Annotated in this window: 51 protein-coding genes (1 of these 51 only partly in view); 22 read left to right on the forward strand and 29 right to left on the reverse strand. The window is 68.8% G+C overall.

Translation table 11 applies throughout. The features are described 5' to 3' along the window. Window positions 1-1,648 (forward strand): hypothetical protein (locus ACFQ91_RS00705; RefSeq protein ID WP_376904006.1); only part of this gene is annotated, 1,648 nt, incomplete at its 5' end. A 175-nt stretch (window positions 1,649-1,823) separates the two neighbouring features. After that, the gene (locus tag ACFQ91_RS00710; RefSeq protein WP_198499485.1) at window positions 1,824-2,006 is read left to right on the forward strand and encodes a hypothetical protein; all 183 of its coding nucleotides are present in this window, start codon (window positions 1,824-1,826) and stop codon (window positions 2,004-2,006) included. A gap of 3 nt (window positions 2,007-2,009) precedes the next feature. Here the strand turns inward: ACFQ91_RS00710 and ACFQ91_RS00715 are convergent, their stop codons facing one another. After that, window positions 2,010-2,699, reverse strand: coding sequence for a peptidyl-tRNA hydrolase (locus ACFQ91_RS00715; protein ID WP_198499486.1), 690 nt, complete (start codon window positions 2,697-2,699; stop codon window positions 2,010-2,012). A gap of 211 nt (window positions 2,700-2,910) precedes the next feature. On the opposite strand from ACFQ91_RS00715, the gene ACFQ91_RS00720 reads away from it, so the two are divergent. Beyond that, on the forward strand, window positions 2,911-4,011 hold the full coding sequence (locus ACFQ91_RS00720; RefSeq protein ID WP_198499487.1) for an alpha/beta hydrolase fold domain-containing protein: 1,101 nt from the start codon (window positions 2,911-2,913) through the stop codon (window positions 4,009-4,011). A 234-nt stretch (window positions 4,012-4,245) separates the two neighbouring features. Further along, entirely contained in the window at window positions 4,246-5,943 is a 1,698-nt protein-coding gene (locus ACFQ91_RS00725) for a DEAD/DEAH box helicase (protein WP_376904037.1), read from the forward strand. Between the two features lie 114 nt (window positions 5,944-6,057). Here the strand turns inward: ACFQ91_RS00725 and ACFQ91_RS00730 are convergent, their stop codons facing one another. The 5 genes from ACFQ91_RS00730 to ACFQ91_RS00750 are packed head-to-tail and all read right to left on the reverse strand — an operon-like array spanning window position 6,058 to window position 12,199. Further along, window positions 6,058-7,737, reverse strand: a complete 1,680-nt coding sequence (locus tag ACFQ91_RS00730) for an ABC transporter ATP-binding protein (RefSeq protein ID WP_198501036.1) — start codon at window positions 7,735-7,737, stop codon at window positions 6,058-6,060. Further along, window positions 7,737-8,645, reverse strand: coding sequence for an ABC transporter permease (locus tag ACFQ91_RS00735; protein ID WP_198499489.1), 909 nt, complete (start codon window positions 8,643-8,645; stop codon window positions 7,737-7,739). The genes ACFQ91_RS00730 and ACFQ91_RS00735 overlap by 1 nt, the downstream gene beginning before the upstream one ends. Further along, a complete protein-coding gene (locus tag ACFQ91_RS00740; protein WP_198499490.1) occupies window positions 8,642-9,595 on the reverse strand; it encodes an ABC transporter permease in 954 nt (317 codons plus the stop codon). The genes ACFQ91_RS00735 and ACFQ91_RS00740 overlap by 4 nt, the downstream gene beginning before the upstream one ends. Before the next feature lies 1 nt (window position 9,596). Next, window positions 9,597-11,147 carry an ABC transporter substrate-binding protein gene (locus tag ACFQ91_RS00745; RefSeq protein ID WP_198499491.1) on the reverse strand — a complete coding sequence of 517 codons (1,551 nt, stop codon included), beginning with the start codon at window positions 11,145-11,147 and terminating at the stop codon, window positions 9,597-9,599. After that, complete coding sequence (locus tag ACFQ91_RS00750; protein WP_198501037.1) at window positions 11,144-12,199, reverse strand: TetR/AcrR family transcriptional regulator; 1,056 nt, start codon at window positions 12,197-12,199, stop codon at window positions 11,144-11,146. Before ACFQ91_RS00750 ends, ACFQ91_RS00745 begins: the two co-directional genes overlap by 4 nt. Before the next feature lie 193 nt (window positions 12,200-12,392). Between ACFQ91_RS00750 and ACFQ91_RS00755 the strand changes: the two genes are divergently transcribed. Further along, on the forward strand, window positions 12,393-13,715 hold the full coding sequence (locus ACFQ91_RS00755; RefSeq protein WP_211978842.1) for a CDP-glycerol glycerophosphotransferase family protein: 1,323 nt from the start codon (window positions 12,393-12,395) through the stop codon (window positions 13,713-13,715). A 52-nt stretch (window positions 13,716-13,767) separates the two neighbouring features. Here the strand turns inward: ACFQ91_RS00755 and ACFQ91_RS00760 are convergent, their stop codons facing one another. The 8 genes from ACFQ91_RS00760 to ACFQ91_RS00795 all read right to left on the reverse strand — a co-directional run bounded on the left by ACFQ91_RS00760 (window position 13,768) and on the right by ACFQ91_RS00795 (window position 24,924). Beyond that, window positions 13,768-14,961 (reverse strand): glycosyltransferase, encoded by a 1,194-nt coding sequence (locus ACFQ91_RS00760; RefSeq protein ID WP_198499493.1) that lies wholly within the window; start codon window positions 14,959-14,961, stop codon window positions 13,768-13,770. Continuing rightward, window positions 14,961-17,813, reverse strand: a complete 2,853-nt coding sequence (locus tag ACFQ91_RS00765) for a CDP-glycerol glycerophosphotransferase family protein (RefSeq protein WP_198499494.1) — start codon at window positions 17,811-17,813, stop codon at window positions 14,961-14,963. Before ACFQ91_RS00765 ends, ACFQ91_RS00760 begins: the two co-directional genes overlap by 1 nt. Before the next feature lie 52 nt (window positions 17,814-17,865). Continuing rightward, window positions 17,866-18,789, reverse strand: a complete 924-nt coding sequence (locus ACFQ91_RS00770; RefSeq protein ID WP_198499495.1) for a glycosyltransferase family 2 protein — start codon at window positions 18,787-18,789, stop codon at window positions 17,866-17,868. Beyond that, window positions 18,786-19,616, reverse strand: coding sequence for a CDP-alcohol phosphatidyltransferase family protein (locus ACFQ91_RS00775; protein WP_232623676.1), 831 nt, complete (start codon window positions 19,614-19,616; stop codon window positions 18,786-18,788). The genes ACFQ91_RS00770 and ACFQ91_RS00775 overlap by 4 nt, the downstream gene beginning before the upstream one ends. A gap of 155 nt (window positions 19,617-19,771) precedes the next feature. Next, complete coding sequence (locus tag ACFQ91_RS00780) at window positions 19,772-21,592, reverse strand: glycosyltransferase (RefSeq protein ID WP_198499497.1); 1,821 nt, start codon at window positions 21,590-21,592, stop codon at window positions 19,772-19,774. A gap of 64 nt (window positions 21,593-21,656) precedes the next feature. Further along, window positions 21,657-23,117 carry a glycosyltransferase family 2 protein gene (locus ACFQ91_RS00785; RefSeq protein ID WP_198499498.1) on the reverse strand — a complete coding sequence of 487 codons (1,461 nt, stop codon included), beginning with the start codon at window positions 23,115-23,117 and terminating at the stop codon, window positions 21,657-21,659. Window positions 23,118-23,162: 45 nt separating this feature from the next. Then, a complete protein-coding gene (gene tagD / locus ACFQ91_RS00790) occupies window positions 23,163-23,552 on the reverse strand; it encodes a glycerol-3-phosphate cytidylyltransferase (protein ID WP_137824328.1) in 390 nt (129 codons plus the stop codon). 121 nt (window positions 23,553-23,673) lie between these two features. Then, window positions 23,674-24,924, reverse strand: coding sequence for a CDP-glycerol glycerophosphotransferase family protein (locus ACFQ91_RS00795; RefSeq protein WP_198499499.1), 1,251 nt, complete (start codon window positions 24,922-24,924; stop codon window positions 23,674-23,676). A gap of 108 nt (window positions 24,925-25,032) precedes the next feature. On the opposite strand from ACFQ91_RS00795, the gene ACFQ91_RS00800 reads away from it, so the two are divergent. The 4 genes from ACFQ91_RS00800 (at window position 25,033) to ACFQ91_RS00815 (ending at window position 29,156) form a co-directional block, all read left to right on the forward strand. Beyond that, the gene (locus ACFQ91_RS00800; RefSeq protein WP_232623677.1) at window positions 25,033-26,211 is read left to right on the forward strand and encodes a magnesium and cobalt transport protein CorA; all 1,179 of its coding nucleotides are present in this window, start codon (window positions 25,033-25,035) and stop codon (window positions 26,209-26,211) included. A 96-nt stretch (window positions 26,212-26,307) separates the two neighbouring features. After that, entirely contained in the window at window positions 26,308-26,979 is a 672-nt protein-coding gene (locus tag ACFQ91_RS00805) for an HdeD family acid-resistance protein (protein WP_198499500.1), read from the forward strand. A 42-nt stretch (window positions 26,980-27,021) separates the two neighbouring features. Then, window positions 27,022-27,876 (forward strand): glycerophosphodiester phosphodiesterase, encoded by an 855-nt coding sequence (locus ACFQ91_RS00810; RefSeq protein ID WP_198499501.1) that lies wholly within the window; start codon window positions 27,022-27,024, stop codon window positions 27,874-27,876. A 71-nt stretch (window positions 27,877-27,947) separates the two neighbouring features. Beyond that, on the forward strand, window positions 27,948-29,156 hold the full coding sequence (locus tag ACFQ91_RS00815; protein WP_198499502.1) for an MFS transporter: 1,209 nt from the start codon (window positions 27,948-27,950) through the stop codon (window positions 29,154-29,156). An 84-nt stretch (window positions 29,157-29,240) separates the two neighbouring features. Here ACFQ91_RS00815 and ACFQ91_RS00820 read toward each other — a convergent pair whose 3' ends face one another. Then, the gene (locus tag ACFQ91_RS00820; RefSeq protein ID WP_198499503.1) at window positions 29,241-30,572 is read right to left on the reverse strand and encodes an NAD(P)/FAD-dependent oxidoreductase; all 1,332 of its coding nucleotides are present in this window, start codon (window positions 30,570-30,572) and stop codon (window positions 29,241-29,243) included. A 270-nt stretch (window positions 30,573-30,842) separates the two neighbouring features. Further along, a complete protein-coding gene (locus ACFQ91_RS00825; protein ID WP_198499504.1) occupies window positions 30,843-31,463 on the reverse strand; it encodes a TetR/AcrR family transcriptional regulator in 621 nt (206 codons plus the stop codon). A gap of 144 nt (window positions 31,464-31,607) precedes the next feature. Here ACFQ91_RS00825 and ACFQ91_RS00830 point away from each other — a divergent pair, with 144 nt between their 5' ends. After that, window positions 31,608-32,723, forward strand: coding sequence for a phosphotransferase enzyme family protein (locus ACFQ91_RS00830; protein WP_198499505.1), 1,116 nt, complete (start codon window positions 31,608-31,610; stop codon window positions 32,721-32,723). Beyond that, on the forward strand, window positions 32,720-33,985 hold the full coding sequence (locus tag ACFQ91_RS00835; RefSeq protein ID WP_198499506.1) for an aspartate aminotransferase family protein: 1,266 nt from the start codon (window positions 32,720-32,722) through the stop codon (window positions 33,983-33,985). The genes ACFQ91_RS00830 and ACFQ91_RS00835 overlap by 4 nt, the downstream gene beginning before the upstream one ends. Window positions 33,986-33,992: 7 nt before the next feature. On the opposite strand, the gene ACFQ91_RS00840 is transcribed toward ACFQ91_RS00835, so the two are convergent. Next, window positions 33,993-34,352, reverse strand: a complete 360-nt coding sequence (locus tag ACFQ91_RS00840; RefSeq protein ID WP_198499507.1) for a hypothetical protein — start codon at window positions 34,350-34,352, stop codon at window positions 33,993-33,995. 190 nt (window positions 34,353-34,542) lie between these two features. On the opposite strand from ACFQ91_RS00840, the gene ACFQ91_RS00845 reads away from it, so the two are divergent. After that, window positions 34,543-35,601 carry an alcohol dehydrogenase catalytic domain-containing protein gene (locus ACFQ91_RS00845; protein WP_198499508.1) on the forward strand — a complete coding sequence of 353 codons (1,059 nt, stop codon included), beginning with the start codon at window positions 34,543-34,545 and terminating at the stop codon, window positions 35,599-35,601. 21 nt (window positions 35,602-35,622) lie between these two features. Here ACFQ91_RS00845 and ACFQ91_RS00850 read toward each other — a convergent pair whose 3' ends face one another. The 3 genes from ACFQ91_RS00850 to ACFQ91_RS00860 all read right to left on the reverse strand — a co-directional run bounded on the left by ACFQ91_RS00850 (window position 35,623) and on the right by ACFQ91_RS00860 (window position 38,532). Further along, entirely contained in the window at window positions 35,623-36,978 is a 1,356-nt protein-coding gene (locus ACFQ91_RS00850) for a DUF2252 domain-containing protein (protein ID WP_198499509.1), read from the reverse strand. A gap of 108 nt (window positions 36,979-37,086) precedes the next feature. Continuing rightward, window positions 37,087-37,989, reverse strand: a complete 903-nt coding sequence (gene fdhD, locus ACFQ91_RS00855) for a formate dehydrogenase accessory sulfurtransferase FdhD (RefSeq protein ID WP_198499510.1) — start codon at window positions 37,987-37,989, stop codon at window positions 37,087-37,089. Between the two features lie 3 nt (window positions 37,990-37,992). Beyond that, window positions 37,993-38,532, reverse strand: a complete 540-nt coding sequence (locus ACFQ91_RS00860) for a MogA/MoaB family molybdenum cofactor biosynthesis protein (protein ID WP_198499511.1) — start codon at window positions 38,530-38,532, stop codon at window positions 37,993-37,995. A 193-nt stretch (window positions 38,533-38,725) separates the two neighbouring features. Between ACFQ91_RS00860 and ACFQ91_RS00865 the strand changes: the two genes are divergently transcribed. From ACFQ91_RS00865 to ACFQ91_RS00890, 6 genes are all read left to right on the forward strand, one after another. Continuing rightward, a complete protein-coding gene (locus ACFQ91_RS00865; protein WP_198499512.1) occupies window positions 38,726-39,184 on the forward strand; it encodes a MarR family winged helix-turn-helix transcriptional regulator in 459 nt (152 codons plus the stop codon). Between the two features lie 22 nt (window positions 39,185-39,206). Next, a complete protein-coding gene (locus tag ACFQ91_RS00870) occupies window positions 39,207-40,415 on the forward strand; it encodes an LLM class flavin-dependent oxidoreductase (RefSeq protein WP_232623678.1) in 1,209 nt (402 codons plus the stop codon). Further along, on the forward strand, window positions 40,415-40,981 hold the full coding sequence (locus ACFQ91_RS00875) for an NADPH-dependent FMN reductase (RefSeq protein WP_198499513.1): 567 nt from the start codon (window positions 40,415-40,417) through the stop codon (window positions 40,979-40,981). Before ACFQ91_RS00870 ends, ACFQ91_RS00875 begins: the two co-directional genes overlap by 1 nt. A gap of 213 nt (window positions 40,982-41,194) precedes the next feature. Continuing rightward, window positions 41,195-41,683, forward strand: coding sequence for a DoxX family protein (locus tag ACFQ91_RS00880; protein WP_198499514.1), 489 nt, complete (start codon window positions 41,195-41,197; stop codon window positions 41,681-41,683). Between the two features lie 263 nt (window positions 41,684-41,946). Continuing rightward, window positions 41,947-43,176 carry a calcium:proton antiporter gene (locus ACFQ91_RS00885; RefSeq protein WP_198499515.1) on the forward strand — a complete coding sequence of 410 codons (1,230 nt, stop codon included), beginning with the start codon at window positions 41,947-41,949 and terminating at the stop codon, window positions 43,174-43,176. A gap of 167 nt (window positions 43,177-43,343) precedes the next feature. Further along, window positions 43,344-43,985 (forward strand): hypothetical protein, encoded by a 642-nt coding sequence (locus ACFQ91_RS00890; RefSeq protein WP_198499516.1) that lies wholly within the window; start codon window positions 43,344-43,346, stop codon window positions 43,983-43,985. 52 nt (window positions 43,986-44,037) lie between these two features. On the opposite strand, the gene ACFQ91_RS00895 is transcribed toward ACFQ91_RS00890, so the two are convergent. Then, window positions 44,038-44,967 (reverse strand): LysR family transcriptional regulator, encoded by a 930-nt coding sequence (locus ACFQ91_RS00895; protein WP_232623679.1) that lies wholly within the window; start codon window positions 44,965-44,967, stop codon window positions 44,038-44,040. Window positions 44,968-45,006: 39 nt separating this feature from the next. On the opposite strand from ACFQ91_RS00895, the gene ACFQ91_RS00900 reads away from it, so the two are divergent. Both ACFQ91_RS00900 and ACFQ91_RS00905 read left to right on the forward strand, forming a co-directional pair. Further along, window positions 45,007-45,915, forward strand: a complete 909-nt coding sequence (locus ACFQ91_RS00900; protein ID WP_198499517.1) for an EamA family transporter — start codon at window positions 45,007-45,009, stop codon at window positions 45,913-45,915. A 62-nt stretch (window positions 45,916-45,977) separates the two neighbouring features. Beyond that, window positions 45,978-46,982, forward strand: a complete 1,005-nt coding sequence (locus ACFQ91_RS00905) for an aldo/keto reductase family protein (protein WP_198499518.1) — start codon at window positions 45,978-45,980, stop codon at window positions 46,980-46,982. Window positions 46,983-47,303: 321 nt separating this feature from the next. Here the strand turns inward: ACFQ91_RS00905 and ACFQ91_RS00910 are convergent, their stop codons facing one another. Next, the gene (locus tag ACFQ91_RS00910; RefSeq protein WP_198499519.1) at window positions 47,304-47,795 is read right to left on the reverse strand and encodes a hypothetical protein; all 492 of its coding nucleotides are present in this window, start codon (window positions 47,793-47,795) and stop codon (window positions 47,304-47,306) included. A 135-nt stretch (window positions 47,796-47,930) separates the two neighbouring features. Then, window positions 47,931-48,419, reverse strand: a complete 489-nt coding sequence (locus ACFQ91_RS00915) for an SRPBCC domain-containing protein (protein WP_198499520.1) — start codon at window positions 48,417-48,419, stop codon at window positions 47,931-47,933. A 16-nt stretch (window positions 48,420-48,435) separates the two neighbouring features. Here ACFQ91_RS00915 and ACFQ91_RS00920 point away from each other — a divergent pair, with 16 nt between their 5' ends. After that, complete coding sequence (locus ACFQ91_RS00920; protein WP_198499521.1) at window positions 48,436-48,807, forward strand: helix-turn-helix transcriptional regulator; 372 nt, start codon at window positions 48,436-48,438, stop codon at window positions 48,805-48,807. Window positions 48,808-48,886: 79 nt separating this feature from the next. Here the strand turns inward: ACFQ91_RS00920 and ACFQ91_RS00925 are convergent, their stop codons facing one another. Further along, on the reverse strand, window positions 48,887-50,182 hold the full coding sequence (locus tag ACFQ91_RS00925) for an MFS transporter (protein WP_211978839.1): 1,296 nt from the start codon (window positions 50,180-50,182) through the stop codon (window positions 48,887-48,889). Window positions 50,183-50,341: 159 nt separating this feature from the next. On the opposite strand from ACFQ91_RS00925, the gene ACFQ91_RS00930 reads away from it, so the two are divergent. Next, window positions 50,342-50,893: a hypothetical protein gene (locus ACFQ91_RS00930; protein WP_198499523.1), complete on the forward strand. Its 552-nt coding sequence runs from the start codon at window positions 50,342-50,344 to the stop codon at window positions 50,891-50,893. A gap of 22 nt (window positions 50,894-50,915) precedes the next feature. Here ACFQ91_RS00930 and ACFQ91_RS00935 read toward each other — a convergent pair whose 3' ends face one another. The 5 genes from ACFQ91_RS00935 to ACFQ91_RS00955 all read right to left on the reverse strand — a co-directional run. Then, window positions 50,916-51,353 (reverse strand): NUDIX domain-containing protein, encoded by a 438-nt coding sequence (locus tag ACFQ91_RS00935; RefSeq protein ID WP_198499524.1) that lies wholly within the window; start codon window positions 51,351-51,353, stop codon window positions 50,916-50,918. A 32-nt stretch (window positions 51,354-51,385) separates the two neighbouring features. Then, a complete protein-coding gene (locus ACFQ91_RS00940; protein ID WP_232623680.1) occupies window positions 51,386-52,027 on the reverse strand; it encodes a DNA-3-methyladenine glycosylase I in 642 nt (213 codons plus the stop codon). Continuing rightward, window positions 52,024-53,436 (reverse strand): pyridoxal-dependent decarboxylase, encoded by a 1,413-nt coding sequence (locus ACFQ91_RS00945; RefSeq protein ID WP_198499525.1) that lies wholly within the window; start codon window positions 53,434-53,436, stop codon window positions 52,024-52,026. The genes ACFQ91_RS00940 and ACFQ91_RS00945 overlap by 4 nt, the downstream gene beginning before the upstream one ends. 52 nt (window positions 53,437-53,488) lie before the next feature. After that, window positions 53,489-55,552, reverse strand: coding sequence for a choline BCCT transporter BetT (gene betT / locus ACFQ91_RS00950; protein ID WP_232623681.1), 2,064 nt, complete (start codon window positions 55,550-55,552; stop codon window positions 53,489-53,491). 328 nt (window positions 55,553-55,880) lie between these two features. Further along, window positions 55,881-56,515, reverse strand: partial view of a short-chain fatty acid transporter gene (locus tag ACFQ91_RS00955; RefSeq protein ID WP_198499527.1) — the 3' end only. Its footprint extends 745 nt past the window's final position; only the last 635 of its 1,380 coding nucleotides appear in the window; the start codon falls outside the window, past its right edge; its stop codon occupies window positions 55,881-55,883.

Genomic DNA, 56,515 nt, shown 5'->3' on the forward strand with positions numbered 1-56,515 from the left:
CGATCAGTCAGCAGCGGCCAACGCCGACGCCTCTTCGGCGGCCCAAGCGGCCTCGACGGCCGACTCCTCCTCCGAGGCCAGTGTCGAAGCCGCCGCCACTGCCGACGCATCGACTGACCCGGACGGCACCGCCGACCAGTCGACCGACCCCGACGCCTCGGCAGCTGCCGACGCAGCGACCGATCCAGATGCGTCTGCTGGCGCGGACTCATCCGCCAACGTCAATGCCGCCGCTTCCGCCTCGGCTTCGGCCAACGCTGACGCCGACGGCAACCCAGCCGCCCAGGTCGCCGCACAGGCAGCCGCCGACGAGGACGCCACCACCACCGCCTCGGCAGCAGCCGACGCCAACGCCGAAGCAGCCGCGGAATCCGCCGCCACCGAAGAGGCCACCTCGGACACCACAGCCGATGCCTCGGCGGACCCGAACGCCGCCGCGAACGAAGCCGCCCAGGCCGCCGCCACCGCTGACAACACCGACGACACGAACGCCGATCAGTCAGCAGCGGCCAACGCCGACGCCTCTTCGGCGGCCCAAGCGGCCTCGACGGCCGACTCCTCCTCCGAGGCCAGTGTCGAAGCCGCCGCAGCAGCCGATGCGTCGACCGACCCGGACGGCACCGCCGACCAGTCGACCGACCCCGATGCGTCAGCCGATCCGGAAGGATCTGCTGACCAATCAACGGACCCCGACGCGTCCACGGACCCGGATGCCTCCACTGATCCGGACGCCTCGGCGGATCCTGACACCGCGGCCGCTGCCGACGCATCGACCGACCCCGACGCGTCAACTGATCCGGATGCGTCTGCGGACCCCGAAGGATCTGCTGACCAGTCAACGGACCCCGACGCGGGATCGGATCCGGACTCGTCCGCCAACGTCAATGCCGCGGCCACGGCGTCGGCATCGGCGAGTGCCGACGACGACGGCAACCCCGCCGCTCAGGCAGCAGCCGAAGCCGCAGCCGACGAGGACGCCACCACCACCGCCTCGGCGGCGGCGAACGAGAACGCCGAAGCAGCCGCAGAGTCGGCGGCCACCGAGGATGCCTCCTCCGAAGCCTCGGCCGACGCCACCTCGGACCCGGATGCGTCGTCCGAAGCCGCCTCACAGGCAGCGGCAGAGGCCGACACGGCGGACGACGCCAACGCCGCTGCCACGGCAGCCGCCGACGCCGATCCCGCAGCCGCCGCCTCGGCGACAGCCACCGCGGACTCCGGCGCCGAAGCCTCGGCAGCAGCGGCCTCCGACGGGGACCCGAAGGGCTCATCCGAATCGGATAGCGGAGCTGCGGCCGATGCGGCACAGGCGACGTCGACCAGCACCGCCGATGCAGCGGCATCCGCGAACGCCGGTGGATCCGCTGCAGCGGAAGGAGCCGACGGAACATCCAGTGCCGGAGGATCCTCGACCTCAGGCGGTGCGAGCAGCTCAGCCGGCGGCGGGTCCTCCAGCAGCGCAGAAGCCTCGGCCGGCACCGGTGGTTCGTCGAGCGCGAGCTCGACGGCCTCCGGAGGCGGAGACCTGCCGCGGACGGGCGCCGACGGCCTGGCGGCGATGATCACCGTCGCAGCTCTGCTCGTCCTCGGCGGTGCCGCCGTCATCCTCGCCTCGCGCCGAGACAGGATATTCCGCGGCCGGCACTGATCACCGCATGAACGGTCAAGGGGTGGGTCCGACGCTCTCGCGTCGGACCCACCCCTTCCCCTCTGCCCCGATGCATCGGTGACGAACCGGCACACGGGTCGACCACCTCGGCGGATGATCCTTGAGACTCACGTCACACGGGGGTACGGTCAGAGTAACCAGAGGAGGCAGTGCCATGAGCGGAGTCAACGAGGACCACTACCAGCCGCAGACCCATGCCGGCGACATCATCGAAGTGCGTGACGAGGAGACCGGAGAGATGGTCAAGCGTCGCATCATCCTCGATGAGTTCGGCAACGGGACGAAGACGCGGCCTCTCGAAGAGGGCGAAGAGGACGAGCTGACCGAGAGCAGCTGAACCTCACCAGTGCGCGCGCACGGTCTCCGTCGGTCCGTCGACCTCGGTGAATCCTGCGTCGATGACGCTGATCGGACGGTCTGCATCAGCCCACTCGGCTTTCGTCGGCGTCACCACACGCAGGCTGAAGTCAGAGTCGCGCCAACGATCGCGCACCTCGGCGGGCATCTGCTCGAACGCGAGCTGAGCGCCGTGGGCGACCTGAGCTGCCGCCTTGCCCGTCGTCAGCGTGACCAGCGGTGAGAGTTCGATGGTGACGACCGCCTCGGCGGCGGGAATCGACGTCTCCCCATCAGCGGGGAACTCCGTGTCCCCCACCTGCAGCTTCGACAGCTCACGCGGCAGCGGTGAGACCGGACCGGGAGGGAAGACGTAGGCCTCGGCCGGGGCGAACTCCTCCGTGCCGCCGAAGCTCACGCCGACGCTGCCGAGGGCACGCGCGTCCTCGAGCTTCTTGCCGTCACCGCGCCGCACCACCTTGCGGATCGCCCCGTCGCGCCAGTACTCGACGGCGTCGAACCACTCCCCCTCCGGCTGGGTGCGCGGGTCGTCGAGGAACGTGACGACGGCGCGCGCCGTCGCCTCGAGGACGTCGATATGGCGGGCGAGCGCCGTCTTCGACTTGCGGACGACGATGGGCAGGGACCACGGCACGTCATGGTCGGCCTCGTGTCGCCGCATCTGCTCAGTCATTCGCTTCCTCCGTCGTCTCGGCTGCCGCAGTGGTCGCGGACACTCCCGCATCTGCCGCTTCGACAATGACAACGTCGGGCATCGCCGCTTATTCCCGTGCACCTCTTCTCACCTCAATGGATCGGTGCCCTGCGCGGGTAGGCTGGAGTGGTGCGCGCCGATCGAGAGCTGCTCGTGGTCCCGCGCGCCGTGATCTCCGAAGAAGGATCCGATGACGCCCTCCCGTTCCCCGCAGTGGTCCGAGTCGATGCCGACCGACATCCGCAACGCCCTGTCTGCGCAGATGCGCGACGTCCTCGACATCCAGGAGGCCCGCGCCGCCGAATGCCGTGCGGCCGCCGACCGGGTGATCGCCGCACGGGCCGGACAGGACGGTGGACAGTCCGGCACTCCCGGCACCGACCGTGACGCCGGGGCGCCGACGGAGTTCGCTGCGGCACGCGCCGAGTACCGCGCCGAGCGCACGCATTGGAACGAGGGCGGACCGACGATGGCGCGGACCGAGGACGCGCACCTGCGGGTCGGCGACGTCGAGGTGCCCATCCGCATTCACCGTCCGACCACCGAGGCGGTCCTGCCGGGAATCGTCTTCCTCCATGGTGGCGGCTTCTGCCTCGGTGATCTCGACACCCACGACCGGATCGCGCGGGTCGTCGCCGCGACCTCGGGTGCCGCCGTCATCGCCGTCGACTACTCCCTCTCCCCCGAGGCGGTCTTCCCGCAGGCCCTTCTCGAATGCGCCACCGTCATCGCCCACCTCGCCCGCGATGGCCAGGACTGGGGAATCGACGGCACTCGCCTCGCCGTCGCCGGGGATTCGGCCGGGGCGATGCTCGCGCTCGGATCGGCACTGCTGCTGCGCGACGAACCCGAGCGGGTCGGCGCCGACTCGTCCTTCGCCGCGCTCCGGGCTCTCCTCCTCGTCTACGGCTCGCACGGCCTCCGCGACTCTGCGAGTCGTCGCCTCTACGGCGGAGCCTGGGACGGGATGGGGCCCGAGGTGCTCGCCGGAATCGCGAACGTTCACTACACCTCACCGGCCGACGCCGAGAGCCCGTACATCGACCACCTCGGCGCCGATCTCCGCGGTCTGCCGCCGACGTTCATCGCCGCCGCGGGCCTCGACCCGCTGCGCGACGACAGCCGCGCCCTGGCCGCCCTTCTCCAGCGCGCCGGCACCGATGTCGAATTCATCGAATACCCCCACGTGCTCCACTCGTTCCTCCACTTCGGGCGGGTCCTCGACGAGGCGAACGCGGCGCTCACGACAGCCGCGGAGTTCGCCGCGGCGCGACTCGATGCGGAGAACTGACGGCGAACGATGTATCCTTGAAGATCTTGCGATTTCGCTCGGCGAAATCCCTGCGTCGTCAGGATCACGCGACTCTGCGCCCGCACACCCCAGCTGCGGCGCATGCTCGGCGAAACCCGTTCCTCTCGGCGAACGAGAACGCGGTCCCGCGTTCGGACACCCTGCCGGGTTGCACGATTGCCGCCACCACTGCGTGGTTTCGCAGCGCGCACCTGCGCGTCGAAAGGCCACCCCATCACTTCCACAACCGCTCCGGCCCAGTCGTTCTCCGCTCTCGGAGTCCCCTCCGCCCTCGTCGACCGTCTGGCCGCCGACGGCAAGACCGAGGCCTTCCCCATCCAGCAGGACACCCTGGCCGACACTCTCGCCGGCCGCGACGTGCTCGGCCGGGGGAAGACCGGCTCGGGAAAGACCCTGGCCTTCTCCATTCCGATGGTCGCCAACCTCGCGGACACCCAGCCGGCACGACCGGGCCGAGGCCGGGCTCCGCGTGGGCTCGTCCTCGCCCCCACCCGTGAGCTCGCCACGCAGATCACCGCCGTGCTCGATCCCCTCGCCCAGGCCGCCGGCCTGACGACCACGACGATCTTCGGCGGGGTCAAGCAGAAGAAGCAGGAAGCGGCACTCAACGCGGGCGTCGACATCGTCGTCGCGTGCCCCGGGCGCCTCGAAGACCTGCTCCAACAGGACCTCGTCTCCCTCGACGACATCGAGGTCACCGTCCTCGATGAGGCCGACCACATGGCCGACATGGGCTTCCTGCCCGGCGTCACCCGCCTCCTCGCGAAGACCCCGGCCACGGGCCAGCGGATGTTCTTCTCCGCAACGCTCGACAACGACGTGGACAAGCTCGTGCGCCGGTTCCTCCACAACCAGGTGCTCCACTCCGTCGACGACCCGAGCTCGCACGTCGATGCCATGACCCACCACCTGTTCGAGGTCACCCCCGAGGACAAGGGCGACCTTGTGCACCGACTGGCCTCCGGGGCCGGACGGCGCATCCTCTTCACCCGCACGAAGCATCGGGCCAAGCGGCTCGCCCGGCTGCTCACAAAGCATGGCATTCCCGCCGTCGACATGCACGGCAACCTCTCGCAGTCCGCCCGCGAGCGCAACCTCGCGGCCTTCGCCGATGGCGGGGTCAAGGTGCTCGTGGCCACCGACGTCGCGGCTCGCGGCGTCCACGTCGACGCCGTCGAACTCGTCGTCCACGTCGACCCGCCCACCGAGCACAAGGCCTACCTCCACCGCTCCGGTCGCACCGCGCGTGCCGGCAGCACCGGCGACGTGGTCACCATCATGACCCCGGAGGAGCGGAAAGACACCCTCGCACTGCTGCGAAAGGCGAAGATCTCCGTCAAGCCGCAGAAGGTCTCCGCCGAGTCACCCCAGGTCGGCGAGCTCGTCGGTGAGGTCGCTGCCTTCGTCGAGCCGCAGGAAGCGAACCCGGAGCGGGTCCGCGGCACGGAACCGGTCGAGACGGTGGCGTCACCGGCGAAGAAGCGCTCGTCCCGGCGCCGCCGCGGACGCCGTGGGGGAAGCGGTGGCAGCGGACAGTCGGGCGCCGCGGCGTCCTCCGAGTCGGCAGGCGGTACCCAGTCACGTGCACAGGCGCCGGCCGGCGGCGCGAAGAACCGCGGGGGCGCAGGCTCCCGGAACCGCGGTCGGGGCCGCGGCGAGACGTCGGGCCGTCGCGAGACCTCGGGTCGCACGGAGTCGTCGGGCCGCACCGAGCCCCGCCGCGGGGAGCAGTCCCGCCGCGGTGAGCAATCCCGCCGCGGCGCCACTGCGGGCTCCGGCCAGAGGCGGAGTGCCGCATCCCGGCGCGGAGAGTCCCAGAGCACCCGCGGGACCAGCGCTGAGACCCGCCGCCGCAATCGCTCACGCACCGCGACCGGAGGTTCCCAGCAGGTCTACTCGACGAGCAGCTGACCCGCACCGGCCGCCGGCCGGCCCGGGCCGGTGCTCACCGGCCCGGGTCAGCACACATTCGAACACCGTCAGCCCGATCCCCGTCAGCCCGGCCCGGGTCAACCCGATCCCCGCTCAGAACGTCGGCACGTCGTCGATGAGGGAGCGGGTGTACGCGTGCTGCGGGTTCTCGAGCACGGAGCCCGCGGGCCCGTAGTCGACGATCTTGCCCTTGTTGAGCACCGCGAGGTTGTCGGCGATGTGCCGCGAGAGCGCGATGTTGTGCGTGACGAAGAGCATCGCCAGCTGCCGTTCGGCGCGCAGGGAGCGCAGCAGGCCGATGATCGAGGCCTGCACGCTGACGTCGAGGGCTGAGGTGATCTCGTCGCAGACGAGCACATCGGGCGCATTGACAAGCGCTCGGGCGATCGCCGCCCGCTGCCGCTCACCACCGGAGAGGTCTCCGGGGCGCCGGTGGTAGAAGCTGCGACCCAGCCGCACCGCATCGAGTGCCTCCTCGACAGCGGCCTTCCGGCTCGCCGCCGTCCCGTCCCCGCTCATCTCCAAGGGCACCGTGAGCGACTGCCCGATCGAGCGCCTCGGATTGAGAGAGGAGAACGGGGACTGGAAGACGTACTGGATCCCGATCCGCTGCTCGTTCGTCCGCTTCCGCGTCGATTTCGCGAGTTCGACCCCGCGCAGACGCACCGCACCCGAGTAGTCGTCGTTGAGCCCGGCCACGCACCGCGACAGGGTCGTCTTGCCCGACCCCGACTCCCCCAGCAGCATCGTGCACTCCCCGGGTTCGAGGGTGAGATTGATGCCGTCGAGGATCTGCGCCTTCCCGTAGGCGAGTGCGACGTCGGCGACGTCGAGGAGCGGGGTGCTCGCCGAGGCGGCCCGCCCATCCCGGTCGACGGCCGTGACCGGGGCTGCCGCACTCGGCTCGTCGCCGATCTGCTTGTCCCCGGCGAGGTCGGGGACCGCGGCGAGCAGCATCTTCGTGTAGTCATGCGCCGGGTGTGAGAGCACTTCCTCGACCGGTCCCTCTTCGACGAGGTCGCCGCGGAGCATGACGGCCACCCGATCGGAGATGTCCTTGATGACGGCGAGGTCGTGGGTGATGTAGAGACCGGCGACATTGTTGGCCACCGTCATCTGCCGGATCGTGTCGAGGACGACGGCCTGCGTGGAGACGTCGAGGCCGGTCGTCGGCTCGTCGAGGATGAGGACGTCGGGGTACATCGCGAACGCCATGGCGATGCCGATGCGCTGCTGCTGACCGCCCGAGAGCTGGTGCGGCCACCGACTCTGATACGCCCGGTCGCCGGGCAGACCGACGTCGGTGAGCACCTCGGTGATCCGCGCCTCCCGCTCCGCCGAGGAGGACCCGAAGCCGTGGATCTCGAGGACCTCGCGGATCTGGTCGCCCACCCGCATCGCCGGGTTGAGGGAGAGAGCGGGATCCTGGGGGATGTAGGCGATCCGCGACCCCCGCAGGGCGCGGACGGCCTCCTCGCCGAGGTCGAGGACCTCGACGGCGGTGTCCTCCCCGCGCGGCCACAGACTCACCGAGCCCGAACCGTACTTCAGACCCGAGCGGAAGTGGCCCATGCAGGCGAGCCCCGCGGTCGTCTTGCCCGACCCGGACTCCCCCACCAGGCCGAGGATCTCTCCGCGGCTGAGGGCGAAGTCGACGCCGTGGAGGATCTCGTCACCGGCCATGGTGTCGATGCGCAGGTCGCTCACGCGCAGGACGATGCTCTCGTTCGGCGCGGAGTCGACGCCGGCAGCGGTGTCATTGGTCGTGGTCATCATTCCTCCACTGTCGTCGATGCGGTGGCCCGGGCGAACGAGTCCGCGAGCAGGTTGGTGCCGATGGTCAGCAGCGCGATCGCGATGACCGGCAGCAGCACGCCCCACGGCTGGATGCTCAGCGCGATGCGGTTCTCGTTGATCATCAGGCCCCAGTCGGCGGCCGGCGGCTGCAGGCCGAGTCCGAGGAAGGACAGTGAGGCGATCGCACCGATCGAATACGTCAGGCGCAGCCCCGCCTCAACGCTCAGCGGCCCGGTGATGTTGGGCAGGAGCTCACGGACGAGGAGCTTCGACCGCGGCATCGCGTACATCTCCGCGGCGAGGATGTAGTCCTCGTTGATGACATTGAGAGTGGCCGACCGGGCCACCCGGGCGATGCGCGGGGCGTGCGTGATGCCGATGACGGTGATGAGCACCCAGCCCTGCGGTCCGAGCACGGTGATCGCCAGCAGCGCGAACACGAGCTGCGGGATCGCCAGCAGGACGTCGTTGAGTCGCATGAGGATCGCGTCGAAGCGCCCGCCCACATACGCGGCGAGCATGCCGACGATCGCGCCGAGGACCATGCCGAGCGCCGTGGCGAGCACCGAGTAGATGATGAGCGTGAGCCCACCGGCGAGGAACCGGGAGAGCACGCTGCGGCCGAGGTTGTCGGTGCCGAAGAGCCCGTACGGGGAGAACGGCTTCGCGACGAACTCGGTCGCCGTCGACCCCGTCGCCCACGGCAGGAGAAGGGGACCGCAGAAGGCGAGGAGAACGATGAACGCCGTGAGCACGAGGCCGATGCGCCCCTGCTTCTGCGCGATGACGCGGCGGAAGAACGGCACATAGGTCGTCTGCGACTCCTTCGGCACCTCCGCGGCTTCGATGGCGTCGGACTTCATGTCGTCGAGGTTGCTGCTCATGCTGCGCTCCTCAGTTTCGGGTTGGTGAGGATGCCGACGATGTCTGCGGCGAGATTGACCACGACGTAGACGGCGGCGACGAGCATCGAGATCGCCTGGACGACCTGGACGTCGCGGTAGGTGACGGCGTCGATGAGCGCCTGCCCGATGCCGGGGTACCGGAAGAGGAACTCGACGACGACCACGCCGCCGGCCAGCCATGCGAGCTGGATCGCGACGACCTGGGCGACCGGACCGAGCGCATGGGGCACCGCGTGGCGGAAGATCACCCGGCGTTCGGGAACGCCCTTGAGGCGGGCCATCTCGACGAATCCGGAGTCGAGGACTTCGATCATCGTCGCCCGCATCATCCGCACGATGTAGGGGGTGACGACGAGGACGAGGGTGGCCGTGGGCAGGACGAGCTGCGCGGGAATCAGCCACACCGGCTGGCCCGGCGGGGCGAGTGTGACGGCGGGCAGGATCTGGAACACCGAGGTGGCGAAGATCGCGATGAGGCCGATGCCGATGACGAACTCGGGCATCGCGGCGAGCACGAGGCTGATGCCGGTCAGCGCCTGGTCGCGGCGGGTGCCGCGGTGCAGCGCCGAGTAGACGCCGAGGCCGATGCCCAAGGGCACGGAGATGATCGCGGCGAGCGCCATGAGGACGAAGGAGTTGCCGATCCGCGGTCCCAGCAGCTCCGAGACCGGTCCGCCGGTCGCCGTCGAGGTTCCGAAGTCGCCGACGAAGAGACCGCCGAGCCATTCGAGGTAGCGCTGCCAGGCCGGCAGGTTGAGACCGAGCTGTTCGTTGAGCGCCGCGATGCGCTCCGGGGTGGCCTGCTGGCCGAGGATCGCGCGGGCCGCATCGCCGGGCAGGAGGAGGGTGGCGCCGAAGACGATGAGGGAGACGGCGAGGAGGATGAAGGCGGAGAAGATCAGCCTGCGAATGATGACCTTGGCGAACATGTCACACCTTCCCGATCCACACGCGGTCGAAGCGCCAGCCGCCCAGGGGCCTGCCGGTCGCATTCGGTTCGAGGCCGCCGACGTACTTCTGGTAGGCGTCGACCTGGTTGGCGAAGCCCCAGATGATGTAGCCGCCGTTGTCGTAGAGGATCTTCTGCGCCTCGTGCTCGAGGTTGCGCCGCGAGGCCGGATCCGGCAGGGAGCGCGCCTCCTCGACGATCGAGGTGAAGTTCGGATCGTCCCAGTGGGTTTCGTTGAACGGCGATTCCGGCATCACACACGACACGCACTGCGGGAGGAAGTCACGCGTGTACCAGAAGTCCTGCGCGAAGTCCCACTGCAGGTAGTTCTCCCCGAAGAACGTCGTCGCATCGACCCGGCGGATGCTCACTCGGATGCCGGCGTCGGCGGCCTGCTGGGCGAAGACCTGCGCGGCTTCGACGACACCGGACTGGATCGGGGCGGTGACGAGCTCGACGTCGAGACCGTCGGGGTGCCCCGCCTCGGCGAGGAGCTGTCTGGCCTGCTCGACATCGCGCGTGCGCTGTGGGAAATCGGGGTAGTTCTCGCTGAGGGGACCGAACATGTCGTTGCCGATCGTGCCGTAGCCGGAGAGGACCTGCTCGATCATCTGCTCCCGGTCGACGACGAGGCGGAAGGCCTGCCGCACCCTGACGTCGTCGAAGGGCGGACGATCCACGCGCATCGTGAACGGCAGCCACATGCCGGTCTCGGAGTTGAGGATCGCCATCCGCTCGTCGGCGCCGATGACCTCGACGAGGGCGAGCGGGATCTGCGCGATCGCGTCGACCTGGCTCGAGAGGAGGGCGTTGATGAGAGCGTCGGAGTCGTTGAAGTTGAGCAGGTGGACGGCGTCGAGCCAGTTGCCGTCCGTGCGCCAGTAGTACTCGTTGCGTTCGAGCACGGTCGACACGGCCGCGGTGTGCGATCCGAGCTTGTACGGCCCAGAGCCGACGGGTGCGGCCGGGTCGTAGTCGCGGGGGACGATGCCGGTCGTGTACTCGGAGACGGAGTCGTCGAGGAGGCCGTTGGGTTCGCTGAGCCGGAACTCGACGGTGCGATCGCCGGTGGCGACGACCTCGTCGAGCATCGTGAAGCTCGCCGCCGCAGTCTTCGGATCATCGGGGTCGTTTATCCGCTCGAAGGTGAAGACGACGTCGTCGGGGGTGATGTCGCGCCCGTCGGAGAACTTGATCCCCTGCCGCAGCGTTGCCGTCCACACGGTCGCGTCGCCGTTGGGCTCGAAGGATTCGGCGAGCTCCGGCTGGATCTTGTAGTCGTCGGTGCGGGTGAGCAGGGAGTTGTAGAGGTTGACGGTGCGGGCGACGTCGCCGGAGTTGACGGGGATGTGCGCGTCGACGGTGTCGGCGGAGTTGCCGCCGGTGACCCCGACGCGCAGGGTGCCGCCGCGGACGGGATCGCCAGCGGAGATGTCGCCGGCCGCCGCGCCGCCTCCGCAGGCGCTGAGTCCGGCGAGCGCGGTGAGAGAGAGTCCCGCTCCCAGCGCTTGTCTTCGGTTCGGAGTGTTCATGGGCCTTCTTCCTGGAGTGGTTCGTCCTGGAGATGTTCCGCGGACCGCGGCCGCGCGGCCGGGTCCGGAGGTCGTGTCGCTGCCCGCATCGGCGCGGGCTCTGCGCCGGGGACGAGGATGTGGGCGCGGAGGAAGGTGTCGATCATCGCCAGCGCGTCGTCGTCGGTCAGGCTCATCTGGGCGGTGCTGCGAGCGACGCCGAGTCCGTCGATGAAGACGCTGAGGCTCTTGACCATGAGGTCGGTGTCGCCGTCGCGGACCTGGCCGACGCGCTGACCGGCGACGACGACGCCGCGGATGAGGTCCATCCATTTCGCGTAGACGGCGGCGAGGTTGAGGCGGGAGCGCTCATCGACGACGGCGCGGGCCCAGCTCTGGATCCAGATCGACCACACGCGGCGCACGGTGGGGTCGACTCCCGCATGGACGCGGGAGAACCGCAGGAGCACCTCGGCGGGGTCCTCGGGTTCGACGAGGTCACGGGCGGTCGCGATGATCTCGAGCGAATAGTGCAGGGCCGCCTCGAGCAGCGCGGTCTTCGTCCGGAAGTGGTAGTTGATCGCCGAGGCCGACAGGCCCGCGGCGGCGGCGATGTCGTGGACGCGCACGGCGTCGATGCCGCGGTCGGCGTAGAGCTCCCAGGCGGCGGCGACGATGCGGCGGCGATTGCGGGTGCCCTTCGACATCCACGTCGTCGACGCGTCCGGACGGGGGAGGTCATCGCCGGTGGCGGGCGGTGCGGACGCGCCCTCACCGGCCGCCTCGGTGAGCGAATGGGTGGGAGCCAGCGGTGCGGTCTGTCGCCGAGGTGCGCCCTCCTCACGCCCGAGCGTGAGCCAGTCCGTGGTGACGTCGGTGAGCTGGGCGATGCGCGTGATCTCCTCGACGCGGAACTTGCGGGTGCCGGCGAGGGACTTCGAGAGCTTGCTCGGTTCGAGACCGATGCTGCGGGCGACCTCGCTGTGGTTGATTCCCGCGTCCCGAATGGCATTGCGCACACGGGTGCCGAGGCCGGCGCGACCGCCGTGATCTGCTTCTCTGCCCTCGAACACCATCCCAGTGTGCACACCTGTTGCGATTATGGCAAGAGTTACTCTGGTTTCGCGCAGTTTTCGTGACCGGACCGCAATGTGACTTTCCCGAGAGAACCGGGCCGGACTCGCGCTCGAGCAGGGTCTTCGGCCGTCGTCCACTAGACTCTCCGGGGCAATCGGAATCGTCGGACGAACATGGAGCAGGCACGACATGCGTTCATCCCTGAAGTCACTGACCGCGAAGAAGCCTCCCATCAGCCGGTGGGTGCGCAAGGCGGGGCTGTCGGCTCTCAACTCGCGGCCGTGGCAGGCGACCAGTCGCTGGCTGCGGGGGGCGAAGGCGATCGAACGCCTCGAAGCGAAGTACGACGGTTCGGGCCTGAAGACCCCGGTCATCGCGTACTTCGGCGACGGACCGGCGAAGATCTACCAGATCCTCCAGTGGATCCCCATCTTCGAAGAGCTCGACCGGACGCATCCGGTGGCGATCGTCCTCCGATCCCCCGGCGCGCTGCAGGAGCTGCGCGCGGTGACGAAGCTGCCTCTCGTGCTCAAGCGCCAGTTCGATCCGCTCCAGGACTTCTACTACGACCTCGACCCGAAGGTCGCCCTCTACGTCAACAACGGCGTGCGCAACTTCCAGTCTCTCGGCTATGCACCGATGGTCCACGTGCACCTCAACCACGGTGAGAGCGACAAGATCTCGATGGTGTCGAACCAGGTCAAAGCCTACGATCGCGTCTTCGTCGCCGGTCCCGCCGCGATCGACCGGCACCGGAAGGCGCTCATCGAGTTCGACCTCGGCAAGCTCGTCGAGGTCGGCAGGCCGCAGCTCGACATCGATCAGACATCGACGCTGCCGCCGACGACGAAGCGCACCGTGATGTACGCCCCGACGTGGGAGGGCGAGAACGACGCGAACAACTACACCTCGCTCGATCTCTTCGGCGAGGCCATCGTCGCAGCGATCCTCAGCACCCCGAACACCCGCCTCGTCTACAAGCCGCACCCCCGGGTCGAACAGTCCGACGACCCCGGTGTCGTCGCAGCCGATGCGCGGATTCGGGAGCTCATCGCCGAGGCGGACCGCGCCGAGACCGCCGGCGCGGGACCAGGCGGCACCGGGGCAGGCGGTGGGCATCTCATCTCGATGCAGGGCGACATCCTGCCGATGTTCGCCGACGTCGACCTCATGGTCACCGACGTCTCGAGTGTCGGTCTCGACTTCCTCTACCTGCGGCCGGAGAAGCCGATCATCATCACCGATCGCCGGGACGATCTCGCGGCGATCAACGAGGATTCGCCGATCACCCGAGCCACTCCCGTCGTGTCGCAGTCGACGATCGCCGAGATCGCCGATACGATCGCCACCGAGCTCGACGCCGACACCACGGCGGCCCAGCGCGCGAAGCTGCGCGAGTACTATTTCGGGCGCCGTGCCGTCGGCGATTCGACCCGGGAGTTCGTCGCCACGATCTCCGGGCTCATCGCCTCACGGCAGCGGGAGATGCTCGCGAAGACCGACCTCGACTGAGAGCTCGGTCTCAGCGACCGAACCGTCGGTCGCAGCGACCTGACCCTCGGCCTCAGCGGGCCATCTCGCGGAAGAGGTCCTCCCACCGGTCGAGGATGCGCTCGGGGGCGTACTGCGCCATGTCGGCGCGGACCTCGTCCGACATCTGCGCCAGCGCCGCGGGATCGGCGGCCAGCGTCTGCAGCCGCTCGGCGAGGGCGGTGACGTTGTTCTGGGCGACGATGTACCCGGTGCGCCCGGAGTCGATGAGCATCTCGACACCCGGTGAGCAGTCGAAGGACACCGTGGGCACGCCGGAGAGTCCGGCCTCGACGATCGAGATCGGCAGACCCTCGTGCTGGGAGGAGATGACGTGGATCTTCGCGCTCGCGAGCACCTCGGCGACCGCGTCGGTCTTGCCCATGAGCGCGGCACGGGGAATCGCGCGGTCATCGATGAGGGCCTGCAGACTCTCGCGCAGTTCGCCCTCGCCGTAGAGCTCGACGCTCCAGTCGGGAAGGGCGGGGGCGATCTCGGCCCAGGCCGCCAGCAGGTAGTGCAGCGACTTGACCTCGTCGTAGCGCCCGAGCGCGACGATGGTGTTGCGGCGCGCGGGCCCGGTCTCCGCAACGGCACCGGTCTCCGCCCCGGCGAGGGTGACGGGGTTGGGGATCCACCCGGTGTTGTTCAGCCCGGCGAGGCGGAAGCGCTCGGCGTCCTCGGCCGTGAGGAACACGGTGCGGTCGACGTCGGCGTAGGCCTGCAGCACGCGGCTGGCGTCCCGCCCGGTGCGCGTGGCCCCGTCGTAGGACCCGTGGTACTGGCCGATGACCCGCGGCTGGCGGGGATCGGCGGCGTCGTAACGGGCTTCGAGCATGTGCTCCATGCCGTAGACCTGCGTGCAGATGATGAGCGTGCGCGGACCCCACTCGGGCAGGAGTGTCCGCAGCTTGTCGACGGCGATCTTGCGCAGGTCGAAACGCTTCCGGTACCGCCGCATGCGCTCCCGGTCCTTCTTGTCCGCGTCAGAGCGGATCGTCCAGTCCGGCGGCGGAGGCTCGGGCATGAGCGTGCGCACCGTGATGTCGGCGGAGCGCTCGACGACCTGACCGTGACCTTCCGGCGGGGGCGAGACCCCGACGAGCTCGGTGGCGTATCCCCGGGCGTGGAACCCGTCCGCCATCGTGCTGATGAAGCGTCCGACACCGCCGAGGCGGTCGACGTCGTTGGCCATGAGGACGATCCGATCGAACTGCGTCTGCGCCATCACTGAGCTCCCCAAATCATTGCGATCGTCGTCGCGGCGACATCACCGGGTTCGGTGCCGACGAAGTCCTCCCGGAAGCGGCGCCGCAGCGGCTCCGCCTCGTCGTCTCCTGCGGCCCTGATCGCCGCGACGAGTTCCTCCTGGTCGGTGACCAGCGGTCCCGGACGATGGTCGCGCAGGTCGAAGTAGGTGCCGCGTGCGGAGTTCGCGTAGTCGTCGAGGTCGTACGCATAGAGGATGATCGGTCGGTCGAGACTGAGGTAGTCGAAGATGATGCTCGAGTAGTCGGAGACGAGGATGTCCGCGGCCTGGAGCACCTGTGCGGTGTCGGCGATGCCGCTGACGTCGATGACCCGGCCGCGCAGGTGCGGCGGCACGGCGATGCGGTTGAGGTAGTGGGGCCGCAGCAGGATCTGATAGTCCTCACCGAGGTCGTCGACGAGTTCGGTGAGGTCGAGTTCGAGCGAGGCCTGCCCGCGGGTGCGGAACGTCGGGGCGTAGAGCACGCTCGTCTTCGCCGGGTCGAGGTCGAGGCGCTCCTTGGCCGCGGAGATCCCTGCGGTGTCGCTGACGAGAACGTCGTTGCGCGGCGATCCCACCGGCAGCTGCGCACGCTCATACCGGAACGCCGGCACGAAGGTGTCGCGGAAGTAGGCGCTGGGGATGCTGAGGAAGTCCCAGTAGCCGACTCTCCGTTCGAGATCGGCGATGTCCTCGCGCGCGCCGAACTCGAGGCTCGGCTCGTCGAAGCCCATCTTCTTGATGGGGATGCCGTGCCACGTCTGGATGTAGACCTGACCCGGTCGTTTGACGTAGCCGACGGGCAGGGTCTGGTTGTCGATGATGTACTTCGCCCGGGCGAGCGTGCGGTAGTAGTCGACGGTGTTGCGGATGACGACGTCCTCGCGGCCCGCCGCCCAGCGCTGGTTGGCCGCCGCCACGACGACGATCCTGAGGTCGGGTCGGGTGCGTCGCAGCTCCGCGGCGAGGACGTGGGGCGAGTCGGACTCGGTGGTGCCCATGTGGGATTCGACGACGACGAGGCGGTCGTCGAGCTGCTCACGAGCCTCCGCGGCGATCCGCTCCCCTTCGGCGACGAGCGCATGGGAGGGCAGGGGAACGTATCTGTCCCGCAGCGCGGTCTGACCGGTCGAGAGCAGCGGCTTGATCGCCCGGCGCAGTCGCCGGCGCTGCTTCCCGATCCGGGCGAGGCGGAAGGCCAGGGTACCGATCTCCGTGGCGTAGGGCTGATAGCGGATGTTGGCCAGCGACTCGGCGACCCCGTGAGGCTGGGTCTTCTGCTTGCTTCCGACGAATCCCTTCTTCACCCGCAGCGGGAGGAGCGTCGAGGCGGTGCCGTTCGTCAGCTCCATGCGGATGGAGATCTTCGGCCGCACGGCACGGTCGATGGCGGCGGGGAACTCGAACTCGGTGGTCCATTCCACCTCGCCGTCGGCGGTGCGCTCCCAGCGCACGGGTGCCACCCATTCCCGCTGGAAGCCCCAGCGCTCCCTGATGAGCATCCGCGCGGTGAGATCGGGCCGATCGAGCTTGGCGAACGAGTCGGGGATGCGCCCGGAGATCGTCACCCGGTTCTTCCCGTCGATGGCGACGGCGTCGACGGCGTTGTAGAACTTGAACGCGTACCACGGGATCGCGACGACCTCGGCGGCGTCGAAGGTCGCGAGCATGTGCTCACGGGAGTCGTCCGGGTAGGCGGCGAAGGTCTCCAGCTCCCACAGGCTGCGCTGCCCACCCGGCTCCCAGTCGCCGTAGAGATCCCACGTGCCCGAGGCGATGTGGGCCATCCGGGAGACGAGGTCGACATCCTCGGCGAGGGCCGACGCGACGAGCAGTCGATCGTCGCGGGGCACGTCGGCGTAGATCTCGGTGGGGATCGATTCGATGAGCGGCTTGAGTTCGGCGAGGAGCTCAGGCGCGAGGTTGGGCACCTGGCCGTGGGCGATGTCGTTGAGGTAGAGCCGGGCGTCGTGGCGGAGGATCTTCAGCTGCAGGCGGGCATGGAGCGCCGGCACGGTGGCCGGATCGGCGACCCGGAGGACTTCGGCGAGAGCGACCTTGCGGTGCTGGAGGTTCCTGATGTCGTCGCGCTGGTTCGTGATCGACTTGCGGACCTTGATGGGATAGAGGTTCCACTGATAGACGAATTCGGGGATGACGCGGATGCCGTCTGCCTTCGCGAACACCTCGGCGGTGAAGATGAGGTCCTCGTAGTGGAGTTCCTCCCGGAAGCGGATGCCGTTGGCCCGCAGCATCTCCATGCGGTAGAGCTTCGCCACGGCGATCGTGTCGATGCAGAGCTCCGGGTTCTCCTCGATCGTGTCGAAGTGCTGCTCTTCCCGGTAGAGGCGGTGGTGCCAGCCGCGGAACTTCTTCTTCGCGATGTCCCGGCGCCGCGTCTTGGCCATGACGATGTCGGCATCGCTGCGCTCCGCGGCCGTGAGCAGGTTGTAGGTCGCATGGCGCTCGAGGATGTCGTCGCTGTCGAGGAACGTCAGGTACGGGGCGCTCGCGTTCTCCATTCCGATGTTGCGCGGCGCCCCCGGCCCGCCGCTGTTCTTCGGCGTCTGGAACACCCGCAGCCGCGGTTCGTCCCGCGCCAGCTCGGAGACGTACTCGAAGGACCCGTCGGTGGAGCAGTCGTCGACGACGATGACCTCGGTGCCCTTGAGCGTCTGGTCGAGGGCGGAGCGGATCGCGGTGCCGACGTTCGCGATGTCGTTGAACATGATGATGACCACGGTGACCAACGGCCGTCCGTCGATGCCCCAGACGGTCTCCGGCGGGGTGTTTGCGGTCGTGTCGGCGGCGCGCACCGCTGGGTGAGTCAAAGTGTTCTCCGTCGTTGTCTTCTCTATCGGTCGGGCGCTGCCCTGGGGCGGCTCAGACGACCGGGGGCCGGCCGTGGCGCGCCATGCGCAGGACACCGCGCCCGGACAGCTTCCGGTGCTGCTCGTCGTCGCTCCACGGGTCGAGCTTCCACCCGTCGCGCCACCCCTCGAACCACGGGCGCAGCTGGTCGGGCTTGTTCGCCCATTTCAGGCACTGCATGAGCGTCCACGATCCAACGTACATCCAATTGAAGGGCCACGGCAGGTTCCGCCGGGCCAGCCACACGCGGTTGCGGGCGTTCATGTAGAAGTACTCGTCATGGCGGCTCGGGTCGATGACGGGGTGGGCGACGGCGAGGTCGCCCATGTACCACACGGAGTACCCGGCGTCCCAGACCCGCCAGGCGAGTTCGATGCCCTCATGGGCGTACCAGAACGGGGCCGGCCAGCCGCCGCATTCGTCGAAGGCCTTGCGCTGCATGCACACGGCACCCTCCCACACGGAGAAGACGTTCGAGGAATGGTCGGCCTCGCCCTTCTTCAGGCGCGGAATCCAGCGCTTCGGCGACGCCGGTCCGCCCGGCTCCTCGACGCGGGGCTGGACGAGCCCGATCTTCGGCTTCGTGCGCATCAGCTGGGCCATGCGCATGAGCGTGGTGTCATCGGGCAGCCAGGCATCGTCGTCGAGGAAGAAGAGGAACTCCCCCTTGACGTGCGGCACCCCGGCATTGCGCCCGGCGGGGATGCCGAGGTTCTCCGGCAGGGCGAGACGCTTGACGGCCGGCGGGATGCCCTGCGGTTCCCAGCCGTTGCCGACGCACACGATGTCGAGGTCAACGCCCTTCTGCGCGAGGAGCGAGTCGAAGCCGCGGTTGAGCTCCTCCAGTCGCTTGCCCTGGGTGAGCACGACGACGCCGAAGGTGTACTTCCGGTTCGCCTCGAAGCGCTGGGCGAGGACCCGTGAGGTGTTCGTCATGACAGCCTCTTCGACGCCATGATCGACATGAAGTGGCCGATGACCGAGAGCAGGCAGAGCGGCACGAGGATGAGCACGAGCCAGCGCTCACCGACGAGCGGGGCGGCGCCGAGCGGCACGACGACGGCGGTGACGATGCTCGAGAGCAGGGCGAGCAGCGAGAGTTCGACCGAATGGTAGATGCGGTGGAACGGGACGAAGCGGGCCGCGCGCTTGAGCTTCGCGGTGAAGCCGGGGTTGAGCGCGGTGGCGGCCTGCGAGTCGGCGAGCTTGTCGAGGCCGTTGAAGGCGCGGGACACGTGCACCATGTCGTTGAGCGCCTTGTTGAGCAGGACGAGGGAGGCGAGCATGGAGCCGGCGAGCAGGTACGGGTACGTGCCGCCGGGATCGGTGGTGAGGTTCGACCATTCGCCGACCGCGCGCGCTCCGAGTGCGAAGGCGACAAGGCCCTCGGTCGTGTAGTGGCCGACCTTGTCGAGGAAGACGCCCTTGGCGCCGCTCGTGCCGCGCCACCGCGCGACCTCTCCGTCGCAGCAGTCGATGTACATCTGCACCTGCGAGAAGAAGACGGCGAGGACGGCGCCCCAGATTCCGGGAATGAGCAGCGACGCGGCGATGCACCACCCGGCGACGATCATCATCCCGGTCACGCCGTTGGCGCTGATCCGGGTGCGCACGAGCAGCATCGTGAAGTAGATGGAGAAGTGCCGCAGGTAGAGCTGAGCCGTCCAGTGCTCGGCGTTCTTCCGCGTGCGGACTTCGATCGGCTGGGCCTTGGCGCGCAGTTCGGCCAGGGTCGGGTATCGTGACTGCTTCTCCGCGCTCACTCCCGACCTGCCTTTTGACTGCATCTGACCCCGACAATTCACGCCAAGTTTACCGACTGTCCAAACCCCTGGCCACTTCCGTGACCGCCGACACGACCGCGTGTTTCCCGCAGGGCATCCTGACCGACCCCGCCGCAGCGGTGGGCGGTTGCCGTTCAGCCCACCGTGAAGCTGAGGTTGTCCTTGACCGTGCGATACGCGGAGATCCGCCCGTCCGCGCCCTGTGCGTCCTCGGTCGCGACCGCGGCGGCATCCGAGCCGAAGGCGATCCTCGGGTGGTGGATTCCGTCCGTGCCCGTCCACTGCCACCACGCGTCGAGCGTCGCCCCTGCCGGCACGATCGACAGTTCCTCTCCGCTGAAGACGGCCCTGCCGTGCGCATCGACCGCCGAGGCGAACGCATAGCTCCCGTCGCGCGTGCCCAAGACGACCGCGAAGTCCTCACCGGGGGCGGTGCCTCCGACGGTGATCCGCACCCCGCCGTCGGCGGTCGTCTCGGGTGCCGCGGTGAGTGCGGGGGCGGTCGTCTTCGGCCGGTTCTTCGCGGTTGTCCGCAGCCGCGAGAAGAGCTCCGCCCAGCGTGCGGTGGCGCTGTCGTCGCTGAATGTTGCGGCCTTCGCCACGGCGGCGCGCCGCAGGGCGGCGATCGTGGCGGCGTCGGCGTCGAGGAGGCCGGTGATCGCGTCGGCCATGGCGTTGCTGTCGGCGACGAGGTACCCGTTCTCCCCGGAGTCGATGATGTCGGAGGGACCGTATCTGATGTCGTAGGCGAGCGGGATGCAGCCTCTGGCCATGGCTTCGATGAGCACGACGCCCATGCCCTCGAAGGAACTCGTGAGGAGGATGAAGGAGTGGTCGCGCAGCCTCTCGGCGGCCCCGTCGACGTGGCCGGAGAAGGCGACGCGGGAGCTGAGGACATCGCTGTCGGCGACGATCGCTTCGAGCTCGGCTCGCTTCTCCCCGTCGCCGATGATCTCGAGGGACATCTCGGGTCCGACCCGCGCGACGGCGGCCAGCGCCTCGCCGATGCGCTTCTGACCCGTCAGTCGGGCGAGCACGACACCGCGTCCCGGCGGCCGGGGATCGCTCTCCGGTGACGGGTGTCCGACCTCGTCGACGGCGGTCGAGTTGGGGATGACGACGAGCGTCGGCGCGCTGCCGAAGGCGGCGGCGAAGTCCGCCCGCTGCTTCTCGGTGAGGAAGACGAGGAAGTCGTAGTCGAACCAGTGCCTGAGGATCTCGATCCGGGAGCGGGTGAAGGGACCGTTGACCGACGCGGTTCCCGGGTGGAGGTGGGAATTGTGGAGGACCTGGCCGATGCGCAGGTGGTCGCGCTTGTAGCGGTGGAGGAACGTCGCGATGAACTTCGATTCGTTGATGAGGATCGACGGCTCGCCGCCGGTCGCGGCGTCGAGCCATGCGAAGTAGAAGTCTCTGGCGCGGGCGAACTCGGACACGCAGGCACCGTCGTGGTCGAGGAGCACGAGCCGCCGCGCACTCCCGGTGCGGTCGTCGATGAGGAACGTCGTGCCGTCTGGGCGCAGATGATCGACCCGTTCGATCGTGCCGTCGGCGGCGAAGTACTCGATGTAGCGGTCGGTGGCGTTCGTCGGCCCCGGTGCGTGCTGTGGGGGAACCCCGGCCTCGGCGGGGCGGCCGCCGAACCGGCGCAGGGCACGCCGATCGTACCCGGCGACCTCGTCCCAGGCGTTGCGCAGACGCATGCCGTCGATGAGTTCGCCCGTCTCCCGCAGTCGCTGCCTGGCCTCGGCGACGTCGAGGCGGTAGTCGAGGGTGAGGACATCGACGTCGATCCCGAGGAGGGTGACGAAGTTCCGTGACCGGCGCAGCATGACCTTGGTGAGACCGCCGAACTCCTGGGGGATCGACCAGGTGAGGTCGAAGATGCGGGTCGGTGGGGCCGAGTTGGAGGCGGTGGCGCGGCGGATTCGCCGGAGCAGGCGGTTGAGTGGCATAGATGGCGTTCCTTGGTGGTGGGGCTGGGGTGCGAAGCGCCGGCTGGGACGTGTCTGCGGAATGCTATCCCATCGATCTTCGGCCGAGCCTGGTCAGCCGCTTCGCGAAGGCGCGTGCCCCGCTCGAAACGTGGAGGTTCGCCCCGCCGAGGCTGGTGGGCGTGACCTCGACGCGCAGCCCCCAGCGGCGGGCGGAGAGCACACCGGTGTCGGCGAGTCCGACGCGGACCGCCTTCGTCTCTGCGGTGCCGGTGGCGGCGCGGGCGTAGACCTTGACCGTGCCGTGGGCGAGCAGCGCCTTGAGCGGGATCTCGACGCGGAACCGCCTCGCGGCGTTGGCAGCGGCGTCGGGTGAGTCGGCGGCGACGGGCAGAAGGTCCGCCGCGAACTCGGCGATGTCGTCATCGCCGCGGCGGAGGACGAACGTCAGCGCCGTGATGTCGGGGGCGGCGAGGAGAGCGGCAGCGCGGCCTGCGAGTGCGAGGCGGGCTCCGGTGAGCTCAGCCCGGTCGACCTCGGCGACGACGAGGCGGCTGCGATTCCCGCGCCGGCTCACGGCTTCGACGAGGGCGGGGATCCCCGTGGAGAGGCTCCACACCCGCGCCCGGTTGAGGGGGCTGTAGAAATCGAAGAGCCTGGAGGGCAGGCAGAACTCGTCGACGAGCTTCTTCGACTCGGCGATCCACGACAGGCGGAACTCCACGCGCCGACCGTCGAAGCTGTCGTTGAAGCGGTTGAGGGTGACCCGTCGGAACCAGTCGGCCATGGCCTCGCGGCGCAGTTCGGGCTCCCAGGGTCCCGAGGTCAGCGGGAGGAGGCTTTCGCGAATGCCCTGCGCGTGCAGCTCCGGAGCGGTGCCGGTCTGGCTGATGTGTCCCCCGCCGTGGTCGTAGACGAAGTAGTAGGTGCGGTCGGCGAGGATCGAGACCTTCGACGCCGCGGCGTAGGCGCGGAAGCAGAATTGGGCGTCTTCGAGCCTGATCTTGTGCGCGGGGAAGCGCAGATCGTGGTCGGCGAGGAAGGACCGGCGGAAGAGCTTGAAGGAGTAGTTCGACCGCACGAGGCGTCGGATGTCGCCCTCGTCCTGCGTCTCGGCGAAGACGTCGGCGTGGGTGTGGCGTCCTCCCCGTCCCTCGATCGTCACGAGCACGACGTCGCTGCCCTGCGCATCGGCGTAGGCGACGGCCGCTCCCAGGCAGTCGCCGTCGAGGCGGTCGTCGGCGTCGTGGAAGAACACGTAGTCTCCGCGGGCCGCGTCCAGGCCGGTGTTGCGGGGACCACCCGCCCAGCCGGAGTTCTCCTGGCGGATGACCCGCACATTCGGATGCCGGGCGGCCGCCTCGGCGAGGACCTGCGGTGTGTCGTCGGTCGACCCGTCGTCGACGACGATGACCTCCGTCAGTCCGTCGTCGCAGGTCTGAGCTGCAGCGATGTCGACGGCGGTGCGGACGTGGGAGGGGTTGTTGAAGACGGGGATGACGATCGAAAGGCGCACCGGGTCTGCTCCGGCCGTCTTCTCATTCACTTAGGGGGTTCTCCTCATGGCTGGGGATGAGATGAGGACTGAGGATCAGGAGTTGCTGAGCTCGGATTTGATCCTGGTCGTGGAGATCTCCGGGGTCCGCGAGAGGTAGACGACGTCGACCTTGTCCTTGAGGAAGTCGAATTCGCCTTCCCAGTCGTCACCCATGACGAAGGTGTCGATGTGGTACTTGTCGACGTCGGTGGCCTTCTGCTCCCAGTTGTCCTCGGGGATGACGAGGTCGACGTAGCGGATGGCTTCGAGCATGCGCTTGCGGTCCTCGTAGGTGAAGTACGACTTCTTGCCCTTGCCTGCGTTGAATTCGTCGCTCGAGAGCGCGACGACGAGGTAGTCGCCCTGTTCCTTGGCCCGCTGCAGGAGCCGGATGTGGCCGTAGTGCAGCAGGTCGAACGTGCCATAGGTGATGACTCGACGCATGCGCGGTGTTTCCCAACTGTCAAAGGACGCGCCGTCGAAGGCAGACACGTCCCGCAATATCGTAGAATTTCACGTCAAGTTTACCAGCCCGTTACCTGGGCGGGGAATCGAGAGACGGCGGTCACGCGCGTGTGCTCAGCTCCTCCGTGCGTGCGGCGATGACCTGTTCTGTGGCCGCGAGGAGGCGGGCGAGCTGCTGGCCCGCCTCGGTGGCTCCGAGGTAGTGGGCGCTCAGGGCCGGATCGGCCTGCGCGTGAGCGAGAGTCTCAGCGACGGCCGCGGGATCGTCGCGTGAGAGCGTCGGCGTCCGATCGAACAGGCCGCCGTCGAGGACCTCGGCGCCTCGGCCCCCGGGTTCGACCATGACGAGCGGCTTGCGCGTCGACAGCCAGTCGAAGGCGACGGACGACATCTCAGCGAGCGCGGCATCGGCGACGTCGAACTGCCAGCCCACCGTTCGCGTGCGGTCGACGAAGCCCCGCGGATGCGCGGTGAGGCGGCTCTCCACCTCGGCGAGGGCACGGGCGAACTCGGACTCGAGCACTCCGGTGCGCGGATGCGGCCGGAAGATCACCCGGTATCCGGCGGCGAGCAGGGACTCGGCCACGATGACACCGGTGTCCGGGAGCGTGCCGTAGGCCATGGCCGCGGAGTCGCCCTCCCAGGTCGGCGCCCAGAACACGGTGGGGCCGGCGGGAGCCGTGTCGGCGAAGTCCGTCCAGGCGGCCGGGGTCGTCCGGGGCCGATCGAGCGGGGGGCGCCCGACGTCGATCATCCGGTCCTCGGGCATCCCGATGAGGGCGCGGCGGATCCGTTCGCGCGCAGCGGGGCCGGCGGTGAAGACGTAGTCATAGGCCTTGAGCTGATTGGAGATCATCGAGACCTTCTCGCTCTCCCCGTGGCTGAGATGAACATGGGCCGGACGGGGGAAGCGGAGGGCTTGGAAGTTGCCCGTCGCCTGGTTGACGTAGAAGACCACGCGAAGCTCCGGGTCGGTCATGAACCGGTCGAGCCCTTTGGTCAGCCGGGAGAAGCGGACGGGCAGGCTCGTCAGGCCGGCGATGTGCACAGCCACCTGCGCGTCGCGGACAAAGATCGCCAAGGGCTCCGTGCCGTGGCCTGCCTCCCGCAGGCGCGCAGCGCACTGCTCGAAGGACCACAGCCACTGCTCGAGCTGATAGGCCGATGTCATGTCCGAAGCGAAGTACGCGCACACGACGAACCGATCGGTGTCCTGCGGGGCGAAATCGCGCGGCAGGCGCGATTCGGCCCAGCGGCCCTGCACGATCCGGGAACCGACCCGGAAAGCGGATCGGGCCAGCCTGGTTCCGCCGGCGATGCCGCTGCTCAGTCTCCTCGGCAGATTCGTCATTCCTCCATTGTGCCTGGCAGGACGCCCTCACCCCGCATCCGAGGAATGATGCCCGTCCTCCACCCCCGTCGAGTACCTTGGGGTGTGAGCCCAACCCAAGGAGATCCGATGGCCCCCTCACGCCGACTTCCCACTCCCCCGATCAACCGTCGACTCCGCGGGACCACGGGCGCGGGCCGGCCGGGGAACGCGAAACCGTCCGCCACCGGCAAGGGCGGGAACCGCGGACCGGAGGCGAGCACCTCGGCGCCGGTGCTGCTGAGCCGACAGATCGTCGACAGTCAGCCGCAGCCGGTCTCCGTGACGACCTCCTTCGCCGAGGCGCTCGCGGCCTGCGCACCGCAGGGTCCGACCCCGCCGGGGACGATCACGCAGGTCATCGTCCCGCATTCGACGCCGGAGCTGCTCGCGGAGATCGCGACGACATGGGATCTCCACCCGGTGCTCGTCGACGACCTCTTCCACGCCGATCAGCGGCCGAAGGTCGAACGCTACGACGACGTCCTCTTCGTCGTCCTCATCTCCGCGCTCTACGTCGACGCCGAGGAGGAGGTCGACTTCAGCGAGTTCCATCTCCTCATGAAGGGCGACGACCTCGTCATCATCTGCCAGGACGGCCGCTTCATCGACGGCATGCCGATTCCCTCGGACGTCCACGACCTCGAGGAGCACTTCTCCGACGCCGACCTCATCCGGAAGTCCGACAAGGCGCTGCTCTCGCTCGGTCCCGAGGCCCTCATCTACCGCCTGCTCGACGGTGTCGTCGACGGCTACTTTCCTGTCATCGACGGTCTGCAGGATGACAAGGACGGGATCGAACGCCAGGTCTTCAGCGGCGACCCGGCCGCAGCCGAGCGCATCTATCGCCTCAGCCAGGAGGTCATCGACGTCCTCCACGCCACGACCCACCTCAGTCGGCTCACTCAGGCGCTGAGCAACGGCGCGACGAAGTACGACATCCCCGAGGAGCTGCGCACCTACCTCAACGACGTCACCGACCACCTCACCCGGGTCCTCGCCGAGGCGGGGGAACTGCGCGAATCCCTCTCCCAGATCCTCAACGTCAACGCCACCCTCGTGGCCCAACGCCAGAACGAGGACATGAAGAAGATCTCCGGCTGGGCCGCGATCCTCTTCGCCCCCTCCCTCATCGGCGCGATCTACGGGATGAACTTCGCGAACATGCCCGAACTCAACTGGAGGTTCGGGTACCCGATGGCGCTGCTCCTCATGGTCGGTCTCAGCGTCACCCTCTACACGGTCTTCCGTGTGAAGAAGTGGATGTGACCGAATCGGTGCCAACGGATCTCAGCCGTCGCCTCCGGGCGGACTTAGACTGAAGTGGCACCATCCCTTGGCAAGTCCCCTTCATGAGGAGTTGAGATGACCACATCACCCGAATCCCAGAACTTCCCCGACCCGAACCCCGACCCGAACCCCGCCGCCGACACTCCGCCGAACGACGGCTACCGCAACCCGGTCGACTCGACGCGCTCCCTGCTCACCGAGCTCGGCAAGGGCGTGTTCTGGGTCGTCCTGCTCCGCGGCATCCTCGCGATCGTCTTCGGCATCCTCGTCTTCGCCGCCCCCGACGCCGTGGCCCTGGTCATCGGCATCTGGATCGGCGCGTGGCTCTTCGTGGACGGCATCCTCACCATCGTCAACGCGAACACCGCCCGCAAGGCCGGGCTGTCGTGGGGGTGGGAGCTGACCGCCGGCATCATCTACATCATCGTCGGCCTGCTCATCTTCATCGCCCCGCTCGCGTTCGCCATGCTCTCCGGCGTCCTGGTGCTGTGGTTCATGGCCTTCGGCATGCTGCTGCGCGGCATCTTCAGCCTCGCCTCGAAGGCTTACCGCGGCTGGTCGAAGCTCCTCGGCGTCATCGACATCATCTTCGCGATCATCCTCATGATCGTCGTCTTCACCTCACCGGCCGCCGCCGTGACCGCACTGCTCTGGGTGATCGGCGTCTACGCGATCCTCTTCGGCATCTTCCTCATCGTCATGGCGTTCATGGCCCGCTCCCAGGCCAAGCGCGTGATGCAGGGCTGAGGACCCCGGAAACCCACAGTCGTCTGCTGAGACAGAGAGAAGATGATCAGCACCAACAAATCACCACTGCGACGCTTCACCCTCACCGCGGCAGCGACGATGTTCACCCTCGTCGCTGCCGCGGGGTGCGCGACCTCCGCACCGGAGACAGCGGTTGACCCTGGTTCAACAGGAGACACCGCGACCAGTGACACCGCCTCCGTCGCCGACCTGTCCTCCCCGGTGACGATCTCCCACCGCGGTGGGGCCCTCGTCTACCCGGAGGAGTCGATGGAGGGCTTCACCGCCTCGGCGCAGGACGGATTCCTCCCCGAGATGGACATCCAGTTCCTGTCCGACGGCACTCCCGTGCTCATCCACGACGACACCGCGGACCGCACGCTCAACGGCGCCACCGGCCCGATCCGGGATCTCACCCTCGAGCAGTGGGACGCTGCGACGATCGCGAACCCGACGGGCGGGGCGCCCGCGGAGACGGTCACGCTGACCGAGCTGCTCGACGAACTCGGCGGCGAGGTCGTCCTCGTGCCCGAGATCAAGCCCGGGGCCACCTCGGCGGAGGTCGACTCCGTCCTCGACGAATTCACCGAGCGCGGACTCACCGCCTCCCTCATCGTCCAGTCCTTCGACTTCGACACGGCCGCGACGATCGCCGACCGCGGGTTCACCTCCCTCTACCTCTTCGACGGCACCCTGCCGGAACAGACTCCGGAGCAGATCGCCGCGGCGGGGATCACCTGGGTGGGACCGAACAGGTCCCTCCCGGCCGACGACGTCGCCGCCCTGACCACTGCGGGACTGCAGGTGGCCCCGTACGGCCTGACAAGCGCCGAGGATGTCGCCGCACTGCCCGACGGCGTCGCCGGCTGGTTCACCGACGACCCGTGGGACGAGTGAGCGCGGGCCGCCCGTTCCGCGAGGTGAGCTCCACGCTCCGGGCGACCTGAGCGGGAGTACAGTGTGGATTCGTGAGCCCCGAGACCGACCCTGCCGAGAATCCCCCGGAGAACCGCCCCTCCCCCACCCGGCCGCCGCTGGCGGTCTCCCTCGCAGCGTTCGTCAGCAGCTTCGACCGGTTCGCGATCAGTCCGCTGCTCGTCCTCGTCGCCGCCGACCTCGGCGTCACCCTCGCCCAGGCGCTCGCGGTGGCCAGCGCGTACTACCTCGCCTACGGGGTGAGTCAGCCGCTGTGGGGGATGCTCTCAGACCGCATCGGGCGGATCCGCCTCATGCGCGCCAGCCTCATCGCCGCGGCGCTCGTCGGCATCGTCGCAGCACTCGCGCCCAACCTCACCGTCCTCATCATCGCCCGCACCTTGGGCGGTGCGTTCTACGGCGCGATCGTCCCGACCTCGCTGACATACGTCGGCGACACCGTCGATGAACGGCACCGGCAGCCGGCACTGGCCGATCTCATGGCCGCGATCGCCGTCGGCACGGCGGTCGCCACGGCCCTGGCCGGGATCATCGCCGACCTCCTCGACTGGCGGGTCGTCTTCGTGATCACCTCGGTGCTCGCGCTCCTCTCCGTCCTCGGCCTCGCCCGCGCCCCTGAGGCGCCGCGGGCGCCGCGGGCCCCGCGGGCGGGCATGCTGACGACGATCGGGATGGCGCTGGGCAACCGGTGGGTGCTCGTCGTCATCGCCCTCGTCGTCGTCGAGGGCGCCGTCGTCCTCGGCGTCCTCACGCTCCTCGCCCCCGCCCTCCAGTCCCTCGGGGTCGGCGCGGCGATCGCCGGGCTCGCGACCGCCGCCTACGGGGTCGGCGTCATCCTCACCAGCCGCCTCATCAGACTCCTCGCCCCGCGCCTGGCGATGCCGCTGCTCATGGCCATCGGCGGCACCGCGGCGACCCTCGGCTTCGCCGTCCTCGCCCTCCACCTCTCCATCGTCACGGTCGTCATCGCCGCCCTCCTCCTCGGCACGACCTGGTCGTTCCTCCACTCGTCCCTGCAGACATGGTCGACGACGGTCCTCCCCCAGGCCCGCGGCACCGTCGTCTCCCTCTTCGCCGGCTTCCTCTTCGCCGGCAGCGCCTTCGGCGCCTGGGCCGGCGGCTACCTCGGCGAGCACGGGGAATGGACACTGCTCTTCACCCTCACCGCGGGCATCGCCCTCGTCCTCACCGCGGTCGTCGTCATCGCCCGCCGCACGTACGAAGGCCCCCGCCGAGTCTGAGACTCATGCAGGGGTCTCCGTGAGGGCAACCGGCGCCGAGGCGGTCCGTCCTCCCAGCTCAACCGGGCTGGGACTCGGGGTCCGTCATCGGTCGCGGACCACCTCGGCGAGGACGCGCCTGGCCGTGGTGATTCCGGTTTCGATGGCCCCGTCGACGACGACGCCGTTCCAGCCCTTCGCATAGTCGGCACCGGCGAAGTACATCGCCGTGTCGGTGTCGGCGAAGCGCGACCAGCCGTCGATGAACTGGCCGGACTTCAGCGTCGCCCACGTCTGCCCGCTCCACCGGTCGGCCACCCAGTCGTGGCCGTCGGCGGCGAGCACGACGATGTCGTCGCGCCACTGTCGCATGATCTCCTGCACCTGGTCCGTGTCCGTGAGGTCGATGGCGGTGTGGTCGTTGCCGAAGCCGACCATGATCGTCGTGCCGTCGTCGAGGAAGTACTCGCTCTTGATCATCGCCAGCGGACCGCCCTTCGGGGCCGTGGCGATGAACGAGTGGTGGCCGTCGATCTTGATCCAGATCTTCGATCCGACGCTGTTCGTCTTCTCGTCGGCGATCTCCTGCAGCGGGGCCGGCAGGGCGGGTGAGAACTCGATCGTGTTGATCGCCCCGATCGGGGTGGTGACGATGACGGCGTCGCCCTCGACGGTCGAACCGTCGGCAAGCGTGAGCCGGGCGCCGTTCTCATGCTCGACCTTCGTCACCGGCGTCGAGAGGTGGATGGGGCACGTGAGGTCGGCGGCGAGCGCCTCATAGAGTCCGCGCATGCCGTTCTTCAGCTTGAACTCGAGCGTCTGCTCGTCGAGGAGGTCGAGCCGGTGGTCCGACAGCGCGGCCCAGTGCTTGGCCATGAGCGGCGAGCCGGTCTCGAGCGGACCCTGATACGCCGCAGACCAGTAGGCGTCGCAGAGGTCGATCTCCTCCTGCGAGAAGTCCCCGTCGCGCAGGACGTCGAGGACGCCTCCCCCATCGGCGGCCCGGAACTGCTCGACCACCTCGGCGGGGCCGTCGTAGCGGTCGCTGAGGACGTAGAGCGGGTCGTGCGGGAAGGGGAAGAGCTCACGGGAGCCCTCGAAGATCTTCTTCTGCGGCCGGTCGAGGACCTCGTTCATCCGCTCCTTCGGGCCCTCGACGAGGTTGCCCTCGGTGATCCAGAACGCGCGGTCGTAGTCGGGGCTGGGGTGGATCTCCTGACCGTAGCGGGCGATCTCCGACCACACGAACGGCTGCATCCAGTGCACCCATGTGGCCCCGAGTTCGAGCGGCCGCCCGAGCCGCTCGTCGGTCCACGCGCGGCCGCCGATCCGGTCGCGGGCTTCGAAGATCTCCACCTCCACACCTGCGGTCTGCAGTTCGCGCGCTGCGATGAGGCCGGAGAAACCGGCACCGACGATGAGAATCTTCTTTGACATACCCGGGGCACTCCTTGTCTGCAGCCGACCGAGACGCCTGCCGTCATCTGGTGACCGGCACGTCCGCGCTCGGCGGATCGTCGGCAGCTGTCGCTGCCTGAGTCCATCCTCGCCGAGGCGAGGGCACCGGTCCTTGTGCGCGCGTGCACGATCCTTGGCTGAGCGTGCACGGTGGGACGGCGGACAGTGCCTGGTGGCCGGTGAGACGGTGGCCGGTGTCGGTGCTCGGTGGCTGGGCCCGGTGGCTGCGCCTGGTGCCGACGCGAGCCCTCAGTGCGGGGCGGCGAGGCCGGCGACGAGGGTGGAGAAGGCCGCGAGTTCCTCGGCGGGATCGGCCTCCCCGGTGGCGATGGCGATCGCGGCCTCCCGAATGGCGCCGACGAGGAGGGTGGCCACAGCCTCGGGCACGATGGCCTCCCGCAGCCGACCCGCGGCCTGGGCCTGGGCCAGGGTGTCGGCGATCATCGCCCGACTGGCCCCGGAGCCGATGCCGCGGGACTCCCCGGCAGAGATGAAGGCCGGTCCGGAGACGTTGTAGAAGTGGCCGCAGCCGGAGCTCGCGGCGAAGTCGAACATCGCCCGGGCGTGAGCAGTGAGCTCCTCGGTCCACACGCTCACCGCTGCGATCTCCGCGGTCGTGCGGGCGACGATCGTCCGCCCGATCTCCGCATACGCAGCGGAGACTAGCTCGGTGAGCCCGCCGGGGAAATGCGCGTAGACGGTTCCCCTCGACACTCCGGCCGCCGTCGCGATCCTCTCGATCGTCAGACGGTCGAAGCCCTGCGCGTCGATGACCGCGAGCACCCCGGCCACGAGGTCCTCGCGGGTCTGCGCCCGGCGCCGCTCCCGCAGACTGGGGGCGGCGTCACCGGTGTCGGTCGCACTGTTCACGCCTCGATCCTCTCACAGCGGACGGATCGTGACCGACCCCTGGATGGATTGCCAGTTCATGTTCTATACTCCGAGTATAACTTTGCAATCGGCCCGGGGGTCGCCGCAGCGCGACACCTGACAGAGCGACCGAAGGAGACAGCGATGTCGAGGACGGCCCAGCCCGAACCGCAGCGCACCACCGGCCCCGCAGCCGCGGACGCCGGCGATTCCGCGGCGACCGACGCCGATTCCGCGGCCGTCGCGGGGGCGGCGGAGCTCGCCGCGGAGTCCCTGGCCGCGTTCGGCCTGCCGGAGTCGACGGCACTGCGCCTGCTCAAGCACCGGGAGAACAGCGTCTTCGGACTCGAGCACGCGGGCACCTCCTACGTCCTGAGGGTCCACCGGCGGGGCTATCACAGCGATGCCGAGCTCGCGCGGGAACTCGAGTTCGTCGGCAGCCTCGCCGGTCGCGGCGTCCCGGTGCCGCGGTTCGTGCCGGTCTCCGATGCACGGAGCTTCGTCCACGTCGGTCACGGCCACCGCCTCGGCGTCCATCAGGTCGACCTCCAGCTCCACATCGCCAACGAGGGGAGCTTCGGTGACGAGCAGACGGCCTTCGACGGGACCGCTGCGCACGAACCGAAGGACTTCGACCGCCTCGGCGAGCTCATCGGAGACGTCCACGACGCCACCGTGGCCTCCGGGTTCGCCGTCGACGACGATCGCCCGTGCTGGGATGCCGAGGGACTCGTCGGGGAGTCCGCTCTGTGGGGCGCCCCGCTGCGGGTGCGCGAACTCCACGCGCCGGAGAACTCCGCGGCGCTGACCACGCTCACCGAGGCGATCGCCGACATCCGCACGGTCCTCGCCGACTACGGCGTCGGGCCGCAGCGGTTCGGACCGATCCACGCCGACCTCACCCCGGAGAACGTGCTGCGCACGAGCGCGGGTCTCGTCCTCATCGACTTCGACGACTTCGCCGCCGGCTGGCACCTCTTCGACCTCGCGACCGCCCTCTACTTCTTCACCCGCCATCCGCGGTCCGCGGAGTACCAGGCCGCGCTCTTCGCCGGCTACCAGCGCCGACGCCCGCTCGACGACGCGGATCTCGCGGCGTTCCCGGCCCTCCTCGTCGCTCGCGGGCTCACCTACCTCGGGTGGGCCGCCGATCGTCGCGGCGAGCCGGCAGCGGAGTTCCACGTCCACACCGTCCTCCCCCACCTCGTCGACCTCGCCGCCGCGTTCGTCGCCGACCGACGCTCCGGAGCCCACCGATGACCGACCTTCTCATCCGCCGTCACGCCACCCTGGGGCCCTATTCACCGCTGTTCTACGACGAACCGCTCGAGTTCGTCTCGGCCAAGGGGGTGTGGTTCACCGATGTCCACGGTCAGCGGTACCTCGACGGGTACAACAACGTCCCCCATGTCGGGCACGCCAACGATCGCGTCGTCGATGCGCTGTGTGAGCAGGCGCGCACGCTCAACGTCCACACGCGCTATCTCAACGCCCGCGTCGTCGACTACGCGGAGGCGCTGCTGGGGACCTTCGAGGATCGGCTCGAGCGGGTGTTCTTCGGCAATTCGGGGTCCGAGGCCAACGAGCTGGCCCTGCGGATCAGTCGCCAGCTGACCGGGGCGACGGGCCTCATCGTCTCCGATTTCAGCTACCACGGGACGACGATCGCGCTGGCGGAGATGACGACGGGATTGAAGACGCAGGAGGGCCTCGGCCCGCACGTGCGCACGCTGCGCATCCCCGACCTCGACACCGATGAGCGCAGCGCCGACGAGGTGCTCGCCGCCACGCTCGACGACCTCGACGCTGCGATCGCCTCGCTTCAGGAGGCCGGATTCGGGGTGTCCGCGTGTCTCTTCGACTGGCTGTTCTCGACCGAGGGAATGCCGCGTCTGCCCGAGGGGCTCGTGACCGGGATCGCCGACCGGGTGCGGGCCGCGGGCGGAATGGTCATCGCCGACGAGGTGCAGTCCGGGTTCGGGCGCACCGGCACCCACATGTGGGGGTATCAGCGGGTCGGTCTCGTCCCCGACCTCGTCACCCTGGGCAAGCCGATCGGCAACGGCCATCCGATGTCGGCCGTCATCACCACCGCCGAGGTGATGGATGCGTTCGGTCCCCGCAATGAGTTCTTCAACACCTTCGCCGGCAATCCCGTGTCCGCGGCCGTCGGGCAGGCCGTGCTCGAGGAGATGGCGGAGAAGGAGCTCATGGAGCGCGCCCGCGACCTCGGCACCGAGGCGAAGGTCCGGCTCGAGGAGTACGCCGACCGCTTCGACTTCATCCGCACCGCGCGGGGCGCGGGCATGTTCCTCGGCCTCGACTTCGCCGTCGATGGCACCCCCGCCCCCGACCTGACGAAGCAGGTCGTCGAGGCGATGAAGGCCAAGCACGTCGTCATCTCCCGGATCGGTCGGGACGACAACGTCCTCAAGGTCCGGCCGCCGCTCGCCTTCAGCGCAGCCGAGCTGCCCCTGCTCCTCGACGCCCTCGGGGAATCCCTCGATGAGGTCGAGGTGTGAGCGCCCCTCACCACGGGTTGGCCAGCTGCCACTGCTTCCGCCAATAGCTGTCGCCGACGTAGTGCGACTTCCCCGGCCGACAGCCGCGCAGACTCGCGTTCGCGCCGAGCCACGCACGCACGGTCGGAGCCGCCTCGTCCATCCGCTCTGCCCAGTCGTCGAGGACGAGGAGCAGCGTCGCCCCGTCGTCGGCGGTGAGCAGACACGAATAGCGCGGCAGTCCGGACGTGTTCTGCGAATGCGTGTAGGCGACGGCGTCGCACCCGGTCGTGAGGGAGAAGCGGATGTACTCCCCCGACACCGCTGAGCACAGCGCCTTGAAGTCCTGGTAGTCAGTGAGCCACTCCGGCACCCGATATTCGTTCATGCGTTCTATTATGCGCTCAGGGACTGACATCGGCCAGAGCGCTTCCGACCGCGCCCGGCGACCGGGTGCCGGCGGGCGACAGATGGCGGACGACGGCCGGGAAATCCGCCGCATTCGGCGGTTGTCGCCCCCGGGCTCGTCCGTGGATCGTGGAGAGTGAGACCGTCACCGAACACGAAGAGAGGCACTGATGAAGACTGCGCGACTCCACGGACGCGAAGATCTGCGCATCGAGGACATCCCCGAACCGACCGTCGGCCCCGGACAGGTCAAGCTCCGCAACGCCTACGTCGGGGTGTGCGGCAGCGACGTCCACCTCTACCTCAACCCCGAGGCCTCTCCGATCGACCTCTTCTCCCCGCACCCGGTCACCGGCGCCCACCTACCCCAGCCGATGGGCCATGAGTTCTCCGGGACCGTCGTCGAGGTGGGTCCCGACGTCGAGGGCATCGCCGTCGGCGATCGCGGGGCGGTGTTCCCCATCGCCTACAGTTGCGGGGAATGCGTCGCGTGCCGGCGCGGCGCACCGACGAGCTGCCGCCTCATGGCCTCGCTCGGGGCCAACGCCGACGGCGGCGGCATGGCCGAGTACGTCACCGTCTCCGCCTCGCAGTTCCACCGCGTGCCCGAGTCCGTCGACCTGCAGACGGCGGCGCTCGTCGAACCGATGGCCGTGGCGTGGCACGGTGCCGCCCGGAGTCGGGCCGGTGCCGACGACGTCGTCCTCATCGCCGGGGCCGGACCGATCGGGATCGGGGCGTGGTACGCCTTCCGCGCGCGTGGGGTGAGGGACGTGCTCGTCTCCGAGCCGAGCCCCGAGCGTCGGCAGAAGATCGCCGCCCTCGGGGCCACCGTCATCGACCCGACGACGGAGGACCTCCACGCCATCGTCGCCGACCGCACCGACGGCGACGGAGTCGATGTCTTCTACGACGCCGCCGGTGTTCCCGCAGCACTGGCGACCGGACTGGCCGAACTCGCCCCGGGCGGCCGCGTCGTCCTCCAGTCGCCGCACGAGCACGGGTTCGAGATCCAGCCGAGCGCATTGATGATGGGCGAGACCGAACTCATCGGCGCCGTCGGCTACACCGCCGAGGAGTTCGACGAGGTCATCGCGCGCATGGAGGCAGGCGACTACGACACGACCGGCTGGGTCGAGGAGATGGCCCTCGACGACGTCGTCACCGCGATCGACACCCTGCGCTCGGGCGCGGGCACGAAGATCACTCTCCGGGTGGGTGACGCCTAATCCTGACTCACGCGTTGTCACTCAGGCGAGGTCCGTGACCTCGCCGAGCAGCGGCTCCTTCCCGCTCTTCGCCGCCTCGACGAGCAGCGCATGATCGGCGGTGACCACCTCGGCGTACTTCTCCGCCCATGCGGCCACGGCGGTCGCGAACGAATCCGAGGTCCCGAGGTACCCGTCGACGAGGCGGGCCTGCGGGGACTGGGAATGCGCGCGGGCGAGCACCTCACCGCACAGCCGGGAGTAGCCGTCGAACTGGGTCGCATCGAGTTCGGCGAGGTCGTAGCTGCCCTTCATGTCGCGGAACTGCCGCCAGTAGTAGTCGCGTCCCCCGTACGTCGTCCAGCCGAGGAACGGATCGGAGACGGACTGGAGCACGAGCTGCGAGCGGACGACGCGTTCCCCCTCCGATGACAGCCGCCGCCCCTCCGGGTGGGAGGAGAACTTCGGCAGACCGCCGAACGCCGAGACCACGGATTCCTGGGCCTCCTTGACCTGGAGCAGCAGCGACTCGCCGTCGGGGCCGGTGAGGAGGACGAGGAAGCAGCGGGTGCCGACGCTGCCCACGCCCACGACCCTGAGCACCGAATCGGCCACCCCGTACTGCCTGAGCAGCACGGCCACATCGGTGCGCGCCGTCTGCCGGTACTCCGCGAAGATCCCGGCGACGTCGATGCCCTGTTCGTCGAAGTGCCTCGTCAGCGGGGGTTGGTCGACGATCCGCAGACCCGAGGACGACGTCTCCGTCGCGAACTTCTGCAGCGCCTTCTCACCGGTGCGGCTGCGGGCCTTCTTCATCGCCTTCGTCGTCGCCTTGCGATGCCCCTTGCCGCTGATCGCCTTGAGCATCGTGTCCGAATCGACGATCGCGTAGAAGCGGTCGAGCGCGGTCACCGCCATGAGCGCAGCCAGCCGGTCCTGGTATCCCCGCACCGCCGCGAAGGCCGCCGATCGCCCGACGTCATCACCGAGCCCGTGGACCTGAGCACTGAGGAACGCCGAGGCGGCGAGGCGCTTGACGTCCCATTCGAACGGGGCGAACTCCGCCTCGTCGAAATCGTTGAGATCGAAGACGAGGGAGCGCTCCCGGGACGCGAAGAAGCCGAAGTTCCCGACATGCGCGTCGGCGCTCGAGAGCACGACGGGACCGGTCGTCGTCCCGGCGGCGAGATCGATGGCCATCTGCGCTGCCGCCCCGCGATAGTAGCTGAACGGCGATTCGGCGAGCCGCTGGGTGCGGATGCCGAGGAGTTCGGGCAGCCGCGACTCGTTCTGCCGGCAGATCACCCCGACCGGGTCGCGGTCGGCGGGCAGCAGCAGCTCGGCATGGCGTGAGCGCGGGGTGTCCTTGCGCAGGGCTCGGCCGTCGGACTGGTCCATCTCATCACCCTCGCTCTCACCGCCTCGGCCCGTCGCCGATGCGTCCCCTCATCGTAGTGCGGGAGAACGGATTGCCGAGGCGGCGAATCCGCCTATTCAGCGCCTTTCTCAGGCGATGCGCTCGGGGTGGGAGTAGACGTTGAAGCGGCCCTTGCGGTTGAAGCCGATGACGGTGACACCGCTCGTCTTCCCGAAGTCGACGGCGAGCGCCGAGGGGGCACTGACGGCCGACATCATCGGAATGCCCGCCATCGCGGACTTCTGGACGAGTTCGAACGACGCCCGGGCCGAGACCTGGAGAACGGTGCGCGAGAGCGGCAGTCCGCGCTCAGCCATCGCCCAGCCGATGACCTTGTCGACGGCGTTGTGCCGGCCGACGTCCTCCCGGATGACGAGGAGTTCGGGTTCGGCCCCGGGATCGTCACCGACGGCGAAGAGCGCGGCGGCGTGGACTCCCCCGGTCTTGTCGAAGACCGCCTGTCCGGCGCGCAGCCGGTCAGGCAGCTCACCGACGCGGGCAGGGGTGAGCAGCGGAGGGAAGACGATCTCCCCGTCCTCGTCGAGACGCGGGGCGTCGATCCCGCCGAGGCCGTCGGCGGGCACGAGCGGATATGCCGACTCCTTCGTCACCGCGTCGATCGCGGCCGTGCCGCAGATCCCGCAGGAGGACGAGGTGTAGACCGACCGTGCAGGCGCCGTGGCGGCATCCCAGACCCCGGGTCGCAGGCGCACCCCGGCGACGTTGTAGTTCCGGGAGCCGTCGGGGGCGAGCCCTGTTGAGAAGTCGATCTCGGCGATGTCGTCCATCGACTCGACGATGCCCTCGGAGAGCAGGTAGCCGGAGACGAGTTCGACGTCGTTGCCCGGGGTGCGCATCGTCACGGAGAACTGCTCGCCGTTGAGGTTGACCTCGAGCGGCTCCTCCCCGGCGAGCGAGTCCGGTCCGGCTTTGATCTCACCGGTCGCGTCGAAGCGGTGGACGCGGGCGCGGACGGCCTTGCGCTGCTGCACGGCTCAGACCCGCGGACCGTGGTCGGTCGTGTCCTCGACCGAGGTCTGGATGTGTTCGAGGAGGTCGTCGATGACGGTGATGCCGTCCCTGACCCCGCCCTTCGAGCCGGGGAGGTTGATGACAAAGCTGCGTCCGCGCACCCCGGCCACGCCGCGGCTCATCACTGCCGACGACGTCGATTCGAGGCCCTTGCGCCACATCGCGTAGATGAGCCCCGGCGACTGCCGCTCGAGGAGTTCGGCGGTGAACTCGGGAGTTCGGTCATCGGGCGCGAGACCGGTGCCGCCGCTGGTGACGATGATGCGCGGCCGCTTGTCCTCAGGCGTGTCGATGAGGAGGCCTCGCAGGGTCTGCCCGACGGGTTCGCCGTCGCGGACGACGATCGCGTCGGGACAGTCGTAGCCGCGTCCGCGCAGCCACTCGACGAGGAGCGGGCCGGTCGTATCCGGTGCCTCTCCCCTGGCCGCCGAGGTGGAGGCGATGATGACAGCGGCAGAGCGTCCCGCGCCGAGGCGGTCGGTCGTGGTCTCGCTCGTCGTCATTGCGCGTCTCCTCACTGGTCCATCGCTGGGGTCGCCACCATTCTTCCACGCCGCCCTGCCGTGCGCGCGTGCCCCGGTCGCCCTCGACCTGCCGCGCGCCCGTCCCTCCGGCGACAGGCCGGCATGATGGTCAGTAGAGTGAGAGTGAGTCGCCGCGGCAGCCGAGGCCCGGTGTGTCGAACGAGGAGCCGCGATGGACGACCTGACGCTGAGCACGCTCACCTGGCTGCGCATGGTGCGCTTCGTCCAGAACAGCAATCAGCTCTCCAACGACCACCTCAAGCAGTTCGATCTCACGGTCGGACAGTTCGAGGCGCTCGCGAACATCCGCGCCTATCAGCCGATCACCCAGTCCGACCTCGCCGAGCGGCTCACGGTCAGCGGCGGCGGGATCTCCCGGATGCTCACCCGCCTCGAACGCGACGGCCTGATCGCCCGCCGTCAGGACTGGAAGACGAAGTACATCTCGCTCACCGACAAGGGACGAGCCCTGCTCGAAGAGGCCTTCCCCAGCCAGCTCGCCCTCCAGTCCTCGATGTTCGACGACGCCCTGAGCGAATCCGAGCGCATCGAGCTCCACGCGCTGATGAAGAAGCTCTACGAGCGCAGCGCCGCACGCCGCAGCGCACTGCCTGGGACCAACGGGGAATAATCCTCCGGACTCCTCAGTTGACATGACAAACGAGAACGTCATCGTCACCCAAGGAGACACCGTGCCCGAGTCCCAGAACCTCATGAAGGAGCTGAACTTCGACCCCAGCCAGGGCCTGCAGTTCGGCATGTACACCCTCGGCGACCACCTGCCGAACCCCGCCGACGGCTCACGCGTGAGCGCCGGCGAGCGCATCCGCGAGTTCGTCGCCTACGCCAAGGCCGCGGAGGAGGCCGGCTTCGACTTCTTCAGCGTCGGCGAGAGCCACCAGGAGTACTTCGCCTCGCAGGCCCACGCCGTCATCCTCGGCGCGATCGCCCAGGCGACGTCGTCGATCCGCGTCGGCAGCACCTCGACGATCCTCTCGACCTCGGACCCGGTCCGCGTGTTCGAGAACTTCGCGACGATCGACCATCTCTCCGGCGGCCGTGCCGAACTCGTCGCCGGCCGTGCCTCACGGGTCGGCCTCTTCGAGCTCCTCGGCTACGATCTGCGCGACTACGAGGAGCTCTTCGAGGAGAAGTTCGACCTTCTCCTCGAGATCGCCCGCGAGGAGTCGCTGACGTGGAACGGGCAGTATCGCGCCCCGCTCACCGATGCCGCGGTCATCCCCCGCCCCGCGCAGGAGACGTTCCCGATCTGGCGAGCCGTCGGCGGTGCGCCGACGAGCGCGATCAAGGCCGGACTCGCGGGCGTCCCCATGGTCATGGCCCACCTCGGCGGGACCACCTCGGTGTTCAAGACGACCGTCGACGCCTACCGCGAAGGCGCCCGCCATGCCGGATACGACCCGGCGACCATGCCGATCGCCACGGCCGGGTTCCTCTACACGGCACCGTCGTCGCAGGATGCCCTCAAGGAGCTCTACCCGCACGTCAACGAGGGGATGCGCCGGGTCAACGGGCAGGGCATGCCCAAGCAGCTCTTCGCCCAGAGCGTCGACCCGCGCAGCATCGTCAACATCGGCAGCCCCCAGGAGATCATCGAGAAGATCCTCCACCAGCACGAGGTCTTCGGCCACCAGCGCTTCCTCGGCCAGATCGACTTCGGCGGGATCCCGTTCGACCGGGTGATGAAGCAGATCGAGACGATCGGCTCGGAGATCATCCCCGCCGTGAAGAAGTACACCGCGCAGCCGACCGCCGCCGATTCCGACGGCTCCGACGCCCCTGCCGAGGCGGCCTCGGGTGACGGCGAGACCGCGGGCACGAAGAGTGAGGAGCTCGTCTGATGAGAATCGTCGTCCTCTCCGGCTCGAACGTCGGGACGAAGACCCGCACGGTCATGGAGTACGTCGCGCAGGCGGTGATGAGCTTCGACCCGGACGTCGAGGTCACGCTCATCGACCTCGCCGAGGCGGACATGGTCTTCAGCGACGGCCGGAACTTCACGGAGTACTCCGGGGACACCGGGCGGATCACCCGGACGCTCATGGACGCCGATGCGATCATCATCGGCACCCCGATCTTCCAGGCCTCGATCCCGGCGACGCTGAAGAACGTCTTCGATCTGCTGCCGACGAACGCCTTCCGCGACAAGGTCGTGGGCATGGTTGCGACCGCCGGTTCGGCGAAGCACTTCCTCATTCCCGCCCAGCAGCTCACCCCGATCCTCACGTACATGAAGGCGCAGGTCGTCCAGCCCTACGTGTTCGTCGAGGAGAAGGATCTCCACCGCAATCAGATCGTCAGCAGCGACATCACCCAGCGCCTCGACCGCCTCGTCGAGGACACCATCGTGCTCACCCGCACGTACACCGCGATCCGCGAGGAGAGGGAAGCCGCCTACGGCTTCTGAGCCGGCCACGCCGCCAGGTGCATTGCGACAATGAGGCTGGTTCGTCAAGCGAATCCCGGAGAGCAGAATCCGCTCTCCGGGATTCGCCGCATCTGCCCGCATCAATGCTGGTGAGAGCCGAGATTCACGGAGGTTTGCCGAAGTCCGCCCAGGGTCCTGCCAAGCTCCGTGAATAGGGTTCTGGTTGTCATTTCAACTCACCTGGAGGACAACATGTACGCCACCACCGGACTGCCGACACTTGCCCGCGACGTCATTGCCCTCATTGCCCGCATCGGGCTCGGAGTCATCCTCATGGCCCACGGCTGGCAGAAGTTCAGCGAATGGACCATCGCCGGAACAACCGATTCGTTCTCGCAGATGGGAGTGCCCCTCCCCGAGGTGGCCGCCCCGTTCGCGACCTTCGTCGAACTCATCGGCGGCGCCCTGCTCATCCTCGGCGCCTTCACTCCGATCGTCGCCGTGCTCATCGCCGCGAACCTCCTCGGAGCCCTCGTCATCGTCCACTTCATCCCCGCCCCGTTCGTCAGCGAGGGCGGTTGGGAGCTCGTCGCCGCACTGTCCGCCGGAGCGCTCCTCATCGCCGCGATGGGACCCGGCCGCTTCAGCGTCGACCGCTTCCTCTTCACCGGTTCGAAGAAGTCGAAGTCGGCATCGCGTGCTGCCCGCACCAGCGGTGCGCACTCGGTCGCGACGGCCTGACGTGTCGTGACGGCCTGACTGAGAGCAGCTCCGAGGGCCGCTCGTCCCCACTGGGGCGAGCGGCTCTCGTCGCATTCCCCGGAAGGGGCAGCCTTTGTCGCATCCCCAGCTCACCCTCCTCCGGTCGGACCACCTCGGCGCCGATGCCCCTCCTCTGCCAAACGGCGCGATCTTCGCTAGACTGGAGGTGACGCGGCGATCGGGACGACCCGGTCGCTGTCCTACGCGATGAGGACGGCCTCGTAGAACTGGATCAGACCGTCATGAATGCCGCACTCCGCAGCATCATCACCCCCGCAGCCGTCATCCGGCTCATCCTCGGCTGGGGCGCTGTCGTCGCCCTCGCCGTCTTCGGCTCCTCCCTCGAGGCTCCTGCCCCGGCGCCGCTGCTCATCACCGCGCTCGTCGTCATCATCGGCGTCATCCTGCTCTGCGCCTTCGGAGTCGTCCACGAAGCCGAGCATCTGGCGCACCGCCTCGGCGATCCCTACGGTTCGCTCGTCCTCACCCTCTCGATCGTCCTCATCGAGGTCATCCTCATCGCAGCGGTCCTCCTCGGTCCAGGCGACCATGCGACGATCGCCCGCGACTCCGTCATGGCCGTGGCGATGATCATCCTCGGCGCCGTCGTCGGCATCTGCCTGCTCGTCGGCGGCCTGCGGCACGGGGACATGGAGCACAACCGCACGGGCACCTCGGCGTACCTCAGCCTCCTCGTCGTCCTCTCCGCGCTCGCATTCGGCCTGCCCGCCGTCATCGGCGAGGACGGCAGCTATCTGCCGTGGCAGGAGATCCCGATCATCGTGCTGACGATCGCGATCTACGTCTTCTTCCTCGTCCGCCAGATGGGTGCGCAGGCCGATGACTTCCGCGAGGTCGACCCGCGCCTCGTGCGCTCAGGCGCGGCGCAGGTCGAGACGGCGGAGGCCGACGCCTCAGCGGGCTCAGGGCGCGCCGGCACAGCGCAAGCTGGCACCGTTCACACCGGCCCGGCGGAGGCCACCGCACGGCCCGGCGTCCTCGAGATCATCGCGACCCACCGCGTCGAGATCGTCGCTCGCCTCACCCTCCTCGTCATCACCGTCCTGCCCATCGTCCTCCTCTCCCATGACATGGCCGCGCTGCTCGATGACGGGCTCAGCCGCCTCGGCGCCCCGACCGCCCTGTCGGGCATCGTCATCGCGATGATCGTCTTCCTGCCCGAGACGATCACCGCCATCCGCGCCGCCTGGCAGGGTGAGGTGCAGCGGGTGAGCAACCTCTGCCACGGTGCGCTCGTGTCGACCGTCGGACTGACCATCCCCGTCGTCCTCGTCATCGGCCTCCTCACCGGCCAGCAGATCGTCCTCGCCGAGGGTCCGGCGAACCTCCTCCTGCTCGGCGTCATCATCCTCCTGTCGGTGGCGACATTCGCCGCCAGGAGGGTCACCGCCGTCCACGGGGCGGCGCTGCTCATCGTCTTCGCCGCCTACGGGATCAGCGTGTTCTCGTAAGCGACCTCGCCGAGGCGGCGGGTCCCTCGCGGCCCGACGACGCAGTCTGTCCCAGCCCATCCGCAAAATCGCCGACCCGTCGCCGTGACCGGCCGATCCGTGGCAGGCTGAAGACACCTCGTGCGGTGCGACCCCACCGCCGATCGAGGGAGAGAGGAGGAGTGAAGATGCGCCACGACGCCGAGCGCTCGGTCACGCACGCCTTCCTCGAGGCTCCCGTGCCCGCACATTGGCAGGTCGTCGTCAGGCAGCTGAACGCCAGTCCGTTCACGCGCCTGAACAGGGACGACATCCTCGTCGAGGCAACCGGCCTCCTCCTCGTCGCACCGTCGGCGGAGGTGGTCGCCGCCTGCCTCGGCAGCCTCCTCGACGCACTCGAACAGGTGCCCTCCGGATTCGTCACGGTCCGCACCGCCGAGGAGGTCGTTGCCGCCGACGTCCCCGCGGGGGCGTGGGTCCTCCTCCCCCATCGTGCGGACGGATGGGTTGAAGCCGAGACCGCCTCGGCGCAGCTCCACAGAGAGTTCGTCGCGGAGAACACTGCGCGGACCCGCGCCGGCAGCGCAGGTGACGACACTTCCGACGAATCCCCGCGCACCCCGAGCATCACCGTCATCGAGTACGGGATCAACCTGTGGTTCTGGGCCGAACCGCCGTCGTCCGGGGGCGATCCCGTCTGCCACGCTGGGGAGCTCATCAGCTGGGAGAGCGCGTGGACGCTCAGCGACGCCGCGACCACCGCAGCGGTGCGGCCGCCGATCCTCTTCGGGCTGCCGCCGGTGCTGCGCCGACGGCGAACAGCCGGCTGAGCTCGCGGTTCACCGGGCAGCCGCGACGGTCACCGCAGGGTCGATCCTCTCGTCACCGCGGACCGTGCGTGCCCACGACCGACCTGACCTCCTCGACGAAGGCGAGCGCGGCCGGGCTCGGATTGAAATCACTCCACGCGAGGTATTCGGTGCGAGTCGGACCGCTGGTGACCGCCACCGTCGTCAGGCCCCGTCCCGCAGGCACCACCGCCGGGGGCAGGAGCGCGATCGCGAGGTCCGCGCTGACGAGATCGAGGATCATCTCTGCGGTCATCACCTCGAACGCGACGGTGCGCGCCAGCCCGGCGGCGGCGAACGCCCGGTCGGTCTGCTCCCGACCGGGACTGCCGACGGGGAAATCGACGTAGGTCTCGTTCGCGATGTCGGCGAGACTGAGGCGACGTCGTCCGCCGAGGCAGTGCCCGGGACCGAGGACGGCGACGTGACGTTCCTCGGCGAGGACGAGATGGTCCGTTCCCGCAGGGCTCACCGTGGCCGGCAGTCCGAGCACGGCGGCGTCGAGCTCGCCGGCGCGAATCTCCGCGATGAAGCGTCGGCTGTCTCCGGCTCGCATCGTGATCCGCACATGGGGATGTCTGGCGTGCAGTGCGGCGAGCACGGCCGAGAGGTCGAGGGCGGTGACCGTGGGAATGACGCCGATCGACAGCGTCCCGCGGATCTCACCGGCCGCTGCCGCAGCGACGGCCCCGGCCCGATCGGCGGCCTCGAGGGCGGCGCGGGCGGCGGGAATGAACGCGGCACCGGCATCGGTGAGGTCGACGCGCCGGCTCGTGCGCGCGAAGAGCGTGACGCCGAGTTCACGTTCGAGGACTTTGATCTGATGGCTGAGCGCCGACTGGACGACGTGACACCGCGCGGCGGCTCGCGTGAAGTTCCGCTCCTCGGCGACGGCGATCGCATAGCGCATCTGCTGAAGCTCCATGCATTTATCGTCGTACACGATCGCTGAGATGAAAAGCATGTGTTGGACTCATTGCTGATTCGGGCGGACTCTGGAGACATGACTTCGACGATCTCACCTCCGCATCCCTCGCCCACCCGGTCCCGCCTCGGCGCGACTCTCGCCACCGCTCTCGCTCCTGCCGTCTGGGGCACGACCTACCTCGTCACGACGGCTTTCCTGCCCGCCGACCATCCGCTGTTCGCCGCGCTCATGCGCTCCCTGCCGGCGGGCCTCATCGGCCTGCTCATCGCCCGTCGGCTGCCGCAGGGTTCGTGGTGGTGGAAGGCGCTGGTCCTCGGGACCCTCAACATCGGCGTCTTCTTCCCGCTCCTCTTCGTCGCCGCCGGTCGCCTGCCGGGCGGAGTCGCGGCAACCTTGGGGGCCACGCAGCCGATCCTCGTCACAGTCCTCGCCGTCGTCATCCTCGGCGAACGGCTCTCACGGTGGCGACTGGCGTGGGGCATCGTCGGCGTCATCGGTGTCGGCATGGTCGTCCTCGGGCCCGGGGCCGGCTTCGACCCCATCGGTCTCCTCGCCGGCATCGGCGGGGCGGCGTCGATGGGCGTCGGTGTCGTCCTCGTCAAGCGCTGGGGCCGCCCGCCGGGGTTGAGTGCGGTCGGCTTCGCCGGTTGGCAGCTGACCGCGGGCGGGCTCGTCCTCCTCGTTCCCACACTGGCCGTCGAGGGCGTGCCGGAGCGCATCGATGCGGCGGGAGTCGCCGGCTATCTCTGGCTCGGCATCGTCGGCGGCATCCTCGCCTACACCCTGTGGTTCCGCGGGTTGGGCCGCCTGCCAGTGACCGCGACGGCCCTCCTCGGGCTGCTCTCACCGCTCGTGGCAGCGGGCCTCGGCGCGCTCTTCGCCGGTGAACGCCTCACCCTGCTCCAGATCGCCGGCTTCGGTCTCGCGCTGGCCGCGCTGGCCTGCGGACAGCTCGCCCCACCTCGGCGGGGACAGCCCACGTGACGACGGACCGCCTCGGCGATGACGATCTGAAGCCCCTTGACTCACGGTCGTAGGCTGAGGATATGGAGTTCAGGTATCTCGGAAACAGCGGATTGAAGATCTCGGAGATCACGTACGGCAATTGGCTCACCCACGGTTCGCAGGTCGAGAACGACATCGCGACGAAGAGCGTCCATGCCGCCCTCGACGCCGGCATCTCGACGTTCGACACCGCCGACGTCTACGCCAACACCGCCGCCGAACAGGTCCTCGGCGACGCGCTGGCCGGGCAGCGACGGGAGTCGGTCGAGATCTTCACGAAGGTCTACTTCCCGACCGGCCCGAAGGGGCACAACGACACCGGACTGTCGCGCAAGCACATCATGGAGTCGATCAACGGGTCGCTCACCCGCCTGGGCACCGACTACGTCGACCTCTACCAGGCGCACCGCTACGACTACGAGACGCCGCTCGAGGAGACGATGCAGGCCTTCGCCGACATCGTCCGGGCCGGCAAGGCGCTCTACATCGGTGTGAGCGAATGGAACGCCGACCAGCTGCGCGCCGGTCACTACCTCGCCCGGGACCTCGGCATCCAGCTGATCTCGAACCAGCCGCAGTACAACATGCTGTGGCGGGTCATCGAACCGCAGGTGGTGCCGACGTCGAAGGAGCTCGGCATCTCGCAGATCGTCTGGTCGCCGATCGCCCAGGGTGTCCTCACCGGCAAGTACAAGGTCGGTCAGCCGGCCCCTGCCGGGTCGCGCGCCACTGATGACAAGGGCGGGGCGGACATGATCTCCCGCTACCTCAATGATGAGACGCTCACGGCGGTCGCGAAGCTCGAGCCGATCGCCGCCGACCTCGACCTGACGATGGCCCAGCTGGCGATCGCGTGGGTGCTCGCCAATGACAACGTCGCCACCGCTCTCGTCGGGGCGTCGCGTCCCGAGCAGATCGCCTCGAATGTCGCCGCAGCCGGGGTCAAGCTCGACGCCGAGGTGCTCGATCGCATCGATGAGGCGCTCGGTGATCTCCCGGAGACGGATCCCGCGAAGACGAAGTCCCCGGAGACCCGCATCGTCTGACGCGCATCTCGGGTCGCGCCGGCGGGTCCCGGGCAGGAAGCGGAGCGATCACTCCCGACAGGCAGTGGCTCGAGCGCCTGGCGCTGGGTGGCTCGAGCGATCCGGCGCGGGGTGGACGCTCCGGCGCGTATCCCCCGAGGTGGATCTGCTAATCCCCCGAGGTGGATCCGAGCTGAAGATCAGCGGATTGTCGAGCTCGATCCACCTCGGAGAGCCGAGTCGGCAGGATCAGCGCGGAGCGTTCATGCGGTGGAGCAGCGGATTGGGCTGTCGTCGGTGTGGATCGTCAGACGGGCCCGTTGCCGCCGCGCCGCACCGAATCTAGGGCACGGTTCTCGTGCGCGCCGGTGTCTCGGCCGGTGCGAAGATGAGGGGCGACGCCAATGCAGTGAGGATGCCGGCGGGCAGGCTGAGACTGGCCAGTGAAAGCACATACTCCCAGACCGCGATCGGCGGGGGCCGGACGAAGCTGCCCGAGGCCAGGCTGACGAGCATCACTGGGGTCAGAGCCGCGGCGAATCCGAGAACGAAGCAGAAGACCACCGCGCTCAGACGACCATGCAGCCGTGGCGCCGTCCTCCGAACGACGAAACTGCACGGAATGCCCATGACCACGCCCAATCCGATGCCGATGCCAAGGGCCCACCGTGTGGCGACGAGGAAGCCGTCCACAGGCCCGATCGACATACCGTCCCCCGTGACTATCTGCGGAACCAGCAGGAGGAGCACCATGGTGACCACCCCACCGAGTCCGCCGATTCCCCCAGCGAGAACGACGAATCGCCAGACTGTTCCCCATTTGCCGAGCACCATGCATCCAACCTAACTGATCACCGTCAGGGACGCCGGTGGTCGTGGCGTGCGGCCATGAAGGCGCGCTTGAGGTTGGTCGAGGGCGCGTGGTCGCCGCGATGCTGTGGCTGATCAACGCTCGCCACTGGCGACGGTCTACTTGTAGAAGCCCTCGCGGAGGTTGATGCCGTATTCGACCCATGCCTTGAGCGCGGCGAGCATGCCGGTCCAGCCCATCGAGTTGCCGAAGGCGCCCTCAGCTCCGCCGACCGTCGTCTTCCACGCCTTCTCCGTGATCGTCACGAGCGTGCGGGTTCCATTGTCGACCGGCGCGAACTCGAAGGTCGTCGTCGTCTTCGGGGTCGTCGTGTGCTCCGAGCCCTCCCACGCGATGACGATCTTCTCATCGGGGATGGTCTCGATGACATCGACCGGGAAGCGCCCAGGGAAGTCAGCGAAGTCCCAGGTCACCTCGGCGCCGGGGTCGAGTCGACCGCGGGCGCCGCCGGTCGTGAAGTACTTCGAGAGCTGCTCGGGGTCGGCCACCGCCTCATAGGTCTCATGGGGCGTCTTCGAGATGTAGCCGGTGACCGTGAAGGAGAGCTCCTCCAGCGGGGCCTGCTTGTCGTTCTGCTCATCATTCATGTGATATTTTTACCACATGTCTGAGGAGAAGGGAACAGGTTCGCGCCGAGGCGACCGCGCGGAAAGCGGATCCGCCGACTCTCGCGACGACGCGGTGTTCAAGGCGCTGGCGAATCCGACCCGGCGTCGCATCCTCGACCTCCTCCGCGCCGAACCGCGGACGACCGGCGCCGTCGCCGCCGAGTTTCCCGACCTCGATCGCACGACGGTCCTCCAGCACATCCGTGTGCTCGAACACGCCGAGTTGCTCACCGGTCGCAGGGTCGGCCGGACCCGGGTGCTCGCCCTGGCTCCGTTGCCGATCAAGCGGATCCACGACCGGTGGATCGGCGACTATGCTCATGCCGCCGTCGAACTCCTCGCCTCCCTCGACACCGAGGCTGAGTGACCCGGCCACTGCGCGCACTCATCTTGGCCAGTCTCGGAGTCTGCGCCGGGTCCAGGGTGAAATCCGCGGTCTGCTCCCTCTAGTCCCGGCCACCCGATGTGCCGGCTCGCCGCGCGGCGACGATCCATGACACGAGTCCCGCGAGCAGGAGGATCCCGGCGCACAGCAGGAAGGTCACGGTGTCGCCGAGGTAGGTGAACCCCACCCCGCCGATGACCCCGGCGATGCCGAGGCCGATGTCGAAGCTCATGTTCCACGCGACGCTCGCCCGCGCCGGAGTGCTCACGGCGGTGAACGCCATGACGAGGCTCGCCGACTGGAGGGTGCCCAGCCCCAGCCCGACCACCGCCATCGCCAGCCCGAGGACGACTCCCCCGCCGGTGATCGCCGTGACGATGAAGCCGCAGGCGGCCAGGCCGACACCGGCGAGGTTGAGCCCGAGCGGCGAGCGCGCATCGGCGACGGCTCCGGCGGCGAAGCGCCCGATGACGGAGAACACCTGCATGATCCCGATGTAGATCGCCGGAGTGGCGATCCCCTCCCCTGGACCGAAGCCGACGATGAGTCCGAAGGTGACCATGCCGATGAGGAACGGCGCGAGCATGGTGAGCAGAGGAAGGATCTCGCCGAGGCGGTGCCGGCCCTGCGAGGACACCTCGCGGCCGGCATCAGGGCCCGAACCCCGGGCACCGACGTCGGCGCCCGACCCCCGGGCACCAGCGTCATGGCCTGAAGCCTGAGCATCAGCGTCAACGGCGCGGTGTGTGCCCGGCAGCCCGTCGCGCTCGGCGCCGGGCGGCGGGACCGGCACACGCCCGGGCAGGAAGCGGATGATCGTCGGTGCGGCGAGCAGCAGGGTTCCGCACGCGATGAGGCGGAACGACCACACGGGGACGACGCCGATGAGCCACAGGCCGAACGGCGCACCGAGGGCCGCCGCGAGCGAGGTGATGCCGCCGAAGATGCCGAGCGCCTTCCCCAACCGGCGCGGTGCCACCGTCCCCGGGACCGCGGCGTTGGCGAGGACGACGAAGAGGCCGAACCCCATGCCGCCGAACACCCCGGCGAGGACGAGGCTGAGCAGCGGCTGCGTCACGATGAGGCCGCACACCTGCCCGAGCACCTGGAGTCCGAGGGCGACGAGCAGGGCCGAGCGCAGGCCGAGCCGCGCGCCCAGCCACGGGGCGAAGGGCTGGACGGCGATGACGCCGATCATCATCGTCGTCAGCACCGCGCCGCCGGTCACGGTCGCGAGCCCGCCGATCGCCCCGATCGAGACCATCGTCGAATAGCTGAGGAAGAACCCGGAGAAGCCGAACATCGCCGACCACACGAGCCCGAGCAGGGCCGGGGTCAGAGTGCGACGATCATCCATACTCGCACGTTACGTCATCGCATCGCCGAGGCGGCTGCGGATCTCGCAATCGACCATGTCCGTGCGCTCCCCAACCGCAGGTCTCCGCTGGTCGGACGTGCCGTCTCCCATGGAGAGAGCTGTCATCTGGTGTTCCTCGACGTTCTGTAGAATCGCGGCATGACCTCGTCGCAGCTTCCCGACAGCCCGTCCTCCGGCCTCATCGACACGGCTTTCGTCCTCCGCTACGAGCCCCTGTACGAACTCACCGAGCTCGAGGCTGAGATCTTCGATTCGATCGCCCCGAAGGTCGTGCGCCGCGAGGGCTACAAGCGCAAGAACTTCCTCAAGGTCGTCGAGTGGAAGGCCGTCGCGGTGTTGCCGATGGCCGAGAAGCTCTCCGGCGACGACATCGACTACGTCACCGCCGTCGCCCTCGACGATGACACCCCGAACCATCTGCGCCTGCCCTTCCTCAAGGTCCTGCCGGGAGTCGGCAACCCTCTGGCCAGTGCCCTGCTCACGGTCTTCGATCCGAAGAAGTACGCGATCCTCGACGCCCGCGCCGTCGGCGTCCTCCACGACCATGGGCTGCTCGAATCCGCCAACCCGTCGCATGTCGACTACACCGCCTACCGGAAGCTCGTGAAGTCCCTGGCCAAGGGCGCGAACTGCGCACCCCTCGACCTCTACCGCGCCCTCGTCGCGTACTCCCGCCAGCCGCAGGGCTGAGCGTCGCCGACCTCCGGCGGCCTCAGAGCGCGCCGGCCGCCGCCAGCGCCGGCACCACCCGATCCCGGGTGAGCGGGGCGAACTGGCGCTCGACGGTGTCGGCGGGCATCGGAGCGCACGGGAACCATCCGGCCGCGGCGATCTCGGCCTGATGCCTGATATCGGTGAGGTCGAGCCCGGCCGGCACACCGTCGTAGACGAAGACGTCGCCGATGACCCGATGGTCGGCCTCATTGGCGGCCGCCGCGGTGAACTCCCCGAGCGACGAGAGCCGGGCGGGATCGAGGTCGAGTCCGAGCTCCTCGGCGATCTCCCGGATGATCGTGTCCTCCGGGGTCTCACCCGCCTCCGGTTTGCCTCCGGGCAGCATGAACGACGTCGTCCCGGTCTTGCGGACCATGAGGAGCTCCGGGCGGTCGGGGTGGATGACGACGAGCGCGCTCACGCGGATGTCCCTCATGGTGTCCTTTCGCCGAGGCGGTGGTGTCCGGTTCAGTCCGACCAGAGGCCGGAGGCGCCTCGGCGATGGGAGCCGACGAGGTGCGTGTCCACCATACCGACGGCCTCCATGAGCGCATACATCGTGGTCGGACCGACGAAGCGGAACCCCTCGCGCTTGAGCGCCTTCGACAGTGCCGCCGATTCCGAGGAGGTCGTGGGCACCTCGGCGATCGTCTGCGGTGTCGGGGTCTGCGCGGGCCGGAAGCTCCAGATGAACTCGGCGATGCCGCCGGAGTCCCGCAGCGCGATGATCGCCCGGGCGTTGCCGATGCATGCCTCGATCTTCCCGCGATGGCGGATGATGCCGGGATCGGCGAGGAGGGCTGCCACCTCGGCGTCACCGTAGCCGGCGACGGTGTCGACATCGAAGTGGGCGAAGACCTCGCGGAACCGTTCGCGCTTCTTGAGGATCGTCAGCCACGACAGTCCCGCCTGGAAGCCCTCGAGGCTGAGGCGCTCGAAGAGCCCGGACTCATCGCGCACGGGCAGACCCCACTCGGTGTCGTAGTACTCGAGCAGGAGCGGATCCCCGTAGGCCCACGGGGTGCGCGCGAGACCGTCCTCACCGACGACCGGGCCGCCTGCCATCGTCTCCGCTGCGCTGGACTCCACGGCGCTCGTCTCCTCCCTCATGGTGCCGCTGCCTCCTTGAGAGTCTCCCACAGCGCTGCGACGTCGCTGCGCTCCGTCGTCAGGGAGCCGATCGAGATCCGCACCATCCACCGCCCGTCGAGCGTCGACGGGGACACGTACGCGCGCCCGGAGTCGTTGACCGCCCGCGCCCACTCCCGGGTGTGCGCGTCGAGGTCCTCCCCGGTCAGGCCCGGCGGCTCATGGCGGATGCACACGGTCTGCAGGGGCACGGGGGCGACGACGGTCCAGTCCGGTTCGGCCTCGACCTGCGCGGCGAACCAGCGGGCGTTCTCAAGGTCGCGGCGCAGGCGGGCGCGGATCGCCTCGGCGCCTTCGATGCGGAGCATGAACCACAGTTTGAGCGCCCGGAACCGGCGTCCCAAGGGCACGCCCCAGTCGCGGAGGTTGGTCACCTCGGCGTCCCGATCGGACTGCAGGTACGAGGGGTTCGTCGACATCACCGCCTCGAGATGGGCGGGATCGCGGACGAAGAACAGGGAGCAGTCGAAGGCGACCCCGAACCACTTGTGGACGTTGATGACGAGCGAATCGGCGCGATCGATGCCGTCTGCCATGCCCCGCATCTCCGGGAGGATGAGGGCGGAGCCGGCCATCGCGGCATCGACGTGGAACCACAGTCCGTGCGCGGCGGCGACCTCCCCGATCGCCGCGAGCGGGTCGAGTCCCGTGGTCGTCGTCGTTCCGCACGTCGCGACGACCGCGGCGGGGACGGCACCGGCCGCACGGTCCGCCGCGACCGCTTCGGCGAGGGATTCCGGATCCATCGCGAAGTCCTCGTCGACGTCGACCCAGCGGATCTGGTCCTCCCCGAACCCGGCGAGGAGCACGGCCTTGCGCACCGAGGAGTGCGCGTACGGGCTGAGGTAGACCGTCAGCGGAGCGCTCGCCTGGGTGAGCCCGGGTCCCATCATCGCGAAGTCCGAGGCGCGCTCCCTGGCCTCGAGCATCGCGAGCAGCGTCGCCGTCGAGGCCGTGTCCTGGATGACCCCGCGGAAGTCCGCGGGCAGCCCGAAGAGGTCGCGGGCCCACCCGAGGACGACCTGCTCGACCTCCGACAGCGCCGGGGAGGCCTCCCAGGACAGCCCGAGCACTCCGAGCCCCGAACTCGCGATGTCCCCGAGCACCGAGGAGAGCTCGCTGTTGGCGGGGAAGAAGTTGAAGAACCGCGGATGCTGCCAGTGCGTGAGCCCGGGCATGACGATGTCATCGAGATCCCCGAGCACCGCGGTCGGGTCCTCCCCGTCCTCCGGCGCCGAGGCGGCCAGCTGAGCGGCGATGTCACCGGGGGCGACACTCGCGCGCACGGGCCGCTGCGGCAGGGAGGCGCGGTAGTCGGCGATCCAGTCGATGAGGTCGTGGCCGTGCCGCCGGAACTCCTCGGGCGTCACCGACGCACCGCCCGGCGACGCGCGCCGGATCCGCGGCCCGACTCCCTCACCATCACTCGGTGCCGCCGGCGATGTTCTCCTGCATGTGGAGGAACTCGACGTGGCGCTCGTACTTGTCGAGGACGTCATCGATGAGCTGGTCCTTCGTGTAGCCCATGATGTCGTAGCCCTGACCGGCTCCGCCGTCGAGGTAGACCTCCATCCGGTAGTAGTCCTCGGTGCCGCGCGGGACGCGGCCGCCGAACGACGGCACACTGACCTTGTGCGGCCACACCTGGTAGCGGAACGGGTACTGGCCCTCGCCGTCGACCTCGAGTTCGACGAGGTCTCCGTTCTCGTCGAAGCGCCCCTCGGAGTCGACCCGCCCGCAGCGGGCGGAGATGCCGCGTGAGCGCATCTCCTCGGCGATCTCCTGCATCGTCGGCAGGAGCACGTTCTGCTCGTAGTCGCGGACCTTGCTCCCGCTGGGGAACGCGAGCACCCGGGAGAGCTGCTTCTTCCACGTCTCCGATCCCCGGCCCGACCGGCGGGCGAGCGAGCCCGAGAGGCTCTGCTCGACGCTGTCGACGCGGTTGCCTTCGACGCGCAGGGCTCTGTAGAGGCCGATCATCACGAGGATGATGACGAAGGCGAAGGGCAGACCCATGATGACCGTCGCGCTCTGCAGCGCGCCGATCCCGCCGACGATGAGCATCGCCACGGTCAGCGCACCGGTGAGCACGGCCCAGAAGATCCGCAGCCCCGCCCGTCCGTCGTCCTGCGGGGTGGGCAGGAACGAGGAGAGGTTCGCCATGACGAGGGCCGCGGAGTCCGCCGAGGTGACGTAGAAGAGGAGGGCAGTGAGGGTTGCCAGAGCCGCGACGACGGTGAAGGCCGGGTACTGGGCGAGCAGCTCGTAGAAGCCGCCCTCGGGATTGAGCATCGTCTGCTCCCCGAACTCCAGGTTGCCGCTGCGGATGATGTCGAGTGCGGAGTTCCCGTAGATCGAGATCCACATGAAGATGTAGATGAAGGGGATCGTCAGGGTGCCGATGACGAACTGGCGGATCGTGCGGCCCCGCGAGATGCGGGCGAGGAAGAGTCCGACGAAGGATGCCCAGGCGATCCACCAGGCCCAGAAGAACAGCGTCCAGTCCGTCATCCACGTGCCCGTGTCCTCGAAGGCGAAGGTCTGGCCCACCATGTTCGGGAAGAGGCGGACGAAGTCGGTGACGTTGAGGACGAATGCGTTGAGGAGGAACTGCGTGTTGCCGGCCACGAGCACCCAGATGCTCAGGGCGATCGCGGCGAAGACGTTGAGCAGGGAGAGGAACTTGATGCCCTTGTCGACGCCGGAGACCGCTGAGAGCGTGGCCACGCCCACGCCGATGACGACGATGGCGACCTGGGACGCCACGGACACAGGCAGGCCGAAGACGACGTTGAGGCCGACGTTGACCATGACGACGCCGATGCCGAGCGAGGTGGCCACACCGAAGATCGTGCCGAGGAGGGCCGCGAAGTCGACGGTGTCGCCGAGCGTCCCCTGGACCCGCTTGCCGAAGAGCGGGGCGAGTGCCGAGCGGATCGCCAGCGGCATGTTCATCCGGTAGGCGAAGTAGGCGAGCGCGATGCCCATGAGGGCGTAGAGGCCCCAGCCGCTGAGCCCGTAGTGGAAGAGCGTCCACACGGTCGCCTCACGGGCGGCGTCGACGGTCCCGGGTTCCGTGCTCGGCGGCTGCAGGTACTGCGTAACGGGTTCGGCCACGGCGAAGAACATGAGGTCGGTGCTGATGCCGGCGGCGAAGAGCATCGACGCCCACGACAGGAGACCGAATTCGGGCTTCGAATGCTCGGGGCCGAGCTTCGTCGACCCGTACCGGGAGGCGGCGAGGTAGATGACGAAGACGAGGACGATCGCGACGAGGAGGACGTAGAACCACCCGAACCAGTCCGAGGTCCACCCGACCACAGCACCGAGGACGGCCTGGGCGTTGACGGGGGCGAGGAACGCCCACAGTGTGATCGCGAGCGTGCCGACGGCCGCCGCGATGAAGACGCGCTTGTTGACCGGTGGCAGGTTCTTCTTCGACCTGCCCGCCGCGTCCTCGTTGGATTGCTTTGCCTGGAGTGTCATCTCTTCGCTCCCTCGTCCGGCGACCGACCGCCGCGATGTCATGGGCAACTGGGGGTTCATGGGGCAACTAGGGGTACATGGGCAACACGAGATTGGGGATTGGGGGTCTTGGAGAGCCGTGTCCCGGACTCGATGATCACAGGCCGCCGCACTTCCGGCAACCGACGATGGAGGCTACCATATCCGAATTTTCGGTAGCGCACCCCTGAATTCTTGGCAAAATGAGACGCGGGCCACACTCCGCGGGTCCCGCCGAGGGCCTGTGGTCCGCTGACCAGCCCAGGCGCAGCCCGAGCGGACGCTCGGGCCACCGCCTGGACGGATCTCCTCAGAGTGAGACGAGGAGGAGGACCGTCGCCATGACGACTCCCGAGCCGAGGAACGTGATGAACGTGTAGCCGAGGATGTCGCGCATCTTCAGGCCCGCGATCGCGAGCACCGGCAGCGCCCAGAACGGCTGGAGCATGTTCGTCCACTGGTCGCCGTAGGACACCGCCATGATCGCGATCGACGGGTCGACGCCGAGCTGGTTGGCCGCGTCGAGCATGATCGGACCCTGCACGGCGAACTGGCCGCCGCCGGAGGGGACGAAGAAGTTGACGAGGCCCGCCGAGAGCAGCGCGAGGACGCCGAAGGAGACGGGGTTGGCGATCGAGACGAACGCATCGGAGAACACTGCGATGAGTCCGGTGCCGGACATGATGCCGAGGATGCCGGCGTAGAGCGGGAATTGGAGGAGGATCTCCCCGACGTTCGATGCCGCGTCCTTGGTCAGGGCGATGAGTTCGAACGGGTTCCGCACGAGGAGGAAGATGAGGGCGAGGAAGGACCAGTTGACGATGTCGAGGGTCAGTCCCCCGCCCTGGGCGAAGTGGATGATGAGGTAGGCGACGAGGGCGAAGCCGATGACGAGGGTGAGGATGCGGGAGGCGTCGATGCGGTCAGCGGGTGTGACGATCTCCT

The sequence above is a fragment of the Brevibacterium sp. NPDC056726 genome, assembly GCF_042790515.1.
Taxonomy (GTDB): domain Bacteria; phylum Actinomycetota; class Actinomycetes; order Actinomycetales; family Brevibacteriaceae; genus Brevibacterium; species Brevibacterium sanguinis.

What these genes read in the sequence shown, in the direction of transcription:
- ACFQ91_RS00710 (WP_198499485.1), top strand. Translation starts at nt 1,824, where the DNA reads ATGAGCGGAGTCAACGAGGACCACTACCAGCCGCAGACCCATGCCGGC.
- ACFQ91_RS00715 (WP_198499486.1), bottom strand. Translation starts at nt 2,699, where the DNA reads ATGACTGAGCAGATGCGGCGACACGAGGCCGACCATGACGTGCCGTGG.
- ACFQ91_RS00720 (WP_198499487.1), top strand. Translation starts at nt 2,911, where the DNA reads ATGACGCCCTCCCGTTCCCCGCAGTGGTCCGAGTCGATGCCGACCGAC.
- ACFQ91_RS00730 (WP_198501036.1), bottom strand. Translation starts at nt 7,737, where the DNA reads ATGACCACGACCAATGACACCGCTGCCGGCGTCGACTCCGCGCCGAAC.
- ACFQ91_RS00735 (WP_198499489.1), bottom strand. Translation starts at nt 8,645, where the DNA reads ATGAGCAGCAACCTCGACGACATGAAGTCCGACGCCATCGAAGCCGCG.
- ACFQ91_RS00740 (WP_198499490.1), bottom strand. Translation starts at nt 9,595, where the DNA reads ATGTTCGCCAAGGTCATCATTCGCAGGCTGATCTTCTCCGCCTTCATC.
- ACFQ91_RS00745 (WP_198499491.1), bottom strand. Translation starts at nt 11,147, where the DNA reads ATGAACACTCCGAACCGAAGACAAGCGCTGGGAGCGGGACTCTCTCTC.
- ACFQ91_RS00755 (WP_211978842.1), top strand. Translation starts at nt 12,393, where the DNA reads ATGCGTTCATCCCTGAAGTCACTGACCGCGAAGAAGCCTCCCATCAGC.
- ACFQ91_RS00760 (WP_198499493.1), bottom strand. Translation starts at nt 14,961, where the DNA reads ATGGCGCAGACGCAGTTCGATCGGATCGTCCTCATGGCCAACGACGTC.
- ACFQ91_RS00770 (WP_198499495.1), bottom strand. Translation starts at nt 18,789, where the DNA reads ATGACGAACACCTCACGGGTCCTCGCCCAGCGCTTCGAGGCGAACCGG.
- ACFQ91_RS00780 (WP_198499497.1), bottom strand. Translation starts at nt 21,592, where the DNA reads ATGCCACTCAACCGCCTGCTCCGGCGAATCCGCCGCGCCACCGCCTCC.
- tagD (WP_137824328.1), bottom strand. Translation starts at nt 23,552, where the DNA reads ATGCGTCGAGTCATCACCTATGGCACGTTCGACCTGCTGCACTACGGC.
- ACFQ91_RS00795 (WP_198499499.1), bottom strand. Translation starts at nt 24,924, where the DNA reads ATGACGAATCTGCCGAGGAGACTGAGCAGCGGCATCGCCGGCGGAACC.
- ACFQ91_RS00800 (WP_232623677.1), top strand. Translation starts at nt 25,033, where the DNA reads ATGGCCCCCTCACGCCGACTTCCCACTCCCCCGATCAACCGTCGACTC.
- ACFQ91_RS00805 (WP_198499500.1), top strand. Translation starts at nt 26,308, where the DNA reads ATGACCACATCACCCGAATCCCAGAACTTCCCCGACCCGAACCCCGAC.
- ACFQ91_RS00810 (WP_198499501.1), top strand. Translation starts at nt 27,022, where the DNA reads ATGATCAGCACCAACAAATCACCACTGCGACGCTTCACCCTCACCGCG.
- ACFQ91_RS00820 (WP_198499503.1), bottom strand. Translation starts at nt 30,572, where the DNA reads ATGTCAAAGAAGATTCTCATCGTCGGTGCCGGTTTCTCCGGCCTCATC.
- ACFQ91_RS00830 (WP_198499505.1), top strand. Translation starts at nt 31,608, where the DNA reads ATGTCGAGGACGGCCCAGCCCGAACCGCAGCGCACCACCGGCCCCGCA.
- ACFQ91_RS00835 (WP_198499506.1), top strand. Translation starts at nt 32,720, where the DNA reads ATGACCGACCTTCTCATCCGCCGTCACGCCACCCTGGGGCCCTATTCA.
- ACFQ91_RS00840 (WP_198499507.1), bottom strand. Translation starts at nt 34,352, where the DNA reads ATGAACGAATATCGGGTGCCGGAGTGGCTCACTGACTACCAGGACTTC.
- ACFQ91_RS00845 (WP_198499508.1), top strand. Translation starts at nt 34,543, where the DNA reads ATGAAGACTGCGCGACTCCACGGACGCGAAGATCTGCGCATCGAGGAC.
- ACFQ91_RS00850 (WP_198499509.1), bottom strand. Translation starts at nt 36,978, where the DNA reads ATGGACCAGTCCGACGGCCGAGCCCTGCGCAAGGACACCCCGCGCTCA.
- ACFQ91_RS00860 (WP_198499511.1), bottom strand. Translation starts at nt 38,532, where the DNA reads ATGACGACGAGCGAGACCACGACCGACCGCCTCGGCGCGGGACGCTCT.
- ACFQ91_RS00865 (WP_198499512.1), top strand. Translation starts at nt 38,726, where the DNA reads ATGGACGACCTGACGCTGAGCACGCTCACCTGGCTGCGCATGGTGCGC.
- ACFQ91_RS00870 (WP_232623678.1), top strand. Translation starts at nt 39,207, where the DNA reads ATGACAAACGAGAACGTCATCGTCACCCAAGGAGACACCGTGCCCGAG.
- ACFQ91_RS00875 (WP_198499513.1), top strand. Translation starts at nt 40,415, where the DNA reads ATGAGAATCGTCGTCCTCTCCGGCTCGAACGTCGGGACGAAGACCCGC.
- ACFQ91_RS00880 (WP_198499514.1), top strand. Translation starts at nt 41,195, where the DNA reads ATGTACGCCACCACCGGACTGCCGACACTTGCCCGCGACGTCATTGCC.
- ACFQ91_RS00885 (WP_198499515.1), top strand. Translation starts at nt 41,947, where the DNA reads ATGAATGCCGCACTCCGCAGCATCATCACCCCCGCAGCCGTCATCCGG.
- ACFQ91_RS00890 (WP_198499516.1), top strand. Translation starts at nt 43,344, where the DNA reads ATGCGCCACGACGCCGAGCGCTCGGTCACGCACGCCTTCCTCGAGGCT.
- ACFQ91_RS00895 (WP_232623679.1), bottom strand. Translation starts at nt 44,967, where the DNA reads ATGCTTTTCATCTCAGCGATCGTGTACGACGATAAATGCATGGAGCTT.
- ACFQ91_RS00900 (WP_198499517.1), top strand. Translation starts at nt 45,007, where the DNA reads ATGACTTCGACGATCTCACCTCCGCATCCCTCGCCCACCCGGTCCCGC.
- ACFQ91_RS00905 (WP_198499518.1), top strand. Translation starts at nt 45,978, where the DNA reads ATGGAGTTCAGGTATCTCGGAAACAGCGGATTGAAGATCTCGGAGATC.
- ACFQ91_RS00910 (WP_198499519.1), bottom strand. Translation starts at nt 47,795, where the DNA reads ATGGTGCTCGGCAAATGGGGAACAGTCTGGCGATTCGTCGTTCTCGCT.
- ACFQ91_RS00915 (WP_198499520.1), bottom strand. Translation starts at nt 48,419, where the DNA reads ATGAATGATGAGCAGAACGACAAGCAGGCCCCGCTGGAGGAGCTCTCC.
- ACFQ91_RS00920 (WP_198499521.1), top strand. Translation starts at nt 48,436, where the DNA reads ATGTCTGAGGAGAAGGGAACAGGTTCGCGCCGAGGCGACCGCGCGGAA.
- ACFQ91_RS00925 (WP_211978839.1), bottom strand. Translation starts at nt 50,182, where the DNA reads ATGGATGATCGTCGCACTCTGACCCCGGCCCTGCTCGGGCTCGTGTGG.
- ACFQ91_RS00930 (WP_198499523.1), top strand. Translation starts at nt 50,342, where the DNA reads ATGACCTCGTCGCAGCTTCCCGACAGCCCGTCCTCCGGCCTCATCGAC.
- ACFQ91_RS00935 (WP_198499524.1), bottom strand. Translation starts at nt 51,353, where the DNA reads ATGAGGGACATCCGCGTGAGCGCGCTCGTCGTCATCCACCCCGACCGC.
- ACFQ91_RS00940 (WP_232623680.1), bottom strand. Translation starts at nt 52,027, where the DNA reads ATGAGGGAGGAGACGAGCGCCGTGGAGTCCAGCGCAGCGGAGACGATG.
- betT (WP_232623681.1), bottom strand. Translation starts at nt 55,552, where the DNA reads ATGACACTCCAGGCAAAGCAATCCAACGAGGACGCGGCGGGCAGGTCG.